The organism is Bradyrhizobium brasilense, assembly GCF_029714345.1.
Taxonomy (GTDB): Bacteria; Pseudomonadota; Alphaproteobacteria; order Rhizobiales; family Xanthobacteraceae; genus Bradyrhizobium; species Bradyrhizobium australafricanum.
Map to the genome: position 1 here is coordinate 5,814,521 of NZ_CP121669.1, position 57,671 is coordinate 5,872,191.

Annotated in this window: 43 protein-coding genes (1 of these 43 cut by a window edge); 20 read left to right on the top strand and 23 right to left on the bottom strand. The window is 65.4% G+C overall.

Annotated elements, in window-relative coordinates:
- A protein-coding gene (locus QA635_RS27420) for an acetate--CoA ligase family protein (protein ID WP_283062520.1) crosses the window boundary here: on the bottom strand, window positions 1-1,560 show its 5' portion. The gene continues 570 nt to the left of window position 1, outside the view; 1,560 of the gene's 2,130 nt are visible here — the first part of the coding sequence; its start codon is at window positions 1,558-1,560; the stop codon falls past the left edge of the window.
- Window positions 1,561-1,777: 217 nt separating this feature from the next.
- Between QA635_RS27420 and QA635_RS27425 the strand changes: the two genes are divergently transcribed.
- The 3 genes from QA635_RS27425 (at window position 1,778) to frc (ending at window position 5,632) form a co-directional block, all read left to right on the top strand.
- Window positions 1,778-2,473, top strand: a complete 696-nt coding sequence (locus QA635_RS27425; protein WP_050387017.1) for a GntR family transcriptional regulator — start codon at window positions 1,778-1,780, stop codon at window positions 2,471-2,473.
- 89 nt (window positions 2,474-2,562) lie between these two features.
- Entirely contained in the window at window positions 2,563-4,296 is a 1,734-nt protein-coding gene (gene oxc, locus QA635_RS27430; protein ID WP_283062524.1) for an oxalyl-CoA decarboxylase, read from the top strand.
- A 58-nt stretch (window positions 4,297-4,354) separates the two neighbouring features.
- Window positions 4,355-5,632 carry a formyl-CoA transferase gene (frc, locus tag QA635_RS27435; RefSeq protein WP_057020269.1) on the top strand — a complete coding sequence of 426 codons (1,278 nt, stop codon included), beginning with the start codon at window positions 4,355-4,357 and terminating at the stop codon, window positions 5,630-5,632.
- A 116-nt stretch (window positions 5,633-5,748) separates the two neighbouring features.
- On the opposite strand, the gene QA635_RS27440 is transcribed toward frc, so the two are convergent.
- The 7 genes from QA635_RS27440 to QA635_RS27470 all read right to left on the bottom strand — a co-directional run bounded on the left by QA635_RS27440 (window position 5,749) and on the right by QA635_RS27470 (window position 10,894).
- Window positions 5,749-6,387 carry a NapC/NirT family cytochrome c gene (locus QA635_RS27440; protein WP_225163705.1) on the bottom strand — a complete coding sequence of 213 codons (639 nt, stop codon included), beginning with the start codon at window positions 6,385-6,387 and terminating at the stop codon, window positions 5,749-5,751.
- Complete coding sequence (locus tag QA635_RS27445; RefSeq protein WP_425249055.1) at window positions 6,384-6,887, bottom strand: nitrate reductase cytochrome c-type subunit; 504 nt, start codon at window positions 6,885-6,887, stop codon at window positions 6,384-6,386. The genes QA635_RS27440 and QA635_RS27445 overlap by 4 nt, the downstream gene beginning before the upstream one ends.
- Window positions 6,851-9,364 carry a nitrate reductase catalytic subunit NapA gene (gene napA / locus QA635_RS27450; protein WP_283062528.1) on the bottom strand — a complete coding sequence of 838 codons (2,514 nt, stop codon included), beginning with the start codon at window positions 9,362-9,364 and terminating at the stop codon, window positions 6,851-6,853. The genes QA635_RS27445 and napA overlap by 37 nt, the downstream gene beginning before the upstream one ends.
- Window positions 9,365-9,382: 18 nt before the next feature.
- Window positions 9,383-9,670: a chaperone NapD gene (locus tag QA635_RS27455; protein WP_249794411.1), complete on the bottom strand. Its 288-nt coding sequence runs from the start codon at window positions 9,668-9,670 to the stop codon at window positions 9,383-9,385.
- Between the two features lie 44 nt (window positions 9,671-9,714).
- Window positions 9,715-9,900, bottom strand: coding sequence for a periplasmic nitrate reductase, NapE protein (gene napE, locus QA635_RS27460; RefSeq protein ID WP_283062529.1), 186 nt, complete (start codon window positions 9,898-9,900; stop codon window positions 9,715-9,717).
- 182 nt (window positions 9,901-10,082) lie between these two features.
- The gene (locus QA635_RS27465) at window positions 10,083-10,325 is read right to left on the bottom strand and encodes a helix-turn-helix domain-containing protein (RefSeq protein WP_026192543.1); all 243 of its coding nucleotides are present in this window, start codon (window positions 10,323-10,325) and stop codon (window positions 10,083-10,085) included.
- An 11-nt stretch (window positions 10,326-10,336) separates the two neighbouring features.
- A complete protein-coding gene (locus QA635_RS27470; RefSeq protein WP_176936754.1) occupies window positions 10,337-10,894 on the bottom strand; it encodes a DUF2975 domain-containing protein in 558 nt (185 codons plus the stop codon).
- A 133-nt stretch (window positions 10,895-11,027) separates the two neighbouring features.
- Between QA635_RS27470 and QA635_RS27475 the strand changes: the two genes are divergently transcribed.
- Complete coding sequence (locus tag QA635_RS27475) at window positions 11,028-11,534, top strand: DUF2147 domain-containing protein (protein WP_283062531.1); 507 nt, start codon at window positions 11,028-11,030, stop codon at window positions 11,532-11,534.
- Window positions 11,535-11,812: 278 nt separating this feature from the next.
- Here QA635_RS27475 and QA635_RS27480 read toward each other — a convergent pair whose 3' ends face one another.
- Window positions 11,813-12,610, bottom strand: coding sequence for a helix-turn-helix transcriptional regulator (locus QA635_RS27480; RefSeq protein ID WP_283062533.1), 798 nt, complete (start codon window positions 12,608-12,610; stop codon window positions 11,813-11,815).
- A gap of 268 nt (window positions 12,611-12,878) precedes the next feature.
- Between QA635_RS27480 and QA635_RS27485 the strand changes: the two genes are divergently transcribed.
- The 8 genes from QA635_RS27485 to QA635_RS27520 all read left to right on the top strand — a co-directional run bounded on the left by QA635_RS27485 (window position 12,879) and on the right by QA635_RS27520 (window position 28,136).
- Window positions 12,879-16,286: an autotransporter outer membrane beta-barrel domain-containing protein gene (locus QA635_RS27485; protein WP_283062535.1), complete on the top strand. Its 3,408-nt coding sequence runs from the start codon at window positions 12,879-12,881 to the stop codon at window positions 16,284-16,286.
- A gap of 324 nt (window positions 16,287-16,610) precedes the next feature.
- Window positions 16,611-21,602 carry an autotransporter domain-containing protein gene (locus QA635_RS27490; RefSeq protein ID WP_283071845.1) on the top strand — a complete coding sequence of 1,664 codons (4,992 nt, stop codon included), beginning with the start codon at window positions 16,611-16,613 and terminating at the stop codon, window positions 21,600-21,602.
- Between the two features lie 188 nt (window positions 21,603-21,790).
- Window positions 21,791-21,928, top strand: coding sequence for a hypothetical protein (locus tag QA635_RS27495; RefSeq protein WP_283062537.1), 138 nt, complete (start codon window positions 21,791-21,793; stop codon window positions 21,926-21,928).
- A 258-nt stretch (window positions 21,929-22,186) separates the two neighbouring features.
- A complete protein-coding gene (gene oxlT, locus QA635_RS27500) occupies window positions 22,187-23,479 on the top strand; it encodes an oxalate/formate MFS antiporter (RefSeq protein ID WP_283062539.1) in 1,293 nt (430 codons plus the stop codon).
- A gap of 237 nt (window positions 23,480-23,716) precedes the next feature.
- Window positions 23,717-25,033, top strand: coding sequence for an oxalate/formate MFS antiporter (gene oxlT / locus QA635_RS27505; RefSeq protein ID WP_028331533.1), 1,317 nt, complete (start codon window positions 23,717-23,719; stop codon window positions 25,031-25,033).
- 299 nt (window positions 25,034-25,332) lie between these two features.
- Complete coding sequence (locus QA635_RS27510; protein WP_028331534.1) at window positions 25,333-25,767, top strand: CBS domain-containing protein; 435 nt, start codon at window positions 25,333-25,335, stop codon at window positions 25,765-25,767.
- 246 nt (window positions 25,768-26,013) lie between these two features.
- Window positions 26,014-27,009, top strand: a complete 996-nt coding sequence (locus QA635_RS27515) for an NAD(P)H-dependent flavin oxidoreductase (protein WP_283062544.1) — start codon at window positions 26,014-26,016, stop codon at window positions 27,007-27,009.
- Window positions 27,010-27,167: 158 nt separating this feature from the next.
- Window positions 27,168-28,136, top strand: coding sequence for a zinc-binding dehydrogenase (locus QA635_RS27520; protein WP_253609464.1), 969 nt, complete (start codon window positions 27,168-27,170; stop codon window positions 28,134-28,136).
- Window positions 28,137-28,240: 104 nt separating this feature from the next.
- On the opposite strand, the gene QA635_RS27525 is transcribed toward QA635_RS27520, so the two are convergent.
- The gene (locus tag QA635_RS27525; protein ID WP_283062547.1) at window positions 28,241-28,735 is read right to left on the bottom strand and encodes a septal ring lytic transglycosylase RlpA family protein; all 495 of its coding nucleotides are present in this window, start codon (window positions 28,733-28,735) and stop codon (window positions 28,241-28,243) included.
- Window positions 28,736-29,082: 347 nt separating this feature from the next.
- On the opposite strand from QA635_RS27525, the gene QA635_RS27530 reads away from it, so the two are divergent.
- Window positions 29,083-29,175, top strand: a complete 93-nt coding sequence (locus QA635_RS27530; protein WP_283071847.1) for a hypothetical protein — start codon at window positions 29,083-29,085, stop codon at window positions 29,173-29,175.
- Window positions 29,176-29,295: 120 nt separating this feature from the next.
- On the opposite strand, the gene QA635_RS27535 is transcribed toward QA635_RS27530, so the two are convergent.
- Complete coding sequence (locus QA635_RS27535; protein WP_283062549.1) at window positions 29,296-30,147, bottom strand: DMT family transporter; 852 nt, start codon at window positions 30,145-30,147, stop codon at window positions 29,296-29,298.
- 93 nt (window positions 30,148-30,240) lie between these two features.
- Window positions 30,241-30,837, bottom strand: coding sequence for a TetR/AcrR family transcriptional regulator (locus QA635_RS27540; protein WP_253610059.1), 597 nt, complete (start codon window positions 30,835-30,837; stop codon window positions 30,241-30,243).
- Window positions 30,838-31,266: 429 nt separating this feature from the next.
- Between QA635_RS27540 and QA635_RS27545 the strand changes: the two genes are divergently transcribed.
- Both QA635_RS27545 and QA635_RS27550 read left to right on the top strand, forming a co-directional pair.
- Window positions 31,267-32,655 carry a cation-efflux pump gene (locus QA635_RS27545; protein ID WP_283062551.1) on the top strand — a complete coding sequence of 463 codons (1,389 nt, stop codon included), beginning with the start codon at window positions 31,267-31,269 and terminating at the stop codon, window positions 32,653-32,655.
- Window positions 32,656-32,847: 192 nt separating this feature from the next.
- Window positions 32,848-35,169 carry a sensor histidine kinase gene (locus tag QA635_RS27550; RefSeq protein ID WP_283062553.1) on the top strand — a complete coding sequence of 774 codons (2,322 nt, stop codon included), beginning with the start codon at window positions 32,848-32,850 and terminating at the stop codon, window positions 35,167-35,169.
- Between the two features lie 7 nt (window positions 35,170-35,176).
- Here QA635_RS27550 and mdoH read toward each other — a convergent pair whose 3' ends face one another.
- From mdoH to QA635_RS27565, 3 genes are all read right to left on the bottom strand, one after another.
- Entirely contained in the window at window positions 35,177-37,297 is a 2,121-nt protein-coding gene (gene mdoH, locus QA635_RS27555) for a glucans biosynthesis glucosyltransferase MdoH (RefSeq protein ID WP_283062555.1), read from the bottom strand.
- Window positions 37,285-38,751 carry a glucan biosynthesis protein G gene (locus QA635_RS27560; protein ID WP_283062557.1) on the bottom strand — a complete coding sequence of 489 codons (1,467 nt, stop codon included), beginning with the start codon at window positions 38,749-38,751 and terminating at the stop codon, window positions 37,285-37,287. Before QA635_RS27560 ends, mdoH begins: the two co-directional genes overlap by 13 nt.
- 242 nt (window positions 38,752-38,993) lie before the next feature.
- Window positions 38,994-39,890, bottom strand: a complete 897-nt coding sequence (locus tag QA635_RS27565; protein ID WP_018270739.1) for a LysR family transcriptional regulator — start codon at window positions 39,888-39,890, stop codon at window positions 38,994-38,996.
- A 256-nt stretch (window positions 39,891-40,146) separates the two neighbouring features.
- Between QA635_RS27565 and QA635_RS27570 the strand changes: the two genes are divergently transcribed.
- From QA635_RS27570 to QA635_RS27590, 5 genes are read left to right on the top strand one after another with little or no spacing between them, the layout of a single operon-like run.
- Window positions 40,147-40,623, top strand: a complete 477-nt coding sequence (locus tag QA635_RS27570) for a formate dehydrogenase subunit gamma (RefSeq protein ID WP_283062560.1) — start codon at window positions 40,147-40,149, stop codon at window positions 40,621-40,623.
- Window positions 40,620-42,188: a formate dehydrogenase beta subunit gene (locus tag QA635_RS27575; protein ID WP_283062562.1), complete on the top strand. Its 1,569-nt coding sequence runs from the start codon at window positions 40,620-40,622 to the stop codon at window positions 42,186-42,188. The genes QA635_RS27570 and QA635_RS27575 overlap by 4 nt, the downstream gene beginning before the upstream one ends.
- A gap of 13 nt (window positions 42,189-42,201) precedes the next feature.
- Window positions 42,202-45,081: a formate dehydrogenase subunit alpha gene (gene fdhF / locus QA635_RS27580; RefSeq protein ID WP_283062564.1), complete on the top strand. Its 2,880-nt coding sequence runs from the start codon at window positions 42,202-42,204 to the stop codon at window positions 45,079-45,081.
- A gap of 2 nt (window positions 45,082-45,083) precedes the next feature.
- Window positions 45,084-45,920: a formate dehydrogenase accessory sulfurtransferase FdhD gene (fdhD, locus tag QA635_RS27585; protein ID WP_283062566.1), complete on the top strand. Its 837-nt coding sequence runs from the start codon at window positions 45,084-45,086 to the stop codon at window positions 45,918-45,920.
- Window positions 45,904-46,125: a formate dehydrogenase subunit delta gene (locus QA635_RS27590; RefSeq protein ID WP_028331549.1), complete on the top strand. Its 222-nt coding sequence runs from the start codon at window positions 45,904-45,906 to the stop codon at window positions 46,123-46,125. The genes fdhD and QA635_RS27590 overlap by 17 nt, the downstream gene beginning before the upstream one ends.
- A 142-nt stretch (window positions 46,126-46,267) precedes the next feature.
- Here the strand turns inward: QA635_RS27590 and QA635_RS27595 are convergent, their stop codons facing one another.
- The 8 genes from QA635_RS27595 to ccmI all read right to left on the bottom strand — a co-directional run bounded on the left by QA635_RS27595 (window position 46,268) and on the right by ccmI (window position 57,524).
- Window positions 46,268-49,225 carry a bifunctional [glutamine synthetase] adenylyltransferase/[glutamine synthetase]-adenylyl-L-tyrosine phosphorylase gene (locus QA635_RS27595; protein WP_283062569.1) on the bottom strand — a complete coding sequence of 986 codons (2,958 nt, stop codon included), beginning with the start codon at window positions 49,223-49,225 and terminating at the stop codon, window positions 46,268-46,270.
- Window positions 49,222-50,676: a sensor histidine kinase gene (locus tag QA635_RS27600; protein WP_092079699.1), complete on the bottom strand. Its 1,455-nt coding sequence runs from the start codon at window positions 50,674-50,676 to the stop codon at window positions 49,222-49,224. Before QA635_RS27600 ends, QA635_RS27595 begins: the two co-directional genes overlap by 4 nt.
- Window positions 50,660-51,340, bottom strand: a complete 681-nt coding sequence (locus tag QA635_RS27605; RefSeq protein WP_016842329.1) for a response regulator transcription factor — start codon at window positions 51,338-51,340, stop codon at window positions 50,660-50,662. Before QA635_RS27605 ends, QA635_RS27600 begins: the two co-directional genes overlap by 17 nt.
- A 265-nt stretch (window positions 51,341-51,605) precedes the next feature.
- The gene (locus QA635_RS27610) at window positions 51,606-53,189 is read right to left on the bottom strand and encodes a Do family serine endopeptidase (RefSeq protein WP_283062571.1); all 1,584 of its coding nucleotides are present in this window, start codon (window positions 53,187-53,189) and stop codon (window positions 51,606-51,608) included.
- A 171-nt stretch (window positions 53,190-53,360) separates the two neighbouring features.
- Window positions 53,361-53,867, bottom strand: coding sequence for a cytochrome c-type biogenesis protein (locus QA635_RS27615; RefSeq protein ID WP_283062573.1), 507 nt, complete (start codon window positions 53,865-53,867; stop codon window positions 53,361-53,363).
- Window positions 53,867-55,849 carry a heme lyase CcmF/NrfE family subunit gene (locus QA635_RS27620; protein ID WP_050387040.1) on the bottom strand — a complete coding sequence of 661 codons (1,983 nt, stop codon included), beginning with the start codon at window positions 55,847-55,849 and terminating at the stop codon, window positions 53,867-53,869. Before QA635_RS27620 ends, QA635_RS27615 begins: the two co-directional genes overlap by 1 nt.
- Window positions 55,846-56,343: a cytochrome c maturation protein CcmE gene (ccmE, locus tag QA635_RS27625; RefSeq protein WP_168858113.1), complete on the bottom strand. Its 498-nt coding sequence runs from the start codon at window positions 56,341-56,343 to the stop codon at window positions 55,846-55,848. Before ccmE ends, QA635_RS27620 begins: the two co-directional genes overlap by 4 nt.
- A gap of 59 nt (window positions 56,344-56,402) precedes the next feature.
- Window positions 56,403-57,524, bottom strand: a complete 1,122-nt coding sequence (gene ccmI / locus QA635_RS27630; RefSeq protein ID WP_283062576.1) for a c-type cytochrome biogenesis protein CcmI — start codon at window positions 57,522-57,524, stop codon at window positions 56,403-56,405.
- Between the last annotated feature and the right edge of the window lie 147 nt (window positions 57,525-57,671).

Consider the following 57,671-nt stretch of genomic DNA (forward strand, 5'->3'; position numbering starts at 1 on the left):
CGACTGCTTGAACACGTCCTCGTAGATCTTGTCGTTGCCGGCGAGCGCGCCGGTGTGCGACGAGGCCGCCTTCGCACCCGCAGAAGTGCGGCCGGCCTTGAGCACGACCACCGGCTTCTTCTTGGAGACGCGCTTGGCGGCTTCCGCGAAGGCGCGGCCGTCCTTCAGGTCCTCGCAGTGCTGCGCGATCAGGTTGGTGTTGGGATCCTGCTCGAAGAAGGCGAGCAGATCGTCCTCGTCGATGTCGGACTTGTTGCCGAGGCCGACGATCGCCGACACGCCCATCTTGGCCGAGCGCGAGAAGCCGATGATCGCCATGCCGATGCCGCCCGACTGCGACGACAGCGCGGCGTGGCCCTTGACGTCATAGGCGGTGCAGAACGTGGCGCACAGATTGGCCGGGGTATAATAGAAGCCGTAGATGTTCGGCCCCATCAGGCGGATATTGTATTTCTTGCCGACCTCGACGATCTCGGCCTGCAATTCCGGCGCGCCGGCCTCGGCAAAGCCCGAGGGAATCAGCACCGCGCCGGGGATTTTCTTCTCGCCGCATTCGGCGAGCGCGCCGGCGACGAACTTCGCGGGGATCGCGAACACCGCCGTGTCGATCACGCCGGGCACGTCCTTGACGCTCTTGTAGGCCTTGTAGCCGAGGATTTCGTCGGCCTTGGGATGGATCGGATAGATCTCGCCCTTGTAGCCGCCGTTGATGAGGTTCTTCATCACGGAGTTGCCGATCTTGCCGTCCTCGGCGGAGGCGCCGATCACCGCAACGCCCTTCGGCTGCATGATGCGGTTCATCGCGGCGACGATCTCTTCGGTCGGACGCGGCGCCGGGCGCGGCTTGTAGTTGAAGTCGACGACGATGCGGACGTCGGCCGCGATCGCGTTCTTGCTGGTGGCGAACACCGGGTTGAGGTCGAGCTCGACGATCTCGGGGAAATCGCTGACCAGCTGCGACACCTTGACGATGACGTCGGCGAGCGCCTCGCGATTGACCGCCTCGCCGCCGCGCACGCCCTTCAGCATCTCATGCGCCTGGATGCCGTCGAGCATCGACAGCGCATCGTCCTTGGTCGCGGGCGCGAGGCGGAAGGTGATGTCCTTGAGGATTTCGACCAGCACGCCGCCGAGACCGAAGGCGACCAGCTTGCCGAACGAGCCGTCGGTGATCGAGCCGACGATCACCTCGGTGCCGCCGCCCAGCATCTGCTGGACCTGGATGCCCTCGATCTTGGCGTCGGCCTTGTACTTCCTGGCGTTGGCGAGAATCGTCTCGTAGCTCTTCTCGGCCTCGGCGGCGCTCTTGACGCCGACCACCACGCCGCCGGCCTCGGTCTTGTGGAGGATGTCTGGCGAGACGATCTTCATCACGACCGGGAAGCCCATGTCGGAGGCGATGCGGGCGGCCTCGGCCGCCGACCTGGCAACCACCTCTTTCGGCACCGGAATGCCGTAGGCGTCGCACACCACCTTGCCTTCAGGCGCGGTGAGGCTCGTGCGCTTGTCGGCCCTGACCGCATCGAGAATTTTGCGGACCGCATCCTTCGAATTTGACATTGGCTTCCTCCTGGGACAGATTTCGTGGCATTTGGTATGCCAAAAACGCAATTGTCAAGGTCGGTCGAGGTCCAAAAAGATCGAAAAATATAGGCAGCTTGACATTCTGGTATTTGGCATGCCAAAAATCTAAGGTAATTTCTTCTGCTAAGAAGACGTCTCCAAGAGGAGGAGACGAGTCGTGCCAGAACCGAAACAGACCAAGGCGTCGCCCACCATGGCTGACACAGATATCGCCATCGTCCGGATCGCGCCGGAGACGAGCTTCAAGAACAAGGCCTATGAGGCCTTGAAGGAAGCGATCCTGAAGATGGACATCTACGCGACGCCGGAGCCGGTGATGCTCGACGAGCGCGCACTGTCCGAGCGCCTCGGCGTCAGCCGCACGCCGATCCGCGAAGCGATCGCGATGCTCGAGCAGGACGGATTCGTGAAAACCGTGCCGCGCCGCGGCATCGTCGTGGTCCGCCGCACCAAGGCGGAGATCGTCGACATGATCCGCGCCTGGGCGGCGCTGGAGAGCATGGCGGCGCGCCTGATCACGACCACCGCGCGCAAGAAGGACATCTCGGCGCTGCGCGACTTCTTCAAGGACTTCAGCGACGATCGCCTGCCGCAGGATCACGTCGAGGAATATTCCAAGGCCAACATCGCCTTCCACCAGGCGCTGATCTCGCTGTCGGAATCGCCTGTTCTGGTCGACCTCACCAATGACCTGCTGCTGCATGTGCGCGGCTATCGCCAGCTTACGATCGGCCGCAAGGACCGCACCGCGACCTCGCTGCCCGAGCATCTCGGGATCATCGAGGCGCTGGAAGCGCGCGACACCGAGCTTGCCGAGAAGCGCGCACGCGACCACACGCTTGGGCTTGCGGCCTATGTCGAGGCGCACGGCCAAGAGTTATTCACGTAGAGAACCGTTCACTTAAGTTTGAGAGTCCACACCCGCTTCAGACGACAATCAGATCGTCCGAACAAAGAACGATCAGGGAGACGATGCCGATGCTGAACACCGCTACGAAGTCCGAGGCACCGGGCACCGAGCAAGAACTGACCGATGGCTTCCATCTCGTCATCGATGCGCTCAAGCTCAACGGCATCGACACCATCTATGGTGTGCCGGGTATCCCGATCACGGACCTGGGCCGCATGGCCCAGGCGGCGGGCATTCGCGTGCTCTCGTTCCGCCACGAGCAGAATGCCGGCTATGCGGCCTCGATCGCCGGCTTCCTGACCAAGCGGCCCGGCGTCTGCCTGACGGTGTCGGCACCCGGGTTCCTCAACGGCCTCACCGCGCTCGCCCACGCCACCACCAACTGCTTCCCGATGATCCTGGTCTCGGGCTCGTCCGAGCGCGAGATCGTCGACCTGCAGCAGGGCGACTATGAAGAGATGGACCAGCTCGCGATCGCCAAGCCGCTGTGCAAGGCCGCGTTCCGCGTGCTGCACGCCCAGGACATCGGCATCGGCCTTGCGCGCGCGATCCGCGCCGCGGTGTCGGGCCGTCCGGGCGGCGTCTATCTCGACCTGCCCGCAAAGCTGTTCTCGCAGGTGATGAACGCCGACGCCGGTCAGAAGTCGCTGGTCAAGGTGATCGACGCCGCGCCCGAGCAGATCCCCTCGCCGTCTTCGGTCAAGCGCGCGCTGGACGTCCTGAAGAGCGCAAAACGCCCGCTCATCATCCTCGGCAAGGGCGCGGCCTACGCGCAGGCCGACGAGGCGATCAAGAATTTCGTCGAGAAGAGCGGCGTGCCGTTCCTGCCGATGAGCATGGCCAAGGGCCTGCTGCCCGATCTGCATCCGCAATGCGCCGGTGCGGCGCGCTCGACGGTGCTGAAGGAAGCCGACGTCGTGATGCTGATCGGCGCCCGCCTCAACTGGCTGCTCTCGCATGGCAAGGGCAAGACCTGGGGCGAAGCCCCGAAGAAGTTCATCCAGGTCGACATCGAGCCCAAGGAAATGGATTCCAACGTCGAGATCGTCGCCCCCGTGGTCGGCGATATCGGCTCCTGCGTGTCGGCGTTCCTCGACGCCATGGGCGCGAACTGGACCGCGGCGCCGTCCGACTGGCTCTCGACCATCGCCAAGAAGCGCGACGACAACGTCGCCAAGATGGCGCCGAAGCTGATGAGCAACGCTTCGCCGATGGATTACCATGGCGCGCTCGGCGCGCTGCGCGCCATCATCGCGGAGCGTCCGGACACCATCTTCGTCAACGAAGGCGCCAACACGCTCGACCTCGCCCGCGGCGTCGTCGACATGCACAAGCCGCGCAAGCGGCTCGACGTCGGCACCTGGGGCGTGATGGGCATCGGCATGGGCTATTCGATCGCGGCTGCGGTCGAGACCGGCCTGCCCGTGCTCGCGGTCGAAGGCGACAGCGCGTTCGGGTTCTCGGGTATGGAGATCGAGACCATCTGCCGCTACAGGCTGCCGATCTGCGTCGTGATCTTCAACAATGACGGCATCTATCGCGGCACCGACGTCAACAGCGCCGGCGACGATCCGGCGACCACCGTGTTCGTCAAGGGCTCGCGCTACGACAAGATGATGGAAGCCTTCGGCGGCGTCGGCGTCAACGCCACCTCGCCGGACGAGTTGAAGCGCGCGGTCAATGCGGCGCTGGATTCCGGCAAGCCGACGCTGATCAACGCGGTGATCGATCCGGCGGCGGGCTCGGAGAGCGGCCGCATCGGCAACCTCAATCCGCAGAGCGTTCTGCAGAAGAAGAAGTAACCCCTAACCCCATCACTCCCTGCGGGTGCAGGGGCATATAGAGTACGGAGCAAACATTATGACCAAGGCGCTGAAGGGCGTTCGCATTCTCGATTTCACCCACGTCCAGTCGGGTCCGACCTGCACGCAATTGCTGGCCTGGTTCGGCGCCGACGTGATCAAGGTCGAGCGTCCCGGCGTCGGCGACATCACGCGCGGCCAGCTGCAGGACATCCCGAACGTGGACAGCCTGTATTTCACCATGCTGAATCACAACAAACGCTCGATCACGCTCGACACCAAGAACCCGAAGGGCAAGGAAGTGTTGACCGCGCTGATCAAGCAGTGCGACGTGCTGGTCGAAAACTTCGGCCCCGGCGTGCTCGATCGCATGGGCTTCCCCTGGGAGAAGATCCAGGCCATCAACCCGAAGATGATCGTCGCCTCGATCAAGGGCTTCGGCCCGGGCCCGTATGAAGACTGCAAGGTCTACGAGAACGTCGCGCAGTGCACCGGCGGCGCCGCCTCGACCACCGGCTTCCGCGACGGCCTGCCGCTGGTCACCGGCGCGCAGATCGGCGACAGCGGCACCGGGTTGCATCTCGCGCTCGGCATCGTCACCGCGCTGTACCATCGCACCCACTCCGGCAAGGGCCAGCGCGTCACCGCCGCGATGCAGGACGGCGTGCTCAACCTTGCCCGCGTCAAGCTGCGCGACCAGCAGCGCCTCGCCCACGGTCCGCTGAAGGAATACAGCCAGTTCGGCGAAGGCATTCCGTTCGGCGATGCCGTGCCGCGCGCCGGCAACGATTCCGGCGGCGGCCAGCCCGGCCGCATCCTGAAGTGCAAGGGCTGGGAGACCGACCCGAACGCCTACATCTACTTCATCACCCAGGCCCCGGTCTGGGAGAAGATCTGCGACGTGATCGGCGAGCCGACCTGGAAGACCGATCCGAACTACGCCAAGCCGCCGGCCCGCCTGCCGCGCCTTAACGAGATCTTCGCCCGCATCGAGCAGTGGACGATGACCAAGACCAAGTTCGAGGCGATGGAGATCCTCAACAAGGACGACATCCCCTGCGGTCCGATCCTGTCGATGAAGGAGATCGCGGAAGACCAGTCGCTGCGCGCGACCGGCACCGTGGTCGAGGTCGATCACCCGACTCGCGGCAAGTACGTCTCGGTCGGCAACCCGATCAAGCTGTCGGATTCGCCGAGCGACGTTCAGCGCTCGCCGCTGCTCGGCGAGCACACCGACGAGATCCTGCGCGAGGTGCTCGGCTTCTCCGATCACCAGGTCGCCGAGATCCACGACTCCGGCGCGCTCGACCCGCCGCGCAAGCAGGCGGCCGAGTAAAGGCAGCGCTCAAGCAGAAACACGAATGGCCGCGGGCAACCGCGGCCATTTTCGTTCCGGCCGGTCGTCAGTTCCGCCGTCGTGGCGAGATCAAGGTCCCCGGCGAAAGCCGGCGCTCATTGCCAGCCCGGAACTCCACGCATGTCGGGTAAGTGATGTGCAATGCCCTTGTGGCAATCGATGCAGGTCTTCTCGCCGGTAAACAGGAAGCGCTGGTGCGCCACCGACGCGCGCGGTGACTGCTTGGTGATATCCATCGATTCCGCGCTGTGACAGTTGCGGCATTCGAGTGAATCGTTGGCCTTGAAACGCGCCCACTCATGCAGCGCGAGCTCGAGCCGCTTGTCGACAAACTTGTCGCGGGTGTCGATGACACCGAACAGGTGGCCCCACACCTCCTTGGAGGCCTGCATCTTGCGTGCGATCTTGTCGGTCCAGTTGTGCGGAACGTGACAGTCCGGGCAGGTGGCGCGGACGCCGGAGCGATTGGTGAAATGGATGGTCGACTTCAGTTCCGCAAACACGTTTTCGCGCATCTCGTGGCAGCCGGTGCAGAATTTCTCGGTGTTGGTCAATTCGAGCGCGGTATTGAACCCGCCCCAGAAAATCACCCCGGCGACGAAGCCCGCGATCACCAGCACGCCGAGCCCAAACACCGTGCTCGGCCGCACCAGCACGTCCCACAGCTCGCGCGCGAAGGCCCATGCGCGTCGGAAGAGCCCCTCCTTCGAGGCTTGGGGGTCGGCCGCCTTCATCGACGGCCGCCCGGACCCGCGCGGCTCAGCATGGTGTCGATGTCGACGAAGTCGTTGCTGATGGGCGGATTGCTCACGCTCTGCGGTACGTGACATTCAGTGCAGAAAAAACGGCGCGGCGAGATCGACGCAAGGAACTGGCCGTCGCGATCCATGAAATGAGTAATCGAGACCATGGGCGCCTGCGACTCGCCGGTGCGGGCGCGCGCGTGACAGGACAGGCATTTGTTGCTGTTCAGATCGATCTGGTAGCCGTCGATCGAATGCGGAATCACCGGCGGCTGCTCGGGATAGTTCCTGACCTCCCGCTCGGACGTGTTGCGCGTCGGCATCATCGGCGGAGCTGGGCCTTCATTATCGAGCGGCGTCGGCCCCCGCAGCCCGGAATCGAGCGATTGCGCCGCCAATGTGCCGGTGCCGGCCCCTATCGCCAGGACGAGCAGAACGACGCGCAGGTCCCTGATCATGACGGCAGCACCTTCTCGATGCGTACGGCGCATTTCTTGAAATCGGTCTGCAGCGAAAGCGGATCGGTGGCGTCGAGCGTCACCTTGTTGATCAGCTTCGACTCGTCGAACCAGGGGACGAACACCAGACCTCGCGGCGGCCGGTCGCGGCCGCGGGTCTCCAGCCGCGCCCGGATGAACCCGCGGCGAGAGATCACCTTGACCTCGTCACCGCGTCGCAGCTTGGCCTCCTGCGCATCATCCGGATGCATGAAGCAGACGGCCTCGGGAAACGCGCGATAGAGTTCGGGCACGCGGCGGGTCATGGTGCCGGAGTGCCAATGCTCCAGCACCCGGCCGGTGGAAAGCCACAAGGGGTATTCGCTATCAGGCGATTCCGCCGGCGGTTCGTAGGGAAGCGCAAAGATGCGCGCCTTGCCATCGGCAAAACCGTAGAACTGCACGCCTCTGCCCTGCCCGACATACGGGTCCGAGCCTTCGCGGAAACGCCACTTCGTCTCCTTGCCGTTCACGACGGGCCAGCGCAGCCCGCGCTCGCCGTGATAGGCATCGAACGGCGCGAGATCGTGGCCGTGGCCGCGGCCGAAGCTGGCATATTCCTCGAACAGCCCTTTCTGGACATAGAAGCCAAACGCCTTGGATTCGTCGTTGGCGTAGCCCGACGCGACGTCGGAGACCGGAAACTTGTCGACCTGGCCGTTGCGATAGAGCACGTCGAACAGCGTCTTGCCACGATACTCCGGCTTCTTTGCCAGCAACTCTTCCGGCCAGACCTCCTCGATCTTGAAGCGCTTGGAAAACTCCATCAATTGCCAGAGATCTGAACGCGACTCGCCCGGAGCGGTGACGAGCTGGTGCCAGAACTGGGTGCGCCGCTCGGCATTGCCATAGGCGCCTTCCTTTTCCACCCACATCGCGGTCGGCAAGATCAGGTCGGCGCCGAGCGCGGTGACGGTCGGATAGACTTCCGAAACGACAATGAAATTGTCGGGGTTGCGGAAACCGGGATAGGTTTCCTCGTTGATGTTGGGACCTGCCTGCAAATTGTTGTTGACCTGCACCCAGTAGGCGTTGAGCAGACCGTCCTTCAGCATCCGGCTTTGCAACACCGCGTGATAGCCCGGCTTGTCCGGAATCGTGCCTTCCGGCAACTTCCAGATCTCCTCCGCCTTGTCGCGATGCGCCTTGTTGGTGACGACCATGTCTGCCGGGAGGCGGTGCGAGAAGGTACCCACCTCGCGTGCGGTACCGCAGGCCGAGGGCTGGCCGGTCAGCGAAAACGGGCTGTTGCCGGGCTCCGCGATCTTCCCGGTCAGAAGGTGAAGATTGTAGACCAGATTGTTGCACCAGACGCCGCGGGTGTGCTGGTTGAAACCCATGGTCCAGAAGCTGACGACCTTGGTCTTCGGGTCAGCGTAGAGCTCGGCCAGCGCCTCCAGGCGATTGAGCGGAACGCCCGACATCTTCGCCGCCTTTTCCAGCGTGTAGTCGGCGAGGAATTTGACGTAGTCGTCGTAGCTCATATCGGTGGCATCGTTGGCCTTGGCCGCACCCGTCGCCTTCTTCTGCAGCGGATGATCGGGCCTCAGGCCGTAGCCGATGTCGGTCTGGCCGCGCTTGAACACGGTATGCGCGGTGACGAAATCCTTGTTCACGCGCCCGGTCTTGATGATGTGATTGGCGATCGCATTGAGGATGTAGAGATCGGAGTGCGGCGTGAACACGATCCCGATGTCGGCAAGGTCGAACGATCGGTGCTCGAAGGTCGAAAGCACGGCGACCCGCACATGCGCCGCCGAAAGCCTGCGGTCGGTCACCCGCGTCCACAGAATCGGGTGCATCTCCGCCATGTTGGAGCCCCACAACACGAAGGCATCGGTGGCCTCGATGTCGTCGTAGCAGCCGGCCGGTTCGTCCATGCCGAAGGTGCGCATCATGCCGACCACGGCTGAGGCCATGCAGTGGCGCGCGTTGGGATCGATGTTGTTGGAGCGAAAGCCGGCCTTGAACAGTTTTGAAGCCGCATAGCCCTCCCAGACCGTCCATTGGCCGGAGCCGAACATGCCGATGCCGCTCGGCCCGCGCTGCTTCAGCGCCGCCTTGAACTTCTCGGCCATGATGTCGAACGCCTCGTCCCACGAGACCGGGGTGAAGTCTCCGTTCTTGTCGTACTTGCCGTTCGTCTTGCGCAGCATCGGCTGCGTCAGGCGATCGTGGCCGTACATGATTTTGGAGAGGAAGTAGCCCTTCACGCAGTTGAGGCCGCGATTTACCTCGGCCTTGATATCGCCGTGGGTGGCAACGACGCGATTGTCCTTGGTTGCCACCATAACGCTGCAGCCGGTGCCGCAGAAGCGGCAGGGAGCCTTGTTCCAGTCGAGTTCGCTGGCATCACGGTCAGTGACGAGGTTTGCCGCGACCGACGCAACTGGCATTCCGCCGGCCGCAGCGGCGATCGCGGCGGCTTCCAGCTTCAGCATCTGGCGGCGGTCGAGCTTGGTTTCGGTCATGGCTTGCCTCCCGGCACTTCAGCAGACGTCGATGGCGTGAAACACCAGCGAGGCGGAATGGACGTGCGGTAACAGAGCGATCGTGTTCAACGTCGCGCCGAGCGCACCGGCATCGGGTGCATCGACCACCACGACGAGCTTGCCTCTGGGGTCGCGGCCGAAAATCTCGCAGCCGGAAACGGCGAGGATGTCGGCTTCGACCGCATCAAGGCTCTCGGGGCGGGCCTGCACCAGGATGCTGGCGATCTCGCCCCCCGGGGGCGCCACGACGCGCTCCGCTGTCAAGGCGCGGCCGGTAATCAACATACGGCGATTGATCGCGGTCTTGCGCACAACGATGTCTCTCCCTGTCAGTGCGGTGGGGGCGGACCGGGAGGGCCGGCCACCGTTTGGTAGATCCAGATCGCGAGTCCGTATGACCCCACAGTCGCGACCGCGAGCCCCGGCATCAGGATGGCGGTCAGGAACAGGAACGCGAAGATTTCCATTCGCGTTCGGCGACGCCGTGCATCTGCGTCGCCGTCTGCGACCGCCATGATCGTGTCTCTCGCTTGGGACGTTGGGGGGACGGCATCCGGGCCGCTGCCTTGGACATCAACCTAAGGAGCGGCGGTGAGCGGACATTGATTCAGATCAATGTGCGGAGCGACGGCCTCACGCAGCAAACATATCTCGGGCGAGCGAGACGACTCTACGTGGTAATCAATCGCACGCCGGATCAACCACCCTCGCCGCTCTCGCCGTCACCGCCCTCATCCCCCGGCACATATTCCAGGATATCGCCCGGCCGGCAGTCCAGCTCGCGGCAGATTGCCGACAGCGTCGAGAAGCGCATCGCCTTCGCCTTGCCGGTCTTCAGGATCGACAGGTTCTGGATCGAAATGCCGATCGCGTCCGCGAGGTCTCCGAGGCGGCGCTTGCGCTTTGCGAGCATGACATCGAGGTTCACCACGATGGGCACAAGCATCACCCTCAGATCGTCAGATCGTTTTCGGACTGCAACAGGATGGCCTGCTCGATCACGAATTTCAGCGCCATCAGGAACACGCCGCCTGCGACCGTGCCGACGTCGACGCCGTAGCTCGGCAGGAAGAACTTGATGTCGCCAAGCTGATACAGCGCATAGGTCACCGCGATGGTCGTGATCGTATCCACAAACGGCCAGACCACCAGGAAGATCCCCATCCACCAGACACCCTGCAGCGTTTCGGACACGAAGATCCGTCCGTTGGCGAATCGGTTCACCATGCGATGTAGGATGCCGATCAGCACGGCGTAAAACGATACCCCAAGCGCGAACAGCGACCAGAACAGCACCTGGCCCTTGGCCGACATGGTGAGCGGGTTGGCGACGATGGCCGCGCACTTCGCCTGCTCGCCGATCAGGCTCTCGGCGATCGTCGCCGACGCCGTGGTGGTGCGGTAATAGGCCAGCCACAACACCACCGGCAACGCCGCCCAGATCAACCAGAACGCCCGATCGAGCCTGCGAAACCAGAGCTGGCGCTGCTCACGAACCGATTTCCCCATCGCACCCATCCGAAAAATTCTTGCCAGAAAAGCCGTTACGGCCGGATTGCATCATGCCCAGGCAATGTCATTGACTCAACCTTAAACGTGATTTATTTCATGTTTATCATGAAATTTTTCATGAAGAAGGTGGATGATGACGGTAATCCCAGACCAAAACGGCCTGCGCAAGGCCCTGAAGCAATTGATCCACGCTCACCTCACGCGCCGCCTGATCGTGGCCGCGTTCCACATCCCGCTGCTCGGCAGTCCCGCCGATGCCGCCAAGGCGATCGACAAGGCCAACGATCCGGCCGGCGTCTGGCTGACCCAATCCGGCGACGCCAGGATCAAGGTCCAGCGCTGCGGCAGCGCGCTGTGCGGCCGCGTCGTCTGGTTGAAGGAGCCGACGGACAAGGCCACCGGCAAGCCGCAGCTCGACGACAAGAATGCCGATCGCGCGCAGCGCGCCCGGCCGGTGATGGGCATGTCGCTGTTCATCAACATGCAGTCCGCCGGCCCGAACAAATGGGCCGGCCGGATCTACAACGCCGACGACGGCAAGACCTATGAGAGCTCGGTGACGCTGGTCTCGCCGGGCACGCTGAACGTTCGCGGCTGCATGGGAACGCTGTGCGCCGGCGAAGACTGGACGCGGTGAAGGGAATGCGGTGAAGGGACTTGGCCCCGACCCTTCATCGGCCAAGAAGAAAAGCAAACCCGCTCACTCGAGGCCGCCGCATTTGGGCGGCCTTCTTTTTTGAACTCGTGTGCTGAATGCGAAGTTCGTGCGATTTCGCGGCAGCCACTTTCACGAACTTCGCATTCATAAAGCACACTAGAATCATAAGTTTGCTAGTGTCCTTATCGAATCCGAAGTTCGCTCCGAAGGTGCGGCAAATGATGCGAACTTCGGATTCGGGACACTAGCCGCCCGCCTCAATCTTCGAGGCCGAGCTTCCATAGCGGCGGCAGGTCGGCGAAGGGCGGCGTGGTGTGGGCGATGACGATCGCGGCGCGCCGGCTGTCGGAATCGATCTTGCTATTGATCGCCTTGACGTGCGCCTTCACGGCATCGAGCCCGACGCCGAGGATAGCAGCGATCTCTTCGTTCGACTTGCCCTGCGCGATCCACGACGCTACCTCGATCTGGCGCGGCGTCAGCGCGGGAAATGCCAGACGCAAGCGGTCGCTCGGTGTCAGCGCCGCCAGCGTTCGCTCCTGCGCCTGGCGGTAGCCGCGTAGGATGTGCGGACGAAAACCCTGCATCCGGTCGCGCTCCTCGTCGCTGAACGCCGGCCGTCCCACCACGCGATGCCCGACAACGGTGACCACATAACCGGCGTGCTCGAACGCGATCCCCATGATCCGCCGCGCCCCCGACGGCAGGAACACCTCCTTGGCAATCGGCAGCTCGACGAATTCCTCGTCGCTGAAGAAATCCGACTCGCGCAGCGCGCGTTCGCCATAGAACGCCGGATCGTGCTGCCAGAACGGATGCGAGTGCATGTGCTTCGCAAACGCCTGCATGCCGCGGGCACGAACCTCCGGATCGTCGCCGACCGAAATCAACGACCGGAAATCCCAGCTCGGACGATGGAACTCGGTGAAGCTCACCACCTCCGCATCGACCAGGCGGCCGACGCCGGCGAACAGGACACCAGGCAGCGTGTGCAGGTTGGACTCGGATTCGTAGAGACGAATGATTTCGTCGTTGAGCTTGCTGTCCCGTTGCATGGGATTCTGATCGACCAGGTTTGATTTGATTTTTTGGCGATCGCTGCAACGTCGCGACGTGCCTACATGTTGCAGCAAAGCCTCGCTCGCCGTCTTATCGTTCGTGCGCGCGTTGGTATACCCCTTAGGGTAATGGCCAGGTCGCATTCGATTACGGAATCTCTGCGCTGTGTCGAGTCCGACACATCGCGCGACGTCGTCAGGGACAGCAACACGCATGGCCCGGCGAAAGTTGCAACAATTCGAGTTACTACCGGGACTGAATGCGGTGACCCCATTGGAAGACGCAGCGGAACGTCCCGCTGTAGGACAGTTCGAAGATACACGTAACGGTTGCTTTGAAGCGAGACTGCGCGCGCAGCACCAGCAAGCATTATTCCGCGGCGCGCTGCTGGGCACGACATCGCTGGTCGCGCTCGCGCTGCTCACGGTAACGCCGGTACCGTCCCATGCGGCGGACATCGTCTGGACCGGCGCCAACTCGTCGACCTGGACCGACCCGACCAACTGGCTCCCGAACATCCTTCCGGCTTCCCCCAACAATGCGGTGATCGACACCACCTCGCCGCATGCCACGACGATCGCGGGGACCGCGGGGCAGGCCACTAACCTCTATATCGGCCAAAACGCCATCGGCGAGCTGACGATCAGCGGCGGCGGCACGATGAACAACGTCAATGGCTTCATCGGAAACAATGCCGGTTCGAACGGCACCGTGACGGTCGATGGCTTCGGCTCGGTGTGGTTCAGTGTCGGTGTCAATGTCGGCGTGGCCGGCACCGGCACGCTGACGATCCAGAACGGCGGCACCGTGGCCGGTACCAACGGCCTGATCGGGTCCTTGCCTGGCTCGAGCGGGACCGCAACGGTCACCGGACCCAACTCGTCCTGGAGCATGACTGACGATCTCTCTGTCGGCACAAACGGAACCGGTGTGCTGACAATCAAGGCTGGCGGCACCGTGAGCGATCGCAACGGCCGCGTCGGCTTTGTCCCCGGTTCGAGCGGCACCGTCACCGTCACCGGCCCCGGCTCGTCCTGGACCAACTCGGCCGAACTCTATGTCGGCACCGCCGGCACCGGCGCGCTGAACATCGAGAACCGCGGCGTCGTGAGCAACGGCGCCGGCTCAAATGCCTACCTTGGCTATATCTTCGGATCCAACGGCAACGTAACCGTCGATGGCGCCGGTTCATCGCTTCTCGTCGGCAAGGAGCTTCATGTCGGCTATGTCGGCACCGGCGTCCTCAACATCCAGAACGGCGGCGCGGTCAGCAACGACACGACCTTCATCGGCTCCAATGTGGGCTCCAACGGCAACGTTGTCGTCACCGGCGCCGGTTCGTCGCTGAGCAGCGCTGACTTCCTGTATGTCGGCTACTCCGGCACCGGCACGCTCGACATTCAAAATGGCGCCACGGTCACCACCGCCCCCAGCGCGACTCGCGGGATTGCCGGTATCGGCGTCGTTGCAGGCTCGAACGGCACGGTGACGATCGACGGCGCCGGGTCGTCCTGGACCCATGGCGGCATTCTCAATGTCGGAGGTGGCGGCACCGGCACGCTGACCATCCGGAACGGCGCAGTGGCCAGCATGATCGGCAGCGACATCGGCTTCCTCGCCGGCTCGAAAGGCACGGCCACGGTCACCGGCTCCGGCTCGTCCTGGACCAACAGCTTCGCCCTGTTTGTCGGCGATGCCGGCAGCGGCACGCTGACGATCCAGAACGGCGGCATCGTAACGACGCCGCTTTTTGGTGTTGCCAATCAGGCCGGCTCGACCGGCACCGTCAACATCGGCGCCGGGCTCGGTCAGGCCGCCGCGGCGCCGGGCACGTTGAACACGCCGACGGTCACGTTCGGCGCCGGCACCGGCAGCATCGTCTTCAACCACACGTCTGCGAACTACAGCTTCGACCCGGCCATATCAGGCGCAGGGTCGGTGCTGGTGGAGGCCGGCAAGACCATCCTGACCGCAAACAGCACCTACACCGGCACCACCACGGTCGACGGCGGCACGCTCAGCGTCAACGGCTCGATTGCGTCCTCGTCCCTCACCTCAGTCAATGCGGGCGGCACGCTCGGCGGCAACGGCACCGTCGGCAACCTCACCATTGCCAGCGGCGGCACCGTGGCGCCGGGCAATTCGATCGGCACGCTGAACGTCTCGGGCAATGTCAGCTTCGCGGCCGGCTCGATCTATCAGGTCGAAGCCAATGCCGCCGGCCAGTCCGACAGGATCGTCGCCACCGGCAAGGCGACACTCGGCGGCGGCAGCGTGCTGGCGCTGGCGCAGAACGGCACCTATGCGCCGCAAACCACCTACACCATCCTCACCGCGAACAGCGGCGTCACCGGCAGCTTTGCCGATGTCACCAGCAGCCTTACCTTCCTGAACCCGTCGCTGACCTATGATCCGAGCAATGTGTATCTGACCTTGGCGCGCAACAGCACGACCTTCCCCGACGTCGCGCAGACGCCGAACCAGCTCGCGGTGTCCAACGCACTCGAAGCGAGCGCGCAGACCAGCCCGTTGGTGGTCAGCATTCTTAATCAGAACGCCGCCGGCGCACGGCAGGCGTTCGATGCGCTGTCGGGCGAGTTGCATGCCAGCACACAGACCGCAATGCTCGACGATTCACGCTATCTGCGCGACGCTGTGCTCGGCCGGTTGCGGCAATCCGCGTTTGCCGGCGATGCAGGGCCGATGGCCGCGCTCAGCGCCGGCGGTCCGCGGCTGGCGGCGATGGATTCGATGGCGGCCTCCTCCGCCCTCGCCTATGCCGGCGCGAGCCGTCCCGGCTTCCCGATCAAGGCGCCGCCGCTCGCCGCGCCCGCGCGGATTCCCGACACCGCATTCTGGGCCCAGGGCGTCGGCGCCTGGGGCCGCTTCGGCGGCGACGGCAATGCGAGCGGCATGACGCGCGACCTCGCCGGGTTCTTCAGCGGCGTCGATCATCGCTTTGCGCCGAACTGGATCGCCGGCATCGCCGGCGGCTACACCAATTCCTCATTGCGCATCGGCGACCGCACGAGCTCGGCCAACATCGACACCGCGCATCTCGCCGGCTATGTCGGCGCGACCTACGGCGCGCTCAGCCTGCGCGGCGGCGCCGGCGCCAGCTTCAGCACGCTCGACACCAGCCGCTCGATCATCTTCCCGGATTTCTTCGACACCACGCGTGCGCGTTACAACGCCACGTCAGCACAGGTGTTCGGCGAGGTCGGTTACGGCTTCAACCTCGGCAAGGTCGCGCTCGAGCCGTTCGCCGGCCTCGCCTGGGCGCATCTCGACACCGACAGCTTCAACGAGACCGGCGGCAGCGCGGCGCTGTTCGGCGGCCGCAGCAACCAGGACGTCGGCTATTCCACTGTCGGCGCGCGCTTCGCCAGCAATCTTGCGCTCGGCAACGGCATGTGGCTGACGCCGCGCGCCTCGGTCGCCTGGCAATACGCGTTCGGCGATGTCTCGCCGACCGCGGCGCTCGCGTTCCAGAGCACCGGCGCAAGCTTCACGGTGAACGGCGTGCCGCTCGCGCGCAACGCGGCGCTGGTGGAAGGCGGGCTCGACCTGCGCATCACCGCACAGGCAACCGTCGGCATCTCCTATGTCGGACAGCTTGCCGATCGCGTGCAGGATCATTCGGCGAAGGGCAGCTTCAGCTGGAAGTTCTAACGACGGTTTTGAGTTCGTCGCGGAAGCCGAACAGTTGCAACCATCGCTCTTCCCGCTAGCGGGAAGAGCAGCAGCTTTGATTCGATTTTGCGCGCAATTCGCGGCGATTGCGGACCGCTCTGTTGCAGCTATGCCTCGCTTGGCGACTGATCGTACGCGCGCACGTTGATGTACCCTTTCGGGTAGTGGCCAGATTGTGGTCCATTGCGGAATCTGTCGACGGTGTCGACTCCGACACATCGCGCGACATCATCAGGGCCTGGCACGCGCAGGCCCGATGAAAACGGCGACATCTTAAGTCTGGCAAGGCTGAATGCGGTGACAATGCGGGAATACGCGGCGAAGGATTTCGCTGTAGGACAGTTCGGTGTCGCGCAGACCGCCCGTCTCGATGCGAAGTCGCGCGCGAGTTATCTTCGCACCCTCGCCACGGTCTCGCCGCTTGCGCTGATCCTCGGCACGGCCGGCCTGACATTGCCGGCTCACGCCCAGGCGGCCTGCACGGCCGACACCACGGCGTGCAGCGCTGCCGGTGGTCCCAACTCCGGCGGGCGTGGCGGCTTCGGCGGCAACGGCAATGGCGTCGGCGGCAACAGCACCAACCTGGTGGGCGCCGACACCGTGCAAGTGCCTGGCAGCCCCAGCAGCGGCGGCACCGGCGGGATCGGCGGTGCGGGGGAGAACGCTGGAGGAAACGGCGGCGCGCCGGGCTCGGCACTCACCGGAACGGCTGTCGTGACGACACCAACCACCGGCGTGACCGGCGACACCGGACCGGACGGGTTTCATTTTGGGTCCGGCGGCGGCGGCGGCGGCACCGGGGTGTATTTTTCGGGCACATCCCTGACCGTCAATGGCGGAGTGACAGTCAACGCCGGTAACGGCGGTGCTGGCGGAAATTCTCCCGGCGCCGGTGGCGGTGGTGGCGGCGGCGGCGGTGGCGCCGGCGTGGTCTCCACCGCAGCCGGCGCCTTCGTCTCGAATGCGGGGACGATCACGGGAGGGCAAGGCGGGACCGGAGGCGGCGGGACCGGACTCGGCGGCGGCGGCGGGGGCGGCGGCGATGGCTTGCTGGTGCTCGGCGATGGAACGTCGATCAGCAACGCCGGCAGCATTACCGGAGGCGGCGGCGGCAGCGGCGGGATCGGCTCCCTTGGCGGAGCCGGCACCGGCGGCAGCGGCGCCGGCGTCAATCTGGTCAGCAGCGATAATACACTGGGCAACACCGGCACCATCACGGGCGGTGCCGCGACCGGCACAGGTACGGCCGGCGTCGGTGTCATGACCAATGGAAACAGCACCATCAACAATGCCGGCACGATCAGTGGCGGGCTCGACGCCGACGGCGTGACCCATGCGGCCGCGATCCGTTTCGGTGGAACCAGCAACGTCCTGAATTTGCTGACCGGCTCGACGCTTGTCGGCGATATTCAATTGATTACGGGTGCCGCTGCAACGATTGCAGCACAAAACAACGGGTTCGCGCTCGGCAACAACATCGTGCTCGGCTCCGGCTCCCTCGTCGCCTTCAACACCACGCCGGCCAATTTTTCAGTCACCGGTGTGGTATCGGGCGCCGGCAGCGTGGCCGTGACCGGAATAGGCACGCTCACACTCTCCGGGACCAACAGCTACACCGGAGGAACGACGCTGGCGGGCGGAACGCTGTCGGTGTCGTCAGAGGCCAACCTCGGCGCGGCTTCGGGCTCCCTGACCTTCAACGGCGGCACGCTCCAGGTGACCGGCACGAGCTTCACCGGTACGTCACGCACCATCAATTGGGGCGGCGGCGGCTTCGAGATCGTCGATGGCACCAACAATTTCGTCGTCAGCAACTCGTTCACGGGCAACGGCGGGCTGACCAAGTCCGGCGCCGGAACGCTGACCTTCACCGGCAGCAACAACTACTCCGGCGGCACCACCATCTCCGCCGGCACGCTGCAACTCGGCAACGGCGTCAGCTTCGGATCCATCACCGGCAACGTGGTGAACAACGGCATCTTCGCCGTCAACCGATCGGACATCTATACGTTCGGCGGGACGATCTCGGGCAGCGGTGCGTTCGCGCAGCTCGGCATCGGCACCACCATCCTGACCGGCACCAACAGCTATGGCGGCGGCACGACTATGTCGCGTGGCACAGTGCAGGTGTCATCGGACACCAATCTCGGCGCCGCGTCGGGCGCGCTGAATTTCGACGGCGGTGGCACGCTGCGGGTCACCGGCACAGCCTTCACCGGCACCACGCGCGCCATCAACCTGGGCAGCGGCGGCGGAGCGTTCGATATCGCCGATGCCGCCAACAATTTCACCCTGGGCCAGTCGATCAACGGAAACGGCACCCTGTTCAAGCTCGGCGCCGGAACGCTGACCTTGACCGGCAACAGCAGCCTGACCGGCGGCATCGCAATCAGGGCGGGCACGCTGCAACTCGGCAACGGCGGCACCTCCGGCTCCATCCTGGGCCAGGTGGTGAACATTGGCACCTTCGCCATCAACCGCTCCGACACCTATACGTTCGGCGGAACCATCTCGGGCAGCGGCGGGTTCGTGCAGAAGGGCAGCGGCACCACCATCCTGACCGGCAACAGCAGCTATGGCGGCGGCACCACGATCGCGAACGGCACGCTGCAGATCGGCAATGGCGGCACGTCGGGCGCGATCACCGGTAACGTCTTCAATGACGGACGGCTGATCTTCAACCGCGCCGACGACAGCACCTTTGCCGGTTCGATCAGCGGCGACGGCCTCTTCACCAAGAGCGGGATCGGCACGCTGACGCTCTCCGGCAACAACACCTATACCGGTGGCACGCAGCTGCTCGGCGGCACCTTGGTCGTACAAGGTGGCAACGCCATTGGCGACAATTCCAGCGTCATCGTGCTCGGCAACAGCACGCTGCGCCTGCTCAGCAACGAGAAAGTTGCAACGCTGTCGTCCGGCGCCACCGATTTCGGCACCGTCGATCTGGCCGGCGGCAATCTCACCACCAGCCTGAATTCGACCATCACGACCGCGCTCTACTATGGCGCCATCACCGGCGCGGGCGGGCTGGTCAAGGACGGCACTTACAAGCAGGTGCTGGCCGGCACCAGCAACTACACCGGCGGCACCACGATCCAGTCCGGCACGCTGCAGCTCGGCGATGCGACGCATCAGGCCAGCCTCATCGGCGGCGTGCTCAACAACGCCACGTTCGAGATCGTCAACGCCGATACCTCGGGGCTCACTACGATCACGAACAACAGCAAGCTGAATTTCCGCAACGCGACCTCAGCCGGCGCCGTCACGGTCACCACCACAGCGAGCGGCCAGACCGTGTTTGCCGGCAACAGCACGGCGGGCAATGCCCGTCTCGTCACCGACGCCGGCGGCGTCGTGGATTTTTCCGCAAGCACGGGGCCGGCCGGAAACCGCGTTCTCTCCGCCGGCTCGATTGAGGGAGCCGGCCGCTATAATCTCGGCGCGAACGCACTCACCGTCGGCGGCAACGACCTGTCGACGATCGTCAGCGGCGTCATCGCCGACGGCGGCGCGAGCGGCGGCACCGGCGCATCGCTCACCAAGATCGGTGCCGGCACGCTGACCCTGAACGGCCAAAGCACCTACACCGGCGCGACCAACGTCAACGCCGGCAAGCTCGTGGTCGGCGACGACAGCCACGGCGGCGCAAGCCTCGCCAGCGCCGTCACGGTGAACAATGGCGGCACGCTCGGCGGCATCGGCACTGTCGCCGGCATCACAGCCAATGCCGGCGGCATCGTCGCGCCCGGCAATTCGATCGGCACCTTGAACGTCGCCGGCAACGTTTCCTTCGCGGCCGGCTCGATCTACCAGGTCGAGGCCAATGCGGCCGGCCAGTCCGACAAGATCATAGCCACCGGCACCGCGACGCTCGCCGGCGGCAATGTGCTGGCGCTGGCGCAGACCGGCACCTATGCGCCGCAGACGGTCTACACGATCCTCACCGCGAACGGCGGCGTGAACGGCACCTTCACCGATGTCACGAGCAGCCTGACATTCCTCACGCCGACGCTGAGCTACGACGCCAACGACGTCTTCCTAACGCTCGCCCGCAACGCCACCTCGCTGACGAGCGTCGCGACGACACCGAACCAGATCGCTGTCGCCGGCGCACTGGACGCAAGCGGGCAACAGCGCGATCCGCTGATGGTCGCGGTGCTGAACCAGAACGCCGCCGGCGCGCGGCAGGCGTTCGATGCGCTGTCCGGCGAAGTGCATGCCAGCGCGCAGACCGCGATGCTCGACGACTCGCGCTATCTGCGCGAAGCCGTGCTCGGCCGTCTGCGGCAAGCTTCGTTCGCCGGCAGCAGCGGGCCGATGGCGGCGCTCGGTTCAGGTGGCCCGCAGACCGCTGCGATGGATCAGCTGTCGGTCAGCACCGCGCTCGCCTATGCCGGCACCGAGCGGTCCGCGTTTCCGGTCAAGGCGCCGCCACTCGCGCGTGCTGCGCCGATCGCGGACACCACATTCTGGGCACAGGGGGTCGGCGCCTGGGGCCGGTTGAACGGCGACGGCAATGCCGCGGGAATGACGCGCGACCTCGCTGGCTTCTTCAGCGGCGTCGATTACAGATTCGCGCCGAACTGGATCGCCGGCATCGCCGGCGGCTACACCAGTTCGTCGGTTCATGTCGGCAATCGCGCGAGCTCGGCCGATATCGAGACCGCGCATCTCGCCGGCTATGTCGGCGCGAGCTACGGCGCGGTCAATCTGCGCGGCGGCGCCTCGGCAAGCTTCAGCACGCTCGACACCAGCCGTTCGATCGTGTTCCCGGGCTTCTTCGACGCCGCGCGCGGCCGCTATGACGCGACCACGGCGCAGGTGTTCGGCGAGATCGGCTACGGGCTATCGCTCGGCCGCGCCGCGCTCGAGCCGTTCGCCGGCCTCGCCTGGGCCCACCTCAGCACCGACAGTTTTGCCGAGACCGGCGGCAGCGGCGCTGCCGCGCTGCGCGGCGCCGGCAGCGATCAGGATGTCGGCTACTCCTCGCTCGGCGCCCGCATCGCCACCAGCTTCGCCCTCACCAACGGCATGCAGCTGACGCCGCGCGCCTCGGTGGCGTGGCAGTACGCCTTCGGCGACGTGACCCCGACGGCGGCGCTCGCGTTCCAGGGCCTGGGAACCGGATTCACCGTGGCCGGCGTGCCGCTGGCGCGGAACGCGGCACTGGTCGAAGGCGGGCTCGACCTGCGGGTCACACCGCAGGCCAGCATCGGCATCGCCTATGTCGGCCAGCTTGCCGACCGGGTCCAGGACCACTCGGTAAAGGCCAGTTTTAGCTGGAAATTCTGACCCGGCGCCGCCGCCGGGCTCCGCCCCATCCACGTCGATCCGGAATGCCGATCCGCCGATTTTGCTGCATTGCACAGTCGCGAATGCTGCTATGCAAACAAGTCCGTTGTATCTGGCATCTGGTATACATAGTTTGGCTGCAGATGATGAGCCGGCCCATTGCTGGCCTCCAATGAAAGGGGACACCAATGTCCAAGACCACTGCACTGACGCTCACGCCCTCCTCCACCCTGTTCGGCCGCCTGCTGGCCTCGATCGACCGCCTGCTGATGAAGAGCGCGGAGATCTCGAATCGCAACGGCGACCTGCCGCGCTTCGGCCTCTAAGCCAAGGGATTTCCGGCGCTCTCCGCCGGATGCAGCTTCCGTCGCGAGATGCGACCTGACATTGAACCTTCGACCAATGGCCCCGATTTTCGGGGCCATTTCCTTGCGCGCTGAACTAGTCTCCCGGGGTGCCGGGGCTGAGTCCTGTGCGGCATAAGCGCGCGCTGCCCCTGCGACAGCTTGAACCTTGGCATATCGGATACCAAGATGGCGGTCGCGCGCTCATAAGCAACGACAAGGGGCGCACTGGGAGGATCTATGTCGGACATGGTTCAGGCAACTGCGGCCCCTGCGGCCGCGCGTGTCAGCGACACCTATCGCTGGACGCAACTCGCGATCGGCGTCGCCGCGATGGTGATGATCGCAAATTATCAATACGGGTGGACGTTCTTCGTCCCCGACATCCAGAAGAAATTCGGATGGGATCGCGCATCGATCCAATGGGCCTTCACGCTGTTCGTGCTGTTCGAGACCTGGCTGGTGCCGATCGAAGGCTGGTTCGTCGACAAATACGGTCCGCGCATCGTCGTGCTGGTCGGCGGCATCCTCTGCGCACTCGGCTGGGCGATCAACGCGCAGGCGACGACACTGAACGGCTACTATCTCGGCATGATCATCGCCGGCATCGGCGCCGGTGGCGTCTACGGCACCTGCGTCGGCAATGCGCTGAAATGGTTTCCGGATAAACGCGGGCTTGCCGCGGGCATCACCGCTGCCGGCTTCGGCGCAGGCTCGGCGCTCACGGTCGCGCCGATCCAGGCGATGATCAAGGACTCCGGCTTCCAGACCACCTTCCTGTATTTCGGTCTCGGCCAGGGCATCATCATCGTGCTGCTCTCCTTCTTCCTGCTGGCACCGAAGGCCGGACAGGTGCCGGCCGTCGTGGCGAACGCCAACATCATCCAGACCCGGCGCAACTATCAGCCGACCGAAGTGCTGCGGCAGCCGATTTTCTGGCTGATGTACTTCATGTTCGTGATCGTCGGCGCGGGCGGCCTGATGGTGACGGCGAACCTGAAGCCGATCGCGGTCGACTGGAAGGTCGACAGCGTGCCGGTCACGCTGATGGCGGTGACGATGACGGCCGTGACCTTCGCGGCAACCATCGACCGCGTCCTCAACGGTCTGACGCGTCCGTTCTTCGGCTGGATCTCCGACATGATCGGCCGCGAGAACACGATGTTCATCGCCTTCGGCATGGAAGGCATCGGCATCTGGATGCTCTACCTCTGGGGACACGACCCGGTCTGGTTCGTGCTGCTCTCGGGCTTCGTGTTCTTTGCCTGGGGCGAGATCTACTCGCTGTTCCCCTCGACCTGCACCGATACGTTCGGCGCCAAGTTCGCCACCACGAATGCGGGTCTGCTCTACACCGCAAAGGGCACCGCGGCGCTCTTGGTGCCGATCGCCAACTACATGCAGCAATCGTCGGGCAACTGGGACAAGGTGTTCATCATCGCGGCAGGCGCCAACATCCTCGCCTCGCTGCTCGCGATCGCCCTGCTCAAGCCCTGGCGAAAAATCGTGGTCGCGAAATCGGCTACGGCTTAAGCCACCGCCCTTCACCACAGACTGCCAAGCGCCCGGTTAACAGCCGGGCGCTTTTCATTTTGCCGTTAGGAAGAGGCCGTCCGGAGCGGCGCGTCGGAGGGCAGATTTGCTGCATTGCAGCAGAATGAAGGGCTTGCTTTCTGGAATATAGTATACCAACTTCCGCCGGCGCTTGCGACGATACGCCACAATAATTGCGACACTCGGTCACAAGACCAGCGCGCTCGGGAGGACTTGATGGTTTCCAGCAATACTGCCGTCACACAAGCTCAACCTTCGTCCAGCGGCTTCCGCTGGCTGCAGCTCGTCATGGGCATCGTCTGCATGGCGATGATCGCGAACCTGCAATACGGCTGGACGCTGTTCGTCGATCCGATCGACGGCGCGCACCACTGGGGCCGCGCGGCGATCCAGTTCGCCTTCACGATCTTCGTGGTGACGGAGACCTGGCTGGTGCCGGTCGAGGCCTGGTTCGTCGACAAATACGGCCCGCGGCTCGTCATCATGTTCGGCGGCATCATGATCGCGCTCGCCTGGGTGTTGAACTCCTATGCCGACTCGCTCGCTTTGCTCTACACCGCCGCGGTGTTCGGCGGCATCGGCGCCGGCGCAGTGTACGGCACCTGCGTCGGCAACGCCCTGAAGTGGTTTCCCGATCGCCGCGGCCTCGCCGCCGGCGCAACCGCGGCCGGCTTCGGCGCCGGCGCCGCGCTCACCGTGGTGCCGATTGCAAAGATGATCGCCGCGAGCGGCTATCAGACTGCGTTCTTCGATTTCGGCATCGGACAGGGATTGATCGTCTTCCTGCTCGCCTTCTTCATCCAGCCGCCCGCGGTCTCGATCCCGCCGAAGAAGAAGCAGCTCAATCTGCCGCAGACCAAGGTCGACTTCACGCCGCCGCAGGTGCTGCGCAGCCCGATCTTCTGGGTGATGTATCTGGTGTTCGTGATGGTCGCCGCCGGCGGCCTGATGGCGGCGGCGCAGATCGCGCCGATCGCGCACGACTACAAGATCGCGAACACGCCGGTCACGCTCGCCGGCTTCCAGATGGCCGCGCTGACCTTCGCGATCTCGCTCGACCGCATCTTCGACGGGTTCGGACGGCCGTTCTTCGGCTGGGTCTCCGACAATATCGGCCGCGAGCACACCATGTTCATCGCGTTCGGCACCGGCGCGCTGATGCTGCTCACGCTGTCCACCTGGGGTCACAACCCGGTGGTGTTCGTGCTGGCGACCGCGGTCTATTTCGGCGTGTTCGGCGAGATCTACTCGCTGTTCCCGGCGACCTGCGGCGACACCTTCGGCTCGAAGTTCGCGACCACCAACAACGGCATGCTCTACACCGCGAAGGGCACCGCAGCGCTCCTGGTGCCTGCCGCCAGCATCGTTGCCGCCAGCTATGGCTGGCAGGCGGTGTTCGTGATCGCGGTCGCCCTCAACGCCACCGCGGCGCTGATGGCGCTGTTCGTGATCAAGCCGATGCGCCGCGCCTTCATCAACGGCAACGAGGCCGCCGCCGCGGAAGAGACAGCGACGAGCGCCAAAACGGCTTGACAAGACGGCTTGACAAGACGGCTTGGCTAAAGACCACCCGATCAGGACCGCCTGGTCCCGACATTTCCCCGGAGACTGATGGAGGCGCATTTCGGTGCGCCTCTTTTCTTTTGCCAGGCAGGGATGCCAGATACCAGATTGCTTAGTGCGGCAGATCGCCCTCACCGCTCACAATCGTCGGAAATGTCAGCGAACCTGCCTATTTAAGCCGATTCCTGATGGTAGATTCCGCGACAGTCGCGTTGACAATTGGCATTTTGTATACCAGACTCCAGTCAACGATAACCAAGGAGGTTGCCATGCAAGTCGGAGATATCCTGCGCAAGAAGACCCCCCGCGTCGCCACGGTGCGCATGAACGAAACCGTTGCGATCGCCGCGCAGCTGATGCGCGCCAGCAATATCAGCGCGCTCGTGGTCAAGGATGTCGTTCGCACCGAGGGCAACACCGCCGTCGGCATGTTCACCGAGCGCGACGTGGTGCGCGCGATCGCCGAGCACGGTGCAGCCGGTGCGAGCATGAAGGTATCGCAGTTCGTGTCGGTGCAGCAGCTTGTCTCGTGCACATCGAGCGACACGCTCGAGCACATCCGTCATCTCATGACCAAGCACCACATTCGCCACGTGCCCGTCATCGACAATTACAGCCTGATCGGCGTCGTCAGCATGCGCGACATCGCGGCCGCATTCGACGAGGAGACCGCCGCGTCGAAGAAAGACGCCGTGCCGGCGTAACACGCGCCTGCTTTGCCTTGCTCTCAGCCAGGCGCTGCGTGTTCGATCACCAGCGCCTGAACAGATGACGAAAGATTTCCGTCCCGCCCTCGCCTGACCGCCGCGGCCTGTCATTTCCGCATGGGCGCGCCGCAGGTCGCCGGTAGACAATTGCCGGACAGGACTGCATCCTTCCCTCGACATCCCATAACAACACCGTGCGCCGCCGTCCGCGTCACGGAAAATTCCGATGGAAACGAGGGCAGAATGATCAAGACACGTTTCACCGAGATGTTCGGCGTCGACCACCCGATCGTGCAGGGCGGCATGCAATGGGTCGGACGCGCCGAGCTGGTTGCCGCCGTCGCCAATGCCGGCGCGCTCGGCATGATCACCGCGCTGACGCAGCCGACGCCGGACGACCTGCGCAAGGAAATCGCGCGCTGCCGCGAGCTGACCGACAAGCCGTTCGGCGTCAACCTGACCATCCTGCCCGCGATCAAGCCGCCGCCCTACGCCGAGTATCGCCAGGCCATCATCGAGAGCGGCATCAAGATCGTCGAGACCGCCGGCAACAAGCCGCAGGAGCATGTCGACGAGTTCAAGAAGCACGGCGTCAAGGTGCTGCACAAATGCACCAGCGTGCGCCACGCGCTCTCCGCCGAGCGGATGGGCGCCGACGCGATTTCGATCGACGGCTTTGAATGCGCCGGCCATCCCGGCGAGGACGACACCCCCGGCCTGATCCTGATTCCCGCCGCCGCCGACAAGGTGAAGATCCCGATGATCGCCTCGGGCGGCTTCGGCGATGCGCGCGGCCTGGTCGCAGCGCTCGCGCTCGGCGCCGAAGGCATCAACATGGGCACGCGCTTCATGTGCACCAGGGAGAGCCCGATCCATCAGCTGGTGAAGGAACGCATCGTCGCCAATGACGAGCGCGAGACCGAGCTGATCTTCCGCACCATGCGCAACACCTCGCGCGTCGCCAAGAACGCGATCTCGACCAAGGTCGTGCAGATGGAGAAGGAAGGCGCCAAGTTCGAGGACGTGCGCGAGCTGGTCGCCGGCGCGCGCGGCAAGATGGTCTACGCGTCAGGCGATGCCGACGAAGGCATCTGGTCGGCCGGCCAGGTGCAGGGCCTGATCCACGACATTCCGTCCTGCGCCGAGCTGGTGTCGCGCATCGTCCACGAAGCGGAAGCGATCATTCGCGAGCGGCTGGAAGCCATGATGTCCGGCGCCAAGCGTCAGGCCGCGGAATAGGGCCCGTCGTGATCCGTCACCCTGAGGTGGCCGCTCCTTCAGCGGCCCTCGAAGGGTCGACGGCCACGAGCCGGGCCGCTCATCCTTCGAGGCTCGCTTCGCTCGCACCTCAGGATGACGGTATCAACTCACGCGAGACAACTAGCCGGGAATCCCCCATGAAAGCCTATGTCTACGGCCCTAACGGCCCTGAAATCACCGACGTTGCGAAGCCCGTGCCGAAGGGCACCCAGGTGCTGGTCAAGGTTCATGCCTGCGGGCTGAACCGCGCCGATCTCGGCATGACCAAGGGCCATGTCCACGGCGCGGCCGGCGGCGTCGGCACCGTGCTCGGCATGGAATGGGCCGGCGAGGTCGCCGAGCTCGGCCCCGATGCCAAAGGCGTCAAGGTCGGCGACAAGATCATGGGCTCCGGCGGCGCGGCATTCGCCGAATACACGCTGGCCGATCACGGCCGGCTGTTCCGCGCGCCCTCGAACATGAATTTCGACGAGGCCGCAACCCTGCCCGTCGCGCTCGCCACCATGCACAACGCCGTCGTCACCAATGGCGCGCTGCAGCCGGGCCAGACCGTGCTGATCCAGGGCGCAAGCTCCGGCGTCGGGCTGATGGCGATGCAGATCGCCAAGCTGAAGGGCGCCAAGCTCGTGGTGGGCTCATCGACCGATGCGATGCGCCGCGGCCGACTGAAGGAGTTCGGCGCCGATCTCGCGGTGGACTCGAAGGATCCCGGCTGGGTCGATCAGGTGCTGCAGGCGACATCAGGCGAAGGCGTCGACCTGATCGTCGACCAGGTTTCCGGACCGGTCGCGAACCAGAACCTCAAGGCGACCAAGGTCAAGGGCCGCATCGTCAATGTCGGCCGGCTCGGCGGCACCCACGGCGACTTCAACTTCGACCTGCACGCGGCGCGCCGCATCCAGTATATCGGCGTCACCTTCCGCACCCGCTCGATCGAGGAGATCCGCGCGATCTTCGACGAGGTGCGCAAGGACATCTGGCCCGCGGTCGAGGCACGCAAGCTGCAGCTGCCGATCGACCAGGTCTACAAATTCGCCGACATCGGCAAGGCATTCGAGCACATGGAAGCCAACAAGCACCTCGGCAAGATCGTGGTGACGCTGTAGCGGCAGCCTCCGGCGATCGTCATCGTCATTGCGAGCGACGGGCGGATCAGCCAACGGGTCCGCGCTTGCCGCGTGCTATGCCCTGGCTCTTTCGCGTGCGATGTTCAGCCGACAGGTCCTGGAATCCAATAGTCCCCCGCAAGCGGGCTGACCTTGACGCCACTGATGACTCCGAGCTCCAGGCTTGGATCGAAATAGCGCATCGTCCGCTCGTTGAGGTCAATGATGCGGCCAGGCCTGAGTGGCCCCACGTCATTTATCTTCACGATGACCTTCTTGCCGACAGCCTCGACGAGGGCATATTTCGGCCTCGCGCCAAATTGGACCCCACCAAACTTCCGGCGCAAGCTCGTCTTGATGGCAGCCGCCCAGACCGAGTGATCATAGCGCTCGCCGGAGGCTGTGCTTGGACCGCCCTCCTCCTTGCCGGGCTTGAACGGATTGTACATGGATGCCGCGCCAACGATTGCATCTCCACACGCGGCGTTGACGACGGCACTTGAATGAACCGCACCGATTTCACTTCGAGCAGCGGTGCCAGACATGGCGAGCGCAACCAGGGCGCCGCAAATTGCGGCGCTCGAGCCGAACAGCATCATAACTCCTTGATTGATTTTCTTCGATCGTCCGGTTTCCGATGCCGCATAGCATGGTCAAGCGAACGCGGAGGCGTTAGCGCGTGCCAATTCCTTGCGGATTCGTGCCAGTTCCGGCGGTGGAACCATCGTGAGAACCTGGGCGGCCCTCACACCGTGTTTTTCAGTTTCTGGCTCGACTAAAACAGAGATTGCGTCAGCAAAATGACTGAACGGAGCTGTCTTCGACAGCGCGTGAGGAGTGTATCGTCACCTTCCGCACCCGCTCGATCGCGGAAATCCGCGCGATCTTCGACGAGGTCCGCAAGGACATCTCGCCCGCGATCGGGGCGCGCAAGCCGCAGCGGCCGATCGACCAGGTCTACAAATTCGCCGATATCGGCAAGGCGTTCGAGCACACGGAAGCCAACAATCACCTCGGCAAGATCGTGGTGACGCTGTAGTCGGTACGCACTGCTGCGTAGGATGGGTAGAGCGAAGCGAAACCCATCGATGTATCCGGGCAGCGAGATGATGGGTTTCGCTGCGCTCTACCCATGCTACAGCTACCGCGTTGATCCGCCCTACGCACCCGGTCTGACTTGTGTAATGGCGACGCCGGAGATCGCGAGTAGTCCGCCGACAATCAGCTTCGGCGTCACGCTGTCGCCAAGGAACAGCACGCTCGAGATCAGCGCGAACACCGGAAGCAGCAGTCCGAACGGCGCGACGCGGGCCATGGAGCAGCGGGCGATCAGCCAGAACCACAGGCCGAACCCGACAATGCCGCCGATGAAGACGGTGTAGGCGAGCGCCAGCCAGCCCCGTTGATCCGCAGTGCCAAGGCTCGCCAGCTGTCCGTATTCCAGCAACAGCGACATCAACATCACCTGCGGCACGGTGAGCAGCGACGACCACCCCATCAGCATCAGGGGATCAAACGGGCCGTAGCGTTTCGTCAGGACGGTGGACACCGCGAATGCGAAGGCAGCGGCAACCACGAGCAACAGCGGAAGCACGTTTGCCGACAGCCCCGGCCCCGCCGCCAGCACCACCACGCCGACGAACGCCAGCACCACGCCGGCAGATGTGATGAGCGACGGCCGCTCCGCGAGCAGCGGCCAGGCGAGCAGCACGGTAAAGGGCGGGGCGAGTTGATAGGCGACGGCCGACATGCTTCCCGAGCCGAGCCCAAGGCCGACATAGAACAGCCCGAAGTTCAGTCCTCCAAGGAAAACTGAAATGGCCGCGACAGGGCCGAGTTGTTGGCGTGTCGGGCTTCTGACGAACGGAACAAGCAGCAGCGCGATGGCCAGGAAGCGCAGTCCGAGGAAGAACAGCGGCGGAAACTCGGTGACGCCGACCTTGATGACCACGAACTGATAACCCCAGAGCAAGGGAACGACCACCGCGCAGATGATCTGGATGGCAGACATGGCATCTTTCCTTTCAAGACCGATCGGTCCATATATTGGCACGCCGATCCCGCGGACGTACAGTGGACATCAAGGGGTCATTCCAACAGCTGCTTATTTGATGAAGCGAGCGAGGAGCGCGTCAGCGGTGGCCTGCGACGTGGTACGTGCCGGAGCCGTCTTGGCGACCACGCGCAGCCCCCAAAGGAAACAGATCAGAATTCGGGCGGCACTCGAAGGCTCGACGCCATCGGCCAATCTGCCCGCGGTCTCCGCACGGGAAAATGCGTCCGCCACCCTGGTCTCCATGGTTTTGAAGAAGCTCGCGAAGCGGCGGCCAACCTCGGCATCCTGGCCAGCCAGCTCCATCGCCGTCGCCACCAACAGGCAGCCGCGCCGGCCATTGGCACCGCACGCGCGTTCAACGTAACCGGCAAGGTAGGCCCGCAGGCCATCGACCGGATCTCTGCGGGGATCGAGTTCGTCATCCATCCGGGTCAGGGCATCGGCAATGTAGCGATCGAGTGCGCGCAGGAACAGCGAGTGCTTGTCGCCGAAAGCGGCGTAAAGGCTGCCGCGCGAGAGTTTTGTCGCACGCAGCAGGTCCGGGAGTGCCGTGGCGTGATAGCCGCGCGACCAGAACACATTCATCGCGCGTTCGATGGCGGCGTCCACGTCGAAACTTCGCGGGCGGCCACGGGGCGCCTGCATGGTGGTTTGGCGGCTCATTGCCGATATATAGACCAATCGGTCCTTAAATGGCAAGGGCCGCTTTGGATCATTAGCTCGTAGGATGGGTAGAGCGAAGCGAAACCCATCGATTGCATCCGCACGCCGAGATGATGGGTTTCGCTGCGCTCTAGCGAAACGCGCCGCGAGAACGCAGATGTTCGGTTGGCACGTCGCGCAACACGTCCAGCGTCGTCCTGGCGGAAGCCAGGACCCATTACCCCGAATGCGAGTCATGACGCGATGCGGTTGCCACAGCTCACTTCAACCACACAACCCTGTGGTCGTGGGTCCTGGCTTTCGCCAGGACGACAGCGTGATTTTGGCGCAAGGATGCAATTGCAACTGAGTGGCGATTGCGCGTGGCGAACGACACTTGATGTTCACAGTTGGCCTGCTAAACCGCCGCCCATGAGCTCTTCCAGCACCAGCGCACCCTCCACCAAGACATCCGTCGCCGCGATCTCGATCCTCGCCAGTGGCAGCATGGCGGTGGCGAAGTTCGTCGTCGGCATCGCGATCGGATCGCTGGCGCTGATCTCGGAGGCGCTGCACTCGTCGATCGACCTGGTCGCCACCATCATCACCTGGGCGGTGGTGCGGGTGTCGGACCAGCCGGCCGACGCCGAGCATCATTACGGACACGGCAAGTTCGAGAGCGTCTCGGCGCTCGGCATCATCGCCCTGCTCTATGTGCTGGCCGGCGGCATCCTGGTGCAGGCCTACAGCCATCTGCGCGAGGGCGCGCCGCCGCCGTCGATCTCGGCCATTCCCTTTGTCGTTCTGGTCATCGATATCGGCGTCAATCTGTGGCGGGCCCGCGCGCTGCACCGCGCCGCGCGCGACACCAAGAGCCAGGCGCTGGCCGCCGATGCGCTGCATTTCGCCTCCGACGTGATGGGCTCGACCGCCGTCATCGTCGGCCTGGTGCTGGCCGGCTTCGGCTTCTGGTGGGGCGATGCCGCGGCGGCGATCGCGGTCGCAGTGATGATCGCCCTGCTCGGCCTGCGCATGGCGCGGGAGACGGTCGAGACCCTGCTCGACCGCGCGCCTGAGGGCGCGCTGGAGAAGGCCACCGCCGCCATCAAGGCCGTGCCGGGGGTGGTCGATGTCGACCGGTTGCGCGTCCGCATGGTCGGCGCGACGCATTTCATCGATGCCATCGCCAAGGTGCCGCGCACCTACCCGATCGACCGCGTCGAGGACATCAAGCGCCGGGCGCAGGCGGCGGTGACCAAGACGTTCGGCGACGCCGACCTCACCTTCACCGCGGTGCCGGTGGCGCGCGACAATGAGAGCGTGCGCGAGCGCATCATGGTGATCGCGCGCAATTCCGGCCTCGCCATCCACCACGTCACGGTGCACGACATCGGCGGCAAGCTGATCGTCGGCATCGACCTCGAGGTCGACAGCGACATGGCGCTGGACGCAGCGCACGACATCGCCCACCAGCTCGAGCGCGCGATCCGCGAGGATTTCGGCGAGGACGTCGAGGTCGACACCCATATCGAGCCGCTCGAGCCGGAACTGCCGTGGGGAACCGACGCCGCGCCGGACCGCGTCGAAGCCATCAAGGCGGCGCTGACCGGCTTTGCCGATGGCGGCGCGATCCATGACATCCACAATGTGCGGGTCCGCAACACCGACGCCGGCGAGGTCGTCAACTTCCATTGCCGCGCGCGGCCTTCGATGAGTGTGATCAAGGTGCACGAAAGCGTCGACGAGATCGAACGCAAACTGCGTCGTGCGTTCCCCACCGTGAAGCGTGTGATCAGTCACGCAGAGCCGACGCGCGGGTAATTCTACGGAGCCGTTCCCGTTTCGGACTCACTTTGCGCCGCATGATTCTTCCCGGGACAAGAATTTTTTCGCATTAACGAATCGTTGACTCTCGACAGTCCCGGAAATCTGGATTCAAATGATCATGATTCGGATGCATCGTGGGGAGCATCCGAACCGGGTAAAAATCAGCTTAGAGCGGGGGTCTCAGGCATGGCGCGCGCGCATGCGGCGAACGCGTGCGTCCAATCCGATTCGATCAAGGGATTGGCGCAGTCGATCGCGAAACCGGCCTATCACAGGCTCTTGACGGCCGAGCCTGCACTACGCCGCGCTGTCCCTACCCTCATCATCGCCTTCCTCATCACGATCTGCCTCGGCGCCTTCGTCCAGGTGATCGACCAGAACCGGCAGAAGCGCGGCGCGATGAAGCGCGACCTCGCCGCGCTGTCCGACATCCTCGCCGAACGTCTCGATCGCCTGACCTCGGTGCGGCGCGACCGGCTCGCCAACATCGAGCGGATGCAGGAACTGCTGCCGGACCTGATCCCCTCCTGGGGCATCGCCTACGGCCGCCACGTCATCATCACCAGCGCCGATCACCGCGTGCTGGCGCGCGTGCCGGTCGACGGCGCCGGCGAGAACGACCGCATCCTCGACATCGTCTCCACCGCGCAACTGCTCGTGGCGCCCGGCCAGCAGGGCACGGTCAGCGACATGACGCTGCCCGGCGGCACCGGCGCGCTGGCGATCTCGCAGCTCGTCAAGTCGCTGCCCGGCCAGGTCGTCGTCATCCAGGAGATGAACGAGCCCATCTGGGGATCGGATGCCGCACTCTCGGTGACGCTGTCGGCGACCACGAGCTTCGTGGTGCTGATCCTCGGCTTCGCGTTCCACTGGCAATCGACCCGCGCCCGCGAGGGCGACCTGATCAACGACGCCGTGCGCGGCCGGATCGACACCGCGCTCAACCGCGGCCGCTGCGGATTGTGGGACTGGGACCTGTCGCGCGGTAGGATCTTCTGGTCGCAGTCGATGTTCACCCTGCTCGGCCTCGACACCCGCAACGACCTCCTTACCTTCGGCGAGGTCAACGCGCTGGTGAACTCCGACGACATCAACCTGTTCGACATCGCCGACCAGCTGATCTCGGGCAAGATCGATCACATCGACCAGAGCTTCCGCATGCGCCATGTCGGCGGCCACTGGATCTGGCTGCGGGTGCGCTGCGAGCTCAGCCACGCCGCCGCCGACGGCGGCCTGCATCTGATCGGCATCGCGGTCGACATCACCGAGCAGAAAAGCCTCGCCGAGAAGTCGGTGGAAGCCGATCTCAGACTGCGCGACGCGATCGAGACCATTCCCGAGGCTTTCGTGCTCTGGGATGCCGACGACCGCCTCGTGCTCTGCAACTCGCACTTCCAGCGGCTGCACAAGCTGCCCGATTCCGCCGTCAGCCCCGGTACCTCCTACGAGACCGTGATCGAGGTCGGCAGCATGCCGGAAGTGCGCACCCGCCTGCACGAGAGCGGCGTGCCGGCGCCTGGCGCCCGCACCTTCGAGGCCCAGCTCGACGACGGCAGCTGGCTGCACATCAGCGAGCGCCGCACCAAGGACGGTGGCTACGTCTCGGTCGGCACCGACATCACCCGCATCAAGGCGCACGAGCAGAAGCTGGTCGACAACGACCTGCGCCTGCGCGCCACCGTGATCGACCTGCAGCGCTCGCAAGCCGAGCTGGAACGGCAGGCCGTCGAGCTCGCCGACCTCGCCGAAAAATACTCGCAGGAAAAAACCCGCGCCGAGGACGCCAACGCGGCGAAGTCGAAATTCCTCGCCAATATGAGCCATGAGCTGCGCACCCCGCTCAACGCCATCATCGGCTTCTCCGAGATCATGGGCAGCGGCCTGTTCGGCACGCTCGGCTCGGACAAGTACGCGGAGTACTGCCACGACATCCTGACGTCGGGGAAATACCTCCTCGAGGTCATCAACGACATCCTCGACATGTCGAAGATCGAGGCCGGCCGCATGAAGTTCGACATGGAGCCGCTCGATCTCTCCGGCATCCTCGCGGAGTCGCTGCGGGTGGTCTCCGGCCGCGCCGAGCACAAGGGACTGTCGCTGGAGTCGGATATCGAAAGCACGATCTCGGTCGTCGCCGACCGCCGCGCGGTCAAGCAGATCATCGTCAACCTGCTCTCCAATGCAGTGAAATTCACGCCCGACCACGGCCGCGTGCTGGTGCGCGGCCAGACGCTGGATGACTCGATCGTGCTCCTGATCGCCGACAGCGGCATCGGCATCGCGCCGGAATCGCTGCGCCGGCTCGGCAAGCCGTTCGAGCAGGTCGAGAGCCAGCTCACCAAGAGCTACCAGGGCTCCGGTCTCGGACTTGCGATCGCGCGCTCGCTCACCAATCTGCACGGCGGCTCGATGCGGCTGCGCTCCAAGCTCGGCGTCGGCACCGTCGTCCGCGTCACGCTGCCGCGCGATCCGCGGTCCCTGCAGACGAAGTTGCCGGAAGCGGCCTGAGCCCCCACTACTTCGCAAGCACCCCTTCCAGCAGAGCGGAATCACCGAGCACGGCCAGCGTCTCGCGAGGCGTGAGATGGCGGACCGCCTGGTCGAAGCTGTCGCTTGCCTCGATCCGCGCACGCGCCACCGCGAGGTGAAGATCGATCTCGCCAGGGCCGCCGCGCCGCGCCGGCGGCAGCGACGAGAGATGGCGATGCAGCAGCCCGGAATCCTGCCGCAACGTCGCGAGCGCGGGGGCCGATGCATGTGCCGGCGACGACGCCAGCTCATTGGCGCGGACCAGCACGCGCGGCGGCTTAGCTTCCTCTGGCGTCACGAACAGCGCGCGCATCGCCGGCCTTGCGGTCCAGGCCCCGATCGGGATCGCAAACAAGAGGCCGACGATCACCGGCGACATCCACAGCAGCAGCGGCAACGACACCGCCCAGGCGCTTATCGCCATCGCGACACCGCAGGCGGTCGGAACGCCGTACTTGCGATAGAGCTCACGCCGCTCGACCGCACCGTCGTCGCGCCGCTGCGTCTGCCAGCCGGCGTCCCGGCCGAGCAGGATCTCGACGACGGCGATCGACTGGAACACCATCATGACCGGCGCGATCATTGCCGAGATCAGCACCTCGGCGATCACGCCTGTCAGCGCCCGGAAACCGCCGCCGAATTGGCGACGCGTGTCCGAGCGTGTCAGCAACAGGAGGAAGCCGAGCAGCTTCGGCACGATCAGCAGCGCCATGGTGAGGCCAAATACCCAGGCGGCGAGCACCGGGTCCTGCGCCGGCCAGTTCGGGAACAGCGAAAAACCCTTCGGAAAATATTCGGGCCGAATGAAGCGCGCCTGCAACGAGATCAGGATTCCGAGCAGCAAGAACGACAGCCAGAGCGGCGCGGTGATGTAGGAGCCGATCCCGGTCATGAAATGCAGCCGCGAGATCCAGTGCAACCGGCGCGTCCTCAGCACGGCGAGATGCTGCAGATTGCCCTGGCACCAGCGGCGGTCGCGCGCGGCAAAATCCAAGAGCGACGGCGGCACCTCCTCAAAACTGCCGCCGAGCATCGGGGCCATGTAGATACCCCAGCCGGCGCGCCGCATCAGCGCCGCCTCGACAAAGTCGTGGCTCAGGATATGTCCGCCGAACGGCTTGCGTCCGGAGAGCTCGGGCAGCCCCGCCTGCTGCGCAAATGCCTCGATCCTGATGATGGCATTGTGCCCCCAGTAATTGCCCTCGGAGCCGTGCCACCACGCGACACCGGCGGCGACCATCGGCCCGTACAGCCGGCCGGCGAACTGTTGCAGGCGGCTGAACAGGCTGCGCGCATTGACGATGACCGGCAGCGTCTGCAGCAGCGCCGCCTGCGGGTTGGTCTCCATCGCGTGCGCCATCCGCACCATGGTGTCGCCCGACATCAGGCTGTCGGCGTCGAGCACGATCATGAACCGGTAGGCGCCGCCGAACCGCGTGATCCACTCGCCGACATTGCCGGACTTCCGCGCCGTATTGTCGGCGCGATGCCGGTAGAACAGCCGTTGCGCGCCGCAGGCCTCGCGCAGTTCGAGAAACGCCCTTTCTTCGGCGATCCAGGTATCGGGATCGCGGGTGTCGCTGAGCACGAACCAGTCGAAGCTGTCGCCCTGCCCGGTCGCCTCGACGGACTCGTAGATGGCGCGCAGGCGCGCCATCAATTGATGCGGATTCTCGTTGTAGGTCGGGAGCAGGACCGCGGTCCGGCTCGCGAGTTGCGGCAAGGGACCATCGTCGCGGATCGGCAAGGCGTTGCCGTTGCGCCGAAGTAGAGCGAAGAAGCCGGCGAGCGCCGAAGCGAACGAAAACGCGATCCAGGCGAGCAGCGCGACGAACAGCACCAGCACCATGCCTTCCATGATCGTCACGCCGCCGACCTGGACGACCATGTACATCTCGTAGGCGCCGGCACCGGTCAGCGCCGCCGTCAGCATCAGGACGAACGCGCGGCGCATCAACATGCCCGCACCGACCGACACCGGCTTGCTCACCGCATGCGGCGGCCGGCCGAGATCGGCCGCCGACATCGCAAGCGGGCTCTCTTGTGGCAGGAAGCCGTCGGCCGCCGCGGCGACGTCAGGATGAGGTGACGCGACTATGGCGCCCATCGATAGACCCAGATCTCGGAGAGCGGCTTGTCATCCTGCGCCAGATGCGCACGCAGCTCGATCGGGTCCTTCTTGACGGCGCATTGGAAGCTGAGCCGCCATCCGCCGGTATTCGGATTTGGCTGCGTGACGACATTCGTGATCTCGGACTTCTCGGCCGTCACGACGCCCTTGACGCTGCCGGGATCGATCCCCTTCAGATTGTCCCCGAACAGGTCGAGCACGAACAGCTTGCTGTTCTCGCCATGCGCGCCGATGCCGCTGCGCGTGAAGCGCGCGAGCGAATGCGGCTTCGGCGCATCCGGCCCCCAATGCAGGCGATAGGTGAAGTTGGTCTCGCTCTTGGCCTTGGGCGGCGCCTTCGGCCGCCAGAATGCGGCGATGTTGTCGTGGATCTCTTCCTTGGTCGGGATCTCGATCAGGATGACCGCGCCCTCGCCCCAGTCCCCGATCGGCTCGACCCACAGGCTCGGGCGCTTCTCGAAGCGCGATTCGATGTCCTGATAGGCGAAGAAATTCTTCTCGCGCTGCATCAGACCGAAGCCATGCGGATTGACGTCCTGGAACGTGCTGATCTGGAGGTCGCGCGGATTGCTCAGCGGGCGCCACAGGCTCTCGCCCTTGCCGTTGTAGATCGCAAGCCCGTCCGAATCGTGCACCGACGGCCTGAAGTCGTCGACCTCGTTGCGATCGTTGGGCCCGAAGAAGAACATGCTCGTCATCGGCGCAAGGCCGGCATGCTCGAGATCGGCGCGCGGATAGAGCGATGCCTCGACATCGAACACCGTGGTCGCTCCAGGCCTGATCGTGAACCGATAGCTTGCCGCGCAGCTCTTGCTGTCGAGCAAGGCGTGAATGACCAGCGAGGTCGCGTTGGGCACCGGGCGCTCGAGCCAGAACGCCTTGAAGAACGGAAACTCCTCGCCCTTGGCCTCGCCGGTATCGATCGACAGGCCGCGCGCCGACAGGCCGTAGGTCTCGTCCTTGGCGACGGCGCGGAAATAGCTCGCGCCGAGGAAGACGCAGACCTCGTCAAAATAGTCCGGCTTGTTGATCGGCGCGTGGATGCGAAATCCGGCAAAGCCGAGATCGGTCTCGGTGAAGTCAGGCACGGTCTCGCCGAACGAGAACATGTCCTTGCTGTACTTGACTTCGCTGACCTTGCCGTCGGCGACCTCGAAGATCTTGACCTTGTTCTTGTAGAAGAAGCCGCGGTGGAAGAACTGCGCTTCGAACGGCAGCTTCGCGCCGCGCCACAGCGCGCGCTCGGGGGTGAAGCGGATCGAGCGGTACTGGTCGTAGTTGAGGTCCGTCAGGCCGTTCGGCAACTTCTCGTCCGGCGCCTCGAACGACTTGCTGGCGAGATTGCGCGCAAGCTCCCTGACCATGCCTGGGTTGAAGGGTGCGTCCGTCGCGCTCGCTGCGGCGGCGGCCTGGCGCTGTGGCAAGAACATGAGTGTCGGCAATACGGCCGATCCGTGGAGTAACTCGCGACGATTCAAAGCAGCTCCTGCTCGCTGACCGGGACGCCGCAATGCAACCGCCGAGCCGGCGCTGAGTTCCATCTTTGCTGCGAGCAAGCGAAGATTGTTCGCCGGCTGAATACCAGGACTTGCTTCAACACAACCACACAACGCGTGGTCGGTCGCTGCTGTGCCGGAACCGTGGCGGAAAGGCCGCTGGAGAATGCCGAGAGCTACGCGCTCTCGAGCGTCGGCGCGACCTCGCGTGCGACCTGCACCAAGGCTGCGATCAGCGGCGTCATCGGATCGCGCTGCGGGATCACGAGGCCAATGCTGTAGTCCACGACCGGATCGACGATCGGAATGCTGCGGACCGCATCCGCAAGGCCGAGCGTCTCGGCGAGCTTGGCCGGCATCACGCTGGCCCAGCGGCCGGTCTTCACATGGGTGTAGAGCACGAGCAGTGAGTTCGACGTCAGCGTCGGCGTCGCCTCCGCGCCGACCGAGGTCAGCGCGCGATCGATGATGCGGCGGTTCTGCATGTCAGGCGTGAGCAGACAGAGCGGCACGGTGCCGACTTCCTTCCACGTCACCTGCTTGCGGTCGCCGAACATCGCATCCGGCGCCGTCAGCAAGCGATAACTCTCATTGTAGAGCGGGATGGTGCGGACCTTGCCGATCGGCTCGTTCTCGATATAGGTCAGCCCGGCATCGACCTCGAGATTCTCGAGCAGGCCGAGCACGTCGGCCGACGTGCACGATTGGATGCGGAACCGCACGTCGGGATGGCGCGCCCGGAACGGCGTGGTCAGCGAGGCCACCATGCCGAGCGCGGTCGGGATCGCCGCGATCCGGATCTCGCCCGACAGCTTGTCCTTGAGGCTGTTGATCTCCTGCTTCATCGCGCGCGCATCGCCGACGATGCGCCGCGCCCAGTCCAGCGTCCGCTCCCCTTCCGGCGTGAAGCCCTGGAAGCGGGATCCGCGCTGCACCAGCATGACGCCGAGGATCTCCTCGAGCTGCTTGAGACTGGTCGACATCGTCGGCTGGGTGACGCCGCACGCCTCCGCAGCCCGGCCGAAGTGCCGTTCCTTGGCCAGCGCCAGCAGAAGTTCCAGCTTGTCGATCAAGGTTCAGATCCCTCCGGAAAACGGTGCCCCGAGCGGCAGCCCGACACGTCCATAGGTAGCACGATCGGGGTGCGATCCCGAAATCCAAAGCGCCGCGGAAGTGCGTGATTCCAGAACATTATTACGAAACCGCATCGATCCATTCGGCGACGCTATTAATCGCGTTTCGCAATCGCCGCATGAGACAGCTTTATTGATGTTTCGAAGGATTCCAACTCTCATGTGCGAAGCAAAAAACTGATCGTGAGAAGCGCTGATGACGGTGGGATACGAACCTTGGGACAAGGCGCGCGGCGCTGAAATCATCGCCGAGCATGCCGGGCTTGAAGGCGCCACGCTGGTGATCCTGCACGCGCTTCAGGAAGCCTTCGGCTACGTGCCGGAGCCTGCGATCCCGATGGTGGCGGAGGCGCTCAACCTGTCGCGCGCCGAGGTGCACGGCGTCTTCACCTTCTACCATGATTTCCGGAAGCAACCTGCCGGCCGCCACGTGCTCAAGCTGTGCCGCGCCGAGGCCTGCCAGGCCGCAGGCGGCGATGCGCTGGCGGCGCGCGCGGAAGCCAGGCTCGGCGTTGCCCTCGGCAATACCACGGCGGATGACCGCGTGACGCTGGAGCCGATCTACTGCCTCGGGCTGTGCGCCACCGCGCCCTCGGCGATGCTGGATGGCCGCGTGGTCGGCCGGCTCGACGAAGCGCGGATCGACGCGCTGGTCGCGGAGGCACAGCGATGACAATGCGGATCTTCATTCCCCGCGACGCCGGCGCGGTTGCCGTCGGCGCCGACGACGTCGCCCTCGCGTTCGAGCAGGCCGCAGCAGCGCGCGGCATGCCGATCGAGATTGTCAGGACCGGTTCGCGCGGGCTGTACTGGCTGGAGCCGCTGGTCGAACTGGCGACCGCCCAGGGCCGCGTCGCGTTCGGCCCGACGACGCCGGCGGACGTTCCATCCTTGCTCGACGCGATGGCCGGCAACGGTCAGCATGCGCTGCGGCTTGGTGTCACGGATGAGATTCCCTGGCTGAAGCGCCAGACCCGGCTAACCTTCGTCCGCTGCGGCGTGATCGATCCGCGCTCGGTCGACGACTACCGCGCCCATGGCGGCTACAAGGGCCTGGAGCGGGCGCTGACGCTGACCTCCGACCAGATCCTCGCCGACGTCACCACGTCCGGTCTGCGCGGCCGCGGCGGCGCCGGCTTCCCCACCGGCATCAAGTGGAAGACCGTGGCGCAGGCCAGCGCCGACCGCAAATACATCGTCTGCAACGCCGACGAAGGCGACAGCGGCACCTTCGCCGACCGCATGATCATGGAAGGCGACCCCTTCGTCGTGATCGAGGGCATGACGATCGCAGGTATCACGGTAGGCGCCACCAAGGGCTACATCTACATCCGCTCGGAATATCCGCACGCGGTCGAAGCGATGAACGCGGCGATCGTGGTCGCCCGCCGCGCCGGCTTGCTCGGCAAGCGCATCGGCGGCTCCGCCCATGAGTTCGATCTCGAGGTGCGGGTCGGCGCCGGGGCCTATGTCTGCGGCGAAGAGACCTCGCTGCTGGAAAGCCTCGAGGGCCGCCGCGGCATCGTGCGGGCCAAGCCGCCGCTGCCGGCGCATAAGGGGCTGTTCGGCCGCCCGAGCGTGATCAACAACGTGCTGTCGTTCGCGGCGATTCCCTTCATCCTCGACAACGGCGCCAAGGCCTACGCCGATTTCGGCATGGGCCGCTCGCGCGGAACGATGCCGATCCAGCTCGCCGGCAACATCAGATATGGCGGGCTGTTCGAGACTGCCTTCGGCGTCACCCTCGGCGAACTCGTCGATGAGATCGGCGGCGGCACCTTCACCGGACGCGAGGTGCGCGCGGTCCAGGTCGGCGGCCCGCTCGGAGCCTACTTCCCGCGCGCGCTGTTCGACACGCCGTTCGACTATGAAGCGTTCGCTGCGCGCGACGGCCTGATCGGCCATGGCGGGATCGTGGTGTTCGACGACAGCGTCGACATGGCGAAGCAGGCCCGCTTTGCGATGGAATTCTGCGCCGTCGAATCCTGCGGCAAGTGCACGCCGTGCCGTATCGGCTCGACCCGCGGCGTCGAGACCATCAACAAGATCATCAATGGCGAGCGCGTGGCGGAAAACCTCGCTGTTGTCGAAGACCTCTGCAACACCATGAAATTCGGCTCGCTGTGCGCGCTCGGCGGCTTCACGCCCTACCCCGTGATGAGCGCACTGAAACACTTCCGGGAAGATTTCGGCGGAGATCTAGGTCCCGCACCGGCCCGGCTGCAGGCCGCGGAATAGCAAGGAAATCACGATGTCGCTGATCCAGGAAACCGATTTCGGCACGCCCAAATCCAAATCCGAGACGATGGTCACGCTGACCATCGACGGCAATCAGATCACGGTGCCTGAGGGCACCTCGATCATGCGCGCGGCGATGGAAGCCGGCACCCAGATTCCAAAGCTCTGCGCGACCGACATGGTCGACGCCTTCGGCTCCTGCCGGCTCTGCCTCGTCGAGATCGAGGGCCGCGCCGGAACGCCGGCCTCCTGCACGACGCCGGTCATGCCCGGCCTCGTCGTGCACACCCAGAGCGAGCGGCTGAAGAAGCTGCGCAAGGGCGTGATGGAGCTCTACATCTCCGACCACCCGCTGGACTGCCTGACCTGCGCCGCGAACGGCGACTGCGAATTGCAGGACATGGCGGGCGCCGTCGGCCTGCGCGACGTGCGCTACGGCTATGAAGGTGAGAACCACGTCTTCGCCAAATCGCACGGCTGCGAAAACGACAACTGGATGCCGAAGGACGAGTCGAATCCGTACTTCACCTACGATCCCTCGAAGTGCATCGTCTGCTCGCGCTGCGTCCGCGCCTGCGAGGAAGTACAAGGCACCTTCGCGCTGACGATCTCCGGCCGCGGCTTCGGCAGCCGCGTCTCGCCCGGCATGAACGAAAGCTTCCTCGGCTCCGAATGCGTGTCCTGCGGCGCCTGCGTGCAGGCCTGCCCGACCGCGACGCTGACCGAGAAATCCGTGATCGAGATCGGCCAGCCCGAGCACTCGGTCGTCACCACCTGCGCCTATTGCGGCGTCGGCTGCGCCTTCAAGGCCGAGATGCGCGGCGAGGAAGTGGTGCGGATGGTGCCGTGGAAGGACGGCAAGGCCAATCGCGGCCATTCCTGCGTCAAGGGCCGCTTCGCCTGGGGCTACACCACCCACAAGGAGCGCATCCTGAAGCCGATGATCCGCGAGCGGATCGAAGACCCCTGGCAGGAAGTGTCGTGGGACGAAGCCTTGAATTTCGCCGCCGCGAAATTCAAGGGCATCCAGCAGAAATACGGCCGCGACGCGGTCGGCGGCATCACCTCGTCACGCTGCACCAATGAAGAAACCTATCTGGTGCAGAAGCTGATCCGCGCCGGCTTCGGCAACAACAATGTCGACACCTGCGCCCGCGTCTGCCATTCGCCGACCGGCTACGGCCTGTCGCAAACCTTCGGGACTTCGGCCGGCACGCAGGACTTCGACTCGGTGGAGGACACCGACGTCGTGCTGATCATCGGCGCCAATCCGGCTTCCGCCCATCCGGTGTTCGCCTCGCGGCTGAAGAAGCGGCTGCGCCAGGGCGCCAGGCTGATCGTGATCGATCCGCGCCGCACCGAGATGGTGGAATCGCCGCATGTGAAGGCGCTGCATCTGCCCCTGATGCCCGGCACCAACGTCGCCGTGCTCACCGCGCTCGCCCATGTCATCGTCACCGAAGGGCTCGTCGATGAGGCCTTCGTGCGCGAGCGCTGCGACTGGAGCGAGTTCCAGGATTGGGCGGCTTTCGTCGCCGATTCCAAGCACAGCCCGGAAGCCACCGCGATCATGACCGGCGTCGATCCCAAGGCGTTGCGCGAGGCGGCACGAATCTATGCCACCGGCGGCAACGGCGCGATCTATTACGGGCTCGGCGTCACCGAGCACAGCCAGGGCTCGACCACGGTGATCGCGATCGCCAACCTCGCGATGGCGACCGGCAACATCGGCCGGCCCGGCGTCGGCGTGAATCCGCTGCGCGGCCAGAACAACGTGCAGGGCTCCTGCGACATGGGCTCGTTCCCGCACGAGCTGCCGGGCTACCGCCACATCGCCGGCGATGCGGTGCGCGAGCAGTTCGAGGCGATGTGGAACGTCAAGCTCAACAACGAGCCGGGTCTGCGCATCCCGAACATGTTCGACGCCGCGATCGAAGGCAGCTTCATGGGACTCTACGTGCAGGGCGAGGACATCCTGCAGTCCGACCCCAACACCAAGCATGTGGTGGCGGCGCTGTCGGCGATGGAATGCGTCATCGTCCACGATCTCTTCCTGAACGAGACCGCGAACTACGCCCATGTCTTCCTGCCCGGGTCGACCTTCCTCGAGAAGGACGGCACCTTCACCAATGCCGAACGCCGCATCCAGCGCGTCCGCAAGGTGATGACGCCGCTCAACGGCTACGCCGACTGGGAAGTGACGATCATGCTCGGCAAGGCGATGGGCTTCGAGATGAACTACACCCATCCATCCGAGATCATGGACGAGATCGCAGCGCTGACGCCGACCTTCGCGGGCGTCTCCTATGCCAGGCTCGACGAGCTCGGCTCGGTGCAGTGGCCCTGCAACGAAAAGGCGCCGGAAGGCACCCCGGTGATGCATATCGGCGGCTTCGTGCGCGGCAAGGGCAAGTTCATCCTCACCGAATATATCGCCACCGACGAACGCACCGGCCCGCGCTACCCGCTGCTGCTCACCACCGGCCGCATCCTCAGCCAGTACAATGTCGGCGCGCAGACCCGCCGCACCGAGAACGTGGTGTGGCACGCCGAGGACCGGCTGGAGATCCATCCGCATGACGCCGAGCAGCGCGGCGTGCGCGACGGCGACTGGGTGCGGCTGGCGAGCCGCGCCGGCGAGACCACGCTGCGCGCCGAGATCACCGACCGCGTGGCGCCGGGCGTTGTCTACACCACGTTCCACCACCCTGACACCCAGGCCAACGTCATCACGACCGATTTCTCGGACTGGGCCACCAACTGTCCCGAGTACAAGGTCACCGCAGTGCAGATCTCGCCGTCGAACGGTCCGTCCGACTGGCAGAAGGCCTATGACGAGCAGGCTCGCCACTCCCGCCGCATCGCCGCGCCGGTGGTGGAAGCCGCGGAATAGCGATGCGCGAGCCCGTCTATCAGGCGAACCGGAAGGTCTGGCGCAACGGCGTCTTCAGCGACGGCGCGCGCCTGATCCCGGAGGAGACGCCGCTCGCGCTGACCTATAATGGCGGCACCTACGCCGTGATGATGGGCTCGCCCGAGGACCTCGGCGACTTCGCCGTGGGCTTCAGCCTGAGCGAAGGCATCGTGCAAGCGGCCGACGAGATCGAGACCCTCGACATCGTCGAGCTCGATGACGGCATCGAGCTTCGAATGTGGCTCAGGCCTGACAGGGCCGAGCGGATCGCGGAGCGACGGCGCAACATCGCCGGCCCGACCGGCTGCGGCCTGTGCGGGCTCGATTCCATTAGCGAGGCGGTCCGGCCGGCCGCGGTGGTGCGCGCGGGCCGCGCCTTCTCGCCGCGCGAGATCATGGCGGCGGTGGCGGCGGTGGCGCCTTTGCAGGAGATCAACCACCAGACCCGCGCCGTGCACGCCGCGGCGTTCTGGACGGGCGCGCGCGGCATCGTGGCGCTGCGCGAGGATGTCGGCCGCCACAATGCGCTCGACAAGCTCGCCGGCGCGCTGGCTCGAGACAAGGTGGCCGCCAACGAAGGCATGGTGCTGCTCACCAGCCGCGTTTCGGTCGAAATGGTGCAGAAGACCGCCGCGATCGGCGCGCCGCTGATCGCCGCAGTGTCGGCGCCGACCGCGCTTGCGGTGCGGATGGCGGATGCCGCCGGCATCACGCTCGCCGCGATCGCTCGCGCCGATGGATTTGAAATCTTTACGCATCCGGAACGCGTCACAGGCGCGGTGGCCGGCAAGGAGCCCGCTTATGTCGTCGTCGCCTGACAAACTGGTTTATATGGCGAACCAGATCGGAAAATTCTTCCAGAGCCAGGGGCGCGACCGCGCCGTCCAGGGCATTTCCGAGCACATCTGGAAGTTCTGGGATCCGCGGATGCGCAAGCAGATCTTCGCCCATCTCGACGCCGGCGGCACCGGCCTCGATCCCGACGTCCGCGATGCCTTGCAGAAGCTGAAGCAGCAGGCGTAGGCAGCCCGCGCCCTGCTCTATCACCGTCACCCTGAGGAGCGCGTAGCGCGTCTCGAAGGGTCGACGGCCCGACTGTGGCCGTGCATCCTTCGAGACGCGCTACGCGCTCCTCAGGATGACGGGATTGAGATCGTAGCTTCCCCTACCCCACGATCGCGTTGAAGACGCGGCGCACCTCGCTCTGGGTCTCGCGCAGGCGGGCTTCCAGTGCGGAGAAATCCGGCGTGTCCCCGGCCCGCGCCATCACGCGCAGCAGGTCTTCGCCCGCGGTCTCCGGATTGAACTTGCCGGTGACGCAGAGCCGCAGGATCTGCGTCAGGTCATGATAGAGCCGCGCCGCCGAGCGCAGGATCTCGGCCTCGGACTGGCCGAGCAGGCCGAGCTTGGCGGCATTGTCGAGCACCTGCAGCGTGGAGACGCTGAGAATTTCCGGCTTCACCGCGGCATGCGCGAGCTGGAGATATTGCGCGATGAAATCGATGTCGACGAGCCCGCCGGCGGCGAGCTTGAGGTCCCAGACATCGTCCTCGCCCTTCTCCAGCGCGATCGCGCGCCGCATATCGGCGACGTCGGCCGCGGTCGACGCCGCATCGCGCGGCCGGGTCAGCACGCTGCGGATGATCGCCTCGATCTTCTCGCGGAACTCAGGCGACGACGAGATCACGCGGGCGCGTGTCAGCGCCATGTGCTCCCAGGTCCAGGCCTCGCGCTCCTGGTAGTCGGAGAATGAATCGATCCGCGAGGCGACCGGGCCGGCGCGCCCCGACGGGCGCAGCCGCATGTCGACCTCGTAGAGCACGCCGTAATTGGTCCGGGTCGTGAAGGCGCTGATCAGGCGCTGGGTGAAGCGGGCAAAATACTGCGCGCCGTGCAGCGAGCGCTCGCCGTCGGAATCCGGCGCCTCGCTGTCGAAATCGTACAGCAGGATCAAATCGAGGTCGGAGGACGCCGTCATCTCGCGGCTGCCGAGCCGACCCATCGCGATGATCGCGGTCTCCTGCCCCTTGATCCGGCCATATTGCGCGGCGAACTGGTCGGTGACGAGGCCGTGCACGGTGTGGACGATGCCCTCGGCCACATCGGCAAAGGCGGTGCTGGCGTGCTGCGCCGATACCGTGCCGGACAGGATCCGCGTGCCGATCAGGAACAGGCTCTCCTGGCCGAACAATCTCAGACGATCGAGAAAATCCTCATAGGACGACGCATCCTGCAGCGTGGCGGCGAGCCGCTCCGACAGTTCCTTCTTGTCCGGCATCGCGCCGAAGAAGCGCGGATCGACCAGGCCGTCCATGATCTGCGGCTGCCGCGCCAGCATGTCACCGAGCCGCGGCGCGGCGCCGAGGATCAGCGCCACCAGCGCGACGAAATCGCGGTTCTGGCTGAGCAGCGAGATCAGCCGGCCGCCCCGCTGCAGCGCGCCGAGGAAACGGTCGAACGCCGCCACCGCATCGTCCGGCTCCTCGGCATGCGCGAGGCCGTCGATCAGGCCGGGAATGAATTCCAGGAACGCGGCGCGCGTCGCCTCCACTCGCAGCGCGCGATAGTCGCCCTCGATCCATTGCTGCACGGTGCCGGCAACCGCAATCGGCTTCTTGAAGCCGAGATTGGCGAGATGCTCGATCAGGCGGGCGTCCTCGGGCCCGGCACCGTAGTCGACGTCCGGCAGCTTCGCGGTGCCGGTCGGATCGTCGCCTTCGAACAGCTTGCCGTAATGGTTCTGCACGATCTTGAGCTGGCCGAGCAAATCCTTGGCGAAGGCCTCGCGATTCTCGTAGCCGAAGAAATGCGCAAAGCGCTCGACATCCTCGGGCGCTTCGGGCAGCGAATGGGTCTGCTCGTCGGCGATCATCTGCAGCCGGTGCTCGACCCGGCGCAGGAATTCATAGGCCGTCGTCAGTTCGTCGCGCGCTTCAAAGGTGATCCAGTTGCTGTTGGCGAGCACGTTGAGCGCCTCCAGCGTCGGCCGCACCCGCAACTCCGGATGGCGGCCGCCGGCGATCAGCTGCTGGGTCTGGGCGAAGAACTCGATCTCGCGGATGCCGCCGCGGCCGACCTTGACGTTATGGCCCTCGACCGAGATCTCGCTCTGGCCGCGATAGGTCTGCATCTGCCGCTTCATGTCGTGGACATCGGCAAGCGCGGCAAAATCCAGATGCTTGCGCCAGACGAACGGCGCGAGCTCGGCGATCAGCGCCTCGCCGGCCTTCGGATCGCCGGCACAGGGCCGCGCCTTGATCATCGCAGCACGCTCCCAGGTGCGTCCCTCGCGTTCGTAATAATGCAACGCCGCGTCGGTCGAGATCGCGACCTGGGTCGAGGCCGGGTCCGGACGCAGCCTGAGATCGACCCGGAACACATAGCCGTCGCCCGAGCGCTGCTGCAGCATCCGCGCCATCGCCTGGGTGACGCGCACGAAGAACGGCTGCGGCTCGATGTCCTCGGCGAGCGAGGTGGCCGCGCGATCGAAGAACACGATCAGGTCGATGTCGCTGGAATAGTTCAGCTCGCCGGCCCCCATCTTGCCCATCGCGAGCACGATCAGGCCCGAGCCTGCTTCGGGGTGATCGGGATCGGCGGCCGTCATCCGGCCGCGGGCAACTTCCTGCCGGAACAAATATCGCAGCGCCGATTGCACCGAATTCACCGCGATGTCGGTCAGCGCCGCCGTCACCCGCATCACCGGCCAGACGCCGCCGATGTCGCACAGCGCGATCATCAGCGCGGCCTCCGCCTTCATGCGGCGAAGCAGAACCATCACGTCGGCCTCGCTGCCGGCGGCGAGCACCTCGCGCGACGTCGTCTCGATCAGGTTGGCCAGATGCGACTCCGGGTCGCATGACAGGATCCGGATCAGCCGCGCGGCGTCGGCACGCGCGAGCTCGAACAAATAGGGCGAGAACTCGGCGATGCCGCGCAGGATGTCGCGCGCGAACGGATGTTCAAGCAGCGCATTGAGCGCGGCCAATTGCTCCGGCTCGAGCTCGGCGAACCAGTCGGTCAGGCGCTGATCGGCGGATGTGGGCGCGGCGACACGCGGTCTGTCCGCGAACCGCGCGGCCAGACGATGTCGATCCGCGTTTCCCGGCGCGGCGGCATTCATGCCGCCTTCTGTGGCACATCCTGCGTTTGAGCCGCAAGCCTGTCACTGCCGCCCGCCCGCGCGGGCAGCACCAGGGTGGCGACCAGCCCCGGATGGGCGTCGCCGAGCCTGAGCTCGCCGCCATGAAGCGTGGCGACCGCCGAGGCCAGGCTGAGGCCGAGACCGGAACCGGGTAAGGTCCGGCTCGCCTCGAGCCGGACGAAGCGCTCGACCGCGTGCTTGCGGTCGGCCTCGGGAATGCCCGGACCGTGGTCGGTGACGCTGAGCAGGACCTGGTCGCCCTCGCGCCGCGCCTCGATCAGGATCTCCCGCGCATCCGCATTGAGCGGCTGCACGCTGACGTCGGGCTTGCCGTATTTGATGGCATTCTCGACCAGGTTGGCGACGGCCTGGCTGATCAATTCGCGGTTGCCGTGAATCGGCGCCGGCACGGTCTTCACCTGCAGCGTCATACCGTCGTCCTCGGCCAGCGGCTCGTACAGTTCGTGGATGCCGTTGGCGACATCGGCACCGTCGAAATCGTCCATGTTGCCGCGCGCCTGGCCGGACTCGGCACGCGCAATCATCAACAGGGCGTTGAAGGTGCGGATCAGCCCGTCGGATTCCTCGATGGTCCGCTCCAGCGCCGCGCGATAGTCGGCCTCGCAGCCCGACCGCGCCAGCGCCTCCTCGGCGCGGTTGCGCAGCCGCGTCAGCGGCGTCTTGAGGTCATGGGCGATGTTGTCGGAGACCTCCTTCAGCCCCGTCATCAGCGCCTCGATGCGCTCGAGCATGGCATTGAGATTTTCCGCCAGGCGATCGAGCTCGTCGCCGCTGCGGCCGACCGGCAGCCGGCCGGACAGATCGCCCGCCATGATGCGCTTGGTGGTGCCGGTCATGGCGTCGATCCGGTGCAGCACGCGGCGGGCGACGAAGATGCCGCCGCCGATGCCGAGCACGACGACGACGAGGATTGACCATTGCGCGGCCTTGGCGACGATGCCGAACAGCCGCCGCCGCTCCTCGAGGTCACGCCCGACCAGCAGGCGGAAGCCGTTCTCCATCTCGGTGACCCGCACCAGCGCGCGGTGATCGGTCTTGTCCTGGTCGTCGAGCCGGCGATAGGCGGTCTCGGTCCAGCCCTGCACGCTCATCACGCCCGGCGCCAGCGCGCCGACATTGCCGGCGAGCATCTGCCCGTTCGGCGCCGTCACCAGATAGAGGTTGGCACCCGGCCGCAGCGCACGATTGCCCATGGTGCCCAGCAGGCCGCGCAGGCCGCGGCGGTTGTAGATGTCGGTGATCTCGCTGATCTCGACGTTGACCGTCGTCGTGATCTGCTCGGTGATCAGCCGCCGCGTGTTCCATGCGAAGTAAGCCAGCAGCGAGGCGGCGAACAGCGCGAACAGGAACAGGTAGACCAGCGTCAGCCGAAACGCCGTGGTCCGGATCAGTTTACCGAATGCCGTCACGGATCATATACCCCGCACCGCGGATGGTATGCAGCAGCGGCCGCTCAAAACCCTTGTCGATCTTGGAGCGCAGCCGCGAGATGTGGACGTCGATCACGTTGGTCTGCGGATCGAAATGATAATCCCAGACATTCTCGAGCAGCATGGTGCGCGTCACCACCTGCCCGGCATGCTTCATGAGATATTCGAGCAGGCGGAACTCGCGCGGCTGCAAGGTCAGCTCGTCCTTGCCGCGGGCGACGCGATGGGACAGCCGATCGAGCTCGAGGTCGCCGACCCGGTAGGTCGTCTCCTCGGCCGGGCCGACATTGCGCCGCGACAGCACCTCGACGCGCGCGAGCAGCTCGGCGAAGGAATAGGGTTTCGGCAGGTAGTCGTCGCCGCCGGCACGCAGGCCCTTGATGCGGTCATCGACCTGGCCGAGCGCCGAGAGGATCAGCACCGGCGTCCGGTTGCCCTTGTCGCGCAGGCTGCCGATCAGCGACAGGCCGTCACGCTTCGGCAGCATGCGATCCACAACCAGCACGTCGTAGTCGCCGGTCTCGGCCATCGACAGCCCTTCCTCGCCATCGGAGGCGAGATCGGCGATATAGCCGACTTCGCGGAATGCCTTGACCAGATAGTCGGCTGACTCACGGTCGTCTTCGATGATCAGGATGCGCATTTGCGGAGCGATTGCGGTCACGGGAATTGGCCCTCTGTCAGCATGACGCGGCCGGCCTGCACATGCAAGACGACCGCGCATATTCTCGATTGCTTGAAAAAAGTGGGCGGTGAAGCTGGGGGACCTCACCGCCCTGAGACCTTCCGACAGAGGGGGGCATATTCCATCGAAAGGCAACGTAGGGAGCGAGCAAGGGGCCCGCCCCCCGGAAAGCGCCGTCGGCGGGGGCGACTGATGCCGGCGACGCCTTCCAACTCATAGATAGTTATCCCTTCGCCAGCGGCACTGCCACAAAGCGCGACGAACCGCCGCTCTTCACGCGCATGAGAACGCTGTTCTTGCTGTCATTGCGCGCCGCGGTGATCGCATCACGCACTTCACCGGCGGTGCCGACGGACTTGCCGGCGACCTCGAGGATCACGTCGCCTTCCTTGAAGCCCCGCTCAGCGGCAGCACTCTTGGGATCGACTTCGGTCACGACCACGCCATCCTTGCCGGCGCCGGCCACGCTGTTGGCGGGCGCCACGGTGAGGCCGAGCTTCGGCACGTCGGTGCCGCGGGACGAATTGCCCTTGTCGCTCTTGTCGGTGTCAGCCTTGGCTTCCAGGTTGTTCGGCAACTGGCCGAGCGTGAGGTTGACGGTCTTGTCCTGACCCTTGTGCAGCACGTTCAGCTTCACGGCGTTGCCGGGCGCGAGGCCACCGATGGTGCGGGCGAGTTCGCGCGCATCCTTCACCGGCTCGCCATTGACGGCGGTGATGACGTCACCGGATTCGATGCCGGCCTTGGCCGCGGGGCCGTTGGCCTGCGGTTCGGCAACCAGCGCGCCTTCGGCCTTCTTCATGCCGAGGCTGTCGGCGATGTCGGAGGTCACCGGCTGGATCTGGACGCCGATCCAGCCACGGCTGACCGCGCCCTTGTCCTTCAGCTGGGCGACGACGCTCTTGACGGTCTGGGCCGGGATCGAGAACGCGATGCCGACGCTGCCGCCGGACGGCGAGTAGATCGCCGTGTTGACGCCCATCACCTCACCGGACACGTCGAACGCCGGGCCACCCGAATTGCCCTTGTTCACGGGCGCATCGATCTGGATGAAATCGTCATACGGGCCGTTGCCGATGTCGCGGCCGGAGGCCGAGACGATGCCCGCGGTCACGGTGCCGCCGAGGCCGAACGGATTGCCGACCGCCAGCACCCAGTCGCCGATGCGCGGCTTGGTTTCGGAAAGCTTGGCAAACTGGAAGTTGGAGCCGCCCTCGACCTTGATCAGCGCGAGGTCGGTGCGCGGATCGGTGCCGATCACCTTGGCGGAATAGGTCTTGCCGTCGTCGGTAGTGACTTCGACCTTGTCGGCGCCGTCGACGACGTGATTGTTGGTCACGGCAAAGCCGTCAGCCGAGATGAAGAAGCCGGAGCCCTGGCCCGTCACCACACCACCGCCACGCGGTCCACCGCGCAGGCCCGGGGGCAAGCCATCCGGACCGCCGAAGCGGCGGAAGAAGCGCTCCATCGGCGAACCCGGCTGGAACGGCGAATCGTCATTGCCGCTGTCGTCCTTCGCGACCTTCTCGCGAATGTTGACCTTGACCGAGATCACCGACGGCTTCACGCGCTCGACGATGTCGGCAAATCCGACCGGCTGCTGAACCTTCTTGACCTCGTTATTGACCTGCGCATGCGCGGGCGTCGTGAACAGGTCGGCGGGATTATGCGAGGGGCTGAAGCCGTAGGTGGCAGCACCGAGGCCGGCCACGACCGACGCCATCAGCGCGAGTTTGCGGGCAGAGAACAGCGAGCGCTTCGGCGCCTTGTAGGACGGAAGGGTCGAGAGGTCGGGACGGTCGGTCATGTCTTGAAATCTCCAGGGCCAGAATCATTGGTGCCGGGGGCGAGCACCTGATGGGCCTGAACATGGGGTCATCAGCCTTACGGCGCGCTGGCTGCGGAATTAAACTTTTGTAATCGAGGCGGCCGCCGCTGCGGCAGAATAGCGCAGGTAAATAAAGGACTTAAAAGGGAACTAAAGCGGCTTGTCCGGCGCGGATTCCGCCGCCAGCAGCCGTTCCAGGCGCGCCCGCTCGTCGGATGTCAGCCCAGGGGCGGAATCGCCCCCGCCGGCGGCCGGATTTGCCTTGCGCCGGCCGAGCCGCCAGAGCGCAAAACCGCCCAGCAGTAGCGCCAGCGGCGGGGTCAGCCACAGCAGCAGCGTGTGCTCGTTGAGGCGCGGCTTGAGCAGCACGAATTCGCCGTAGCGGGCCACCAGGAAATCGATCACCTCGGCGTCGCTGTCGCCGGCCGAGATGCGTTCACGCACCAAGAGACGGAGATCGCGCGCCAGCGGCGCCTCCGAATCGTCGATCGACTGGTTCTGGCAGACCATGCAGCGCAGCTCTTTGGAGAGCTCGCGCGCCCTCGCCTCCTTGGCCGGATCCGCCATGACCTCGTCGGGCAGCACCGCCCGGGCGGGCATCGCGCCGAGCATCAGGGCCGCCGCAAGCACGGCGGCTGCAAGCGCGCGCGACCGCATCACTCGGCCGCCTGCAATGCGCGCGCCGCTTTCGCCGGTTTCGGCGCGCCGACCCGCAAGCGGCGGTCGGACAGCGACAGCATGCCGCCGAACGCCATCAGCACCGGGCCCCACCAGATCATCAGCACCAGCGGCTTGTGATAGATCCGCACCGCGATCGCGCCGTCGGCCGAGGTATCGCCGAGCGAGATGTAGAGCTGGCTGGCGCCGCGCGTCATCAGCGCGGCCTCGGTCGTCGAGGCGCCGCGCGTCGTGAAGTTGCGCTTCGACGGTGTCATCACGCTGACCTTCTCGCCGTCACGCGTCACGGTGAATTGCGCGACCATCTCGCGGAAGTTCGGACCCTGCCGCGGGTTCAGGCCGTCGAGCCGCAACTGGTAGCCGGCGACGCGGGCGACGTCGTCGGGCTTCATCGCGCCGATATATTCGCTGTTCCAGGTGGTCTCGCAGACGATCCCGATCAGCGCGACGCCGAGGCCGGCATGCGCAAACGCAGTTCCCCAGGTCGCACGCGGCAAGCCGCGCGCGCGGCGCAGCGAGAGCGACAGCGGAATCCGGAACAGCGCGATGCGCTCGGCGAGATCGCACAGCGCGCCCATGATCACGAACACCGCCAGCCCGATCGCGAGCGGCGCCAAGGTCGCGCCGCCATAGGTCCATGCAAGCACCAGCGCCATCGCGACCAGCGCGACGATGCCGGCCACCATCAGCCGCTGCGCTGCGCCGAGCAGATCGCCGCGCTTCCAGGCCAGCAGCGGCCCGAACGGCACCGCGAGCAGCAGCGGCACGAACAGCGGCGCGAAGGTGAAATTGAAGAACGGCGCGCCGACCGAGATCTTTTCACCGGTGAGCACCTCGAGCGCCAGCGGATACAGCGTGCCGATGAACACGGTCGCGCAGGCGGTGGTGAGCAGCAGATTGTTGAGCACCAGCGCGCCTTCGCGCGAGATCGGTGCGAACAGCCCGCCCTGCTTCAGCGCCGGCGCGCGCCAGGCGTATAGCGACAGGCTGCCGCCGATGAAGACGAACAGGATCAGCAGGATGAACACGCCGCGGGTAGGATCGGTCGCGAAGGCGTGGACCGATGTGAGCACGCCGGAGCGCACCAGGAAGGTGCCGAGCAGCGACAGCGAGAAGGTCAGGATCGACAGCAGCACGGTCCAGACCTTCAGAGCATTGCGCTTCTCCATCACCAGCGCCGAATGCAGCAGCGCGGTGCCGGCAAGCCACGGCATCAGCGAGGCGTTCTCGACCGGATCCCAGAACCACCAGCCGCCCCAGCCGAGCTCGTAATAGGCCCAGTAGGAGCCCATCGCGATGCCGAGCGTCAGGAAGATCCACGCCATCAGCGTCCACGGCCGCACCCAGCGCGCCCAGGCGGCGTCGATCCGTCCTTCCAGCAGCGCCGCCACCGCGAATGAGAACGAGATCGAGAAGCCGACATAGCCGAGATAGAGCATCGGCGGATGCACCGCGAGGCCGATATCCTGCAGCACCGGATTGAGGTCGCGTCCTTCCAGCGGCGGATTGGCGATGCGCAGGAACGGGTTCGAGGTGATCAGGATGAACAGATAGAACGCGCTGGCGACCCAGGCCTGCACCGCCAGCACATGCGCACGCAGCGACAGCGGCAGATTGTTGCCGAAGGCCGCAACGAGGCCGCCGAACAGCGCCAGGATCGACACCCACAGCAGCATCGATCCTTCATGGTTTCCCCAGACGCCGGTGATCTTGTAGAGCAGCGGCTTCAGCGAATGCGAATTCTCGTAGACATTGGCGACCGAGAAGTCGGAGGTGACGTGCAGCGTCACCAGCGCCGCGAACGACGCCGCGACGAACAGCAATTGGGCGAGCGCGGTCGAACGCGCGACGTTCATCAGCGCCGCATCGCGCCAGCGCGCGCCGACGATCGGCACGATGGACTGGATCAGCGCCAGCCCAAGCGCGAGCACCAGGGCGTAATGTCCACTTTCGGCAATCACCGCACGGCTCCCTGTGTCGGCGCCGCGGAGGCGCTCGGCGTATTGCTTGATTTGGCACCGTAATCGTCCTTCCAGTGGCCCTGCTTCTTCAAGGCGTCGGCGACGTCCTTCGGCATGTAGGTCTCGTCATGCTTGGCGAGCACGGTGTCGGCGCGGAACACGCCGTCAGCATCGAGCGCGCCTTCGGCGACGACGCCCTGCCCCTCGCGGAACAGATCCGGCAGGATGCCCTTGTAGGCGACCGGCAGCGTCGCGCCGCCGTCGCCAACGGTGAAGGTCACGGCGAGATTGTCGCCGCGCTTCAGCGAGCCCTGCTCCACCAGGCCGCCGAGGCGGAAACGCTTGCCCGGACCAAGATGCTTTTCGGCGACCATCGACGGCGTCGAGAAGAACACGATGGAATCGCGCAGCGCGTTCAGCACCAGGCCCGCGGCGATCGCGAGCACGACGAGCGCGCAGCCGATCAGTGTCAAACGCCGTTGCTTCCTGGTCATCGTCCATCCTTGCGCATGACATCCTCCGAAAACCGCCGCGCACTTTTCGGCGTCATGCTCTATCCATCCAGCCCGAGATTCTTCAGCCCCTCATTGAGCTGACGCAACCGGTCCGCATCGTTGGCGACAGCCTGACGGGCATCCGCGAGCGCGCTCATCGCCTTGTCGCGCTCGCCCATCACGAGATAGGCGCGGACCAGCCGCAGCCAGCCCTCGACATCGTCGCCATTGGTCTTCAGCCGCGTCGCCAGCCGATCGACCATGCCTTTGATCATGGTGCCGCGATCGGCCTCGCTCATGTCCCTGGCCGCAGCCACCGCACTGTCCGGCAGCGCCGGTGCGCTCACGCCACCGGGTGCGCTGCCGCCGACCCGCACGAGCGCGGCCTGCACCAGCGGCCGCCACGGTGCGTCCGCCGGCGCCTTCGCCAGCATCTTCTGCCAGAGCGCCGCGGCGTCGGCCTTGCGGCCGTCCTGCTCGGCGGCGAGACCGAGGAAATAGTTCGCCTTGGCATCGTCGCCGTTCAGCGCGACCGCGCGCTCGAATTCCGCCTTGGCGTCCGCGGTGACGACGCCGCCGGCAGTCCCCATCAGCGCCTCGCCGAGATCGGCGCGGCGATCGGCGCTGTCGCCGGCATAGGTGATGGCGTTGCGATAGGCGCGGACGGCGTCATCGTAGCGGCCGAGGCGCGACAGCACCGGTGCCAGCACCGTCCAGCCGCGGCCGTCGGTCGGGTTCTTTTCGAGATGCGCCTCGACCTGGGCGACCAGATTGGCGAGCGGCTGGTTGGCGTCGGCCACCCGGCCGCGCTCGGCGAGCGGGAAGTCACCGAGGCGCGGCGAGCCGAGCGCGAGATAGAAGCTCGAGGCAATCACCGGCAATCCGACCAGGCCGACGATCGCGGCAGTGCGCCGCAGATTGAGGCTGCCTTGCACCGGGGTCTCACGTCCGCTCTGATCGGCGGCGGCCAGCAGCCGGCGGCTGATCTCGATCCGCGCGGCATCGGCCTCCGCGGCACCGATGATGCCGGCGGCCATGTCGCGGTCGATTTCGGCGAGCTGGTCGCGGTAGACCACGACCTCGCTGCCGCCGGCATCCGCGCCCCCGCGGCGGCTGAGCGGCCACAGCACGGCAAAGATCGCCGCGACCGTCATCAGCGCGAACACAAACCACAGCGTCATCAAGCGGTTCCCGGATGGAACGGCGACTTCCGGCAAGCCGCCTTAGAATCGCTTTACACTACCGGCGGCGAGCCCGGCAATTGACAATTACTGGATCGGCGGAAGGTCGAAATCAGGCGGTTTCCGGTGCCGTTCCGGCGGTATTGC

Bases quoted from the DNA above. Each gene is read 5' to 3' on its own strand.
- QA635_RS27425 (WP_050387017.1), top strand. From the start codon at position 1,778: ATGGCTGACACAGATATCGCCATCGTCCGGATCGCGCCGGAGACGAGC.
- oxc (WP_283062524.1), top strand. From the start codon at position 2,563: ATGCTGAACACCGCTACGAAGTCCGAGGCACCGGGCACCGAGCAAGAA.
- frc (WP_057020269.1), top strand. From the start codon at position 4,355: ATGACCAAGGCGCTGAAGGGCGTTCGCATTCTCGATTTCACCCACGTC.
- QA635_RS27440 (WP_225163705.1), bottom strand. From the start codon at position 6,387: ATGAAGGCGGCCGACCCCCAAGCCTCGAAGGAGGGGCTCTTCCGACGC.
- QA635_RS27445 (WP_425249055.1), bottom strand. From the start codon at position 6,887: ATGCGCCGTACGCATCGAGAAGGTGCTGCCGTCATGATCAGGGACCTG.
- napA (WP_283062528.1), bottom strand. From the start codon at position 9,364: ATGACCGAAACCAAGCTCGACCGCCGCCAGATGCTGAAGCTGGAAGCC.
- QA635_RS27455 (WP_249794411.1), bottom strand. From the start codon at position 9,670: ATGTTGATTACCGGCCGCGCCTTGACAGCGGAGCGCGTCGTGGCGCCC.
- napE (WP_283062529.1), bottom strand. From the start codon at position 9,900: ATGGCGGTCGCAGACGGCGACGCAGATGCACGGCGTCGCCGAACGCGA.
- QA635_RS27470 (WP_176936754.1), bottom strand. From the start codon at position 10,894: ATGGGGAAATCGGTTCGTGAGCAGCGCCAGCTCTGGTTTCGCAGGCTC.
- QA635_RS27475 (WP_283062531.1), top strand. From the start codon at position 11,028: ATGATGACGGTAATCCCAGACCAAAACGGCCTGCGCAAGGCCCTGAAG.
- QA635_RS27480 (WP_283062533.1), bottom strand. From the start codon at position 12,610: ATGCAACGGGACAGCAAGCTCAACGACGAAATCATTCGTCTCTACGAA.
- QA635_RS27490 (WP_283071845.1), top strand. From the start codon at position 16,611: ATGCGGGAATACGCGGCGAAGGATTTCGCTGTAGGACAGTTCGGTGTC.
- QA635_RS27495 (WP_283062537.1), top strand. From the start codon at position 21,791: ATGTCCAAGACCACTGCACTGACGCTCACGCCCTCCTCCACCCTGTTC.
- oxlT (WP_283062539.1), top strand. From the start codon at position 22,187: ATGTCGGACATGGTTCAGGCAACTGCGGCCCCTGCGGCCGCGCGTGTC.
- oxlT (WP_028331533.1), top strand. From the start codon at position 23,717: ATGGTTTCCAGCAATACTGCCGTCACACAAGCTCAACCTTCGTCCAGC.
- QA635_RS27510 (WP_028331534.1), top strand. From the start codon at position 25,333: ATGCAAGTCGGAGATATCCTGCGCAAGAAGACCCCCCGCGTCGCCACG.
- QA635_RS27515 (WP_283062544.1), top strand. From the start codon at position 26,014: ATGATCAAGACACGTTTCACCGAGATGTTCGGCGTCGACCACCCGATC.
- QA635_RS27520 (WP_253609464.1), top strand. From the start codon at position 27,168: ATGAAAGCCTATGTCTACGGCCCTAACGGCCCTGAAATCACCGACGTT.
- QA635_RS27525 (WP_283062547.1), bottom strand. From the start codon at position 28,735: ATGATGCTGTTCGGCTCGAGCGCCGCAATTTGCGGCGCCCTGGTTGCG.
- QA635_RS27535 (WP_283062549.1), bottom strand. From the start codon at position 30,147: ATGTCTGCCATCCAGATCATCTGCGCGGTGGTCGTTCCCTTGCTCTGG.
- QA635_RS27540 (WP_253610059.1), bottom strand. From the start codon at position 30,837: ATGCAGGCGCCCCGTGGCCGCCCGCGAAGTTTCGACGTGGACGCCGCC.
- QA635_RS27545 (WP_283062551.1), top strand. From the start codon at position 31,267: ATGAGCTCTTCCAGCACCAGCGCACCCTCCACCAAGACATCCGTCGCC.
- QA635_RS27550 (WP_283062553.1), top strand. From the start codon at position 32,848: ATGGCGCGCGCGCATGCGGCGAACGCGTGCGTCCAATCCGATTCGATC.
- mdoH (WP_283062555.1), bottom strand. From the start codon at position 37,297: ATGGGCGCCATAGTCGCGTCACCTCATCCTGACGTCGCCGCGGCGGCC.
- QA635_RS27560 (WP_283062557.1), bottom strand. From the start codon at position 38,751: ATGTTCTTGCCACAGCGCCAGGCCGCCGCCGCAGCGAGCGCGACGGAC.
- QA635_RS27570 (WP_283062560.1), top strand. From the start codon at position 40,147: ATGACGGTGGGATACGAACCTTGGGACAAGGCGCGCGGCGCTGAAATC.
- QA635_RS27575 (WP_283062562.1), top strand. From the start codon at position 40,620: ATGACAATGCGGATCTTCATTCCCCGCGACGCCGGCGCGGTTGCCGTC.
- fdhF (WP_283062564.1), top strand. From the start codon at position 42,202: ATGTCGCTGATCCAGGAAACCGATTTCGGCACGCCCAAATCCAAATCC.
- fdhD (WP_283062566.1), top strand. From the start codon at position 45,084: ATGCGCGAGCCCGTCTATCAGGCGAACCGGAAGGTCTGGCGCAACGGC.
- QA635_RS27590 (WP_028331549.1), top strand. From the start codon at position 45,904: ATGTCGTCGTCGCCTGACAAACTGGTTTATATGGCGAACCAGATCGGA.
- QA635_RS27595 (WP_283062569.1), bottom strand. From the start codon at position 49,225: ATGAATGCCGCCGCGCCGGGAAACGCGGATCGACATCGTCTGGCCGCG.
- QA635_RS27605 (WP_016842329.1), bottom strand. From the start codon at position 51,340: ATGCGCATCCTGATCATCGAAGACGACCGTGAGTCAGCCGACTATCTG.
- QA635_RS27610 (WP_283062571.1), bottom strand. From the start codon at position 53,189: ATGACCGACCGTCCCGACCTCTCGACCCTTCCGTCCTACAAGGCGCCG.
- QA635_RS27615 (WP_283062573.1), bottom strand. From the start codon at position 53,867: ATGCGGTCGCGCGCGCTTGCAGCCGCCGTGCTTGCGGCGGCCCTGATG.
- ccmE (WP_168858113.1), bottom strand. From the start codon at position 56,343: ATGACCAGGAAGCAACGGCGTTTGACACTGATCGGCTGCGCGCTCGTC.
- ccmI (WP_283062576.1), bottom strand. From the start codon at position 57,524: ATGACGCTGTGGTTTGTGTTCGCGCTGATGACGGTCGCGGCGATCTTT.